Annotated in this window: 52 protein-coding genes, 5 tRNA genes, 1 other RNA gene and 1 pseudogene (2 of these 59 cut by a window edge); 23 read left to right on the top strand and 36 right to left on the bottom strand. The window is 71.7% G+C overall.

All coding sequences use genetic code 11. From position 1 onward, the window contains the following. The 3 genes in view from AFM16_RS19315 to AFM16_RS19305 are tightly spaced (at most 14 nt apart) and all read left to right on the top strand, a layout consistent with a single transcriptional unit that may run on beyond the window. Positions 1-1,405, top strand: partial view of a sensor histidine kinase gene (locus tag AFM16_RS19315; RefSeq protein WP_078634074.1) — the 3' portion only. Its footprint begins 266 nt before the window's first position; only the last 1,405 of its 1,671 coding nucleotides appear in the window; the start codon falls outside the window, past its left edge; it ends in the stop codon at positions 1,403-1,405. A gap of 14 nt (positions 1,406-1,419) precedes the next feature. After that, entirely contained in the window at positions 1,420-2,892 is a 1,473-nt protein-coding gene (locus AFM16_RS19310) for a bifunctional glycosyltransferase family 2/GtrA family protein (RefSeq protein ID WP_107419117.1), read from the top strand. Further along, the gene (locus AFM16_RS19305; protein ID WP_078634073.1) at positions 2,889-5,123 is read left to right on the top strand and encodes an ArnT family glycosyltransferase; all 2,235 of its coding nucleotides are present in this window, start codon (positions 2,889-2,891) and stop codon (positions 5,121-5,123) included. Before AFM16_RS19310 ends, AFM16_RS19305 begins: the two co-directional genes overlap by 4 nt. A 62-nt stretch (positions 5,124-5,185) precedes the next feature. Here AFM16_RS19305 and AFM16_RS19300 read toward each other — a convergent pair whose 3' ends face one another. The 3 genes from AFM16_RS19300 to AFM16_RS19290 form a co-directional block, all read right to left on the bottom strand. Then, positions 5,186-5,653 carry a PPOX class F420-dependent oxidoreductase gene (locus AFM16_RS19300; protein ID WP_078634072.1) on the bottom strand — a complete coding sequence of 156 codons (468 nt, stop codon included), beginning with the start codon at positions 5,651-5,653 and terminating at the stop codon, positions 5,186-5,188. A 104-nt stretch (positions 5,654-5,757) separates the two neighbouring features. Continuing rightward, positions 5,758-8,178: an MFS transporter gene (locus tag AFM16_RS19295; protein WP_489433992.1), complete on the bottom strand. Its 2,421-nt coding sequence runs from the start codon at positions 8,176-8,178 to the stop codon at positions 5,758-5,760. Positions 8,179-8,260: 82 nt separating this feature from the next. Then, positions 8,261-8,788 (bottom strand): MarR family winged helix-turn-helix transcriptional regulator, encoded by a 528-nt coding sequence (locus AFM16_RS19290; RefSeq protein WP_030798362.1) that lies wholly within the window; start codon positions 8,786-8,788, stop codon positions 8,261-8,263. A 180-nt stretch (positions 8,789-8,968) separates the two neighbouring features. Between AFM16_RS19290 and AFM16_RS19285 the strand changes: the two genes are divergently transcribed. Continuing rightward, positions 8,969-9,166 carry a hypothetical protein gene (locus AFM16_RS19285; RefSeq protein ID WP_030798360.1) on the top strand — a complete coding sequence of 66 codons (198 nt, stop codon included), beginning with the start codon at positions 8,969-8,971 and terminating at the stop codon, positions 9,164-9,166. Between the two features lie 30 nt (positions 9,167-9,196). Here the strand turns inward: AFM16_RS19285 and AFM16_RS40490 are convergent, their stop codons facing one another. The 7 genes from AFM16_RS40490 to AFM16_RS19255 all read right to left on the bottom strand — a co-directional run bounded on the left by AFM16_RS40490 (position 9,197) and on the right by AFM16_RS19255 (position 13,809). Then, positions 9,197-9,493, bottom strand: a complete 297-nt coding sequence (locus AFM16_RS40490; protein WP_306293476.1) for a hypothetical protein — start codon at positions 9,491-9,493, stop codon at positions 9,197-9,199. 473 nt (positions 9,494-9,966) lie between these two features. Next, the gene (locus tag AFM16_RS19275) at positions 9,967-10,860 is read right to left on the bottom strand and encodes an RNA polymerase sigma factor SigF (protein WP_030798356.1); all 894 of its coding nucleotides are present in this window, start codon (positions 10,858-10,860) and stop codon (positions 9,967-9,969) included. A gap of 428 nt (positions 10,861-11,288) precedes the next feature. Beyond that, on the bottom strand, positions 11,289-12,206 hold the full coding sequence (locus AFM16_RS19270) for an RNA polymerase sigma factor SigF (protein ID WP_078637019.1): 918 nt from the start codon (positions 12,204-12,206) through the stop codon (positions 11,289-11,291). A 180-nt stretch (positions 12,207-12,386) separates the two neighbouring features. Next, positions 12,387-12,680, bottom strand: coding sequence for a Dabb family protein (locus tag AFM16_RS19265; RefSeq protein WP_078634070.1), 294 nt, complete (start codon positions 12,678-12,680; stop codon positions 12,387-12,389). Between the two features lie 17 nt (positions 12,681-12,697). Continuing rightward, complete coding sequence (locus AFM16_RS39400; RefSeq protein WP_167797113.1) at positions 12,698-12,868, bottom strand: hypothetical protein; 171 nt, start codon at positions 12,866-12,868, stop codon at positions 12,698-12,700. Positions 12,869-13,132: 264 nt separating this feature from the next. Then, positions 13,133-13,570, bottom strand: coding sequence for a type II toxin-antitoxin system VapC family toxin (locus AFM16_RS19260; RefSeq protein WP_078634069.1), 438 nt, complete (start codon positions 13,568-13,570; stop codon positions 13,133-13,135). Beyond that, positions 13,567-13,809 (bottom strand): FitA-like ribbon-helix-helix domain-containing protein, encoded by a 243-nt coding sequence (locus tag AFM16_RS19255; RefSeq protein ID WP_078634068.1) that lies wholly within the window; start codon positions 13,807-13,809, stop codon positions 13,567-13,569. Before AFM16_RS19255 ends, AFM16_RS19260 begins: the two co-directional genes overlap by 4 nt. Before the next feature lie 649 nt (positions 13,810-14,458). Between AFM16_RS19255 and AFM16_RS19250 the strand changes: the two are divergent. Continuing rightward, positions 14,459-15,696 (top strand): annotated as a pseudogene (locus AFM16_RS19250) (tyrosine-type recombinase/integrase). 886 nt (positions 15,697-16,582) lie between these two features. On the opposite strand, the gene AFM16_RS19245 reads toward AFM16_RS19250, so the two are convergent. The 4 genes from AFM16_RS19245 to AFM16_RS19230 all read right to left on the bottom strand — a co-directional run bounded on the left by AFM16_RS19245 (position 16,583) and on the right by AFM16_RS19230 (position 18,324). Continuing rightward, a tRNA-Ser gene (locus AFM16_RS19245) sits at positions 16,583-16,667 on the bottom strand. 45 nt (positions 16,668-16,712) lie between these two features. Beyond that, positions 16,713-17,144, bottom strand: coding sequence for a tRNA adenosine(34) deaminase TadA (gene tadA / locus AFM16_RS19240; RefSeq protein WP_245177987.1), 432 nt, complete (start codon positions 17,142-17,144; stop codon positions 16,713-16,715). Between the two features lie 50 nt (positions 17,145-17,194). Further along, positions 17,195-17,731, bottom strand: coding sequence for a tRNA adenosine deaminase-associated protein (locus AFM16_RS19235; protein WP_030798347.1), 537 nt, complete (start codon positions 17,729-17,731; stop codon positions 17,195-17,197). 404 nt (positions 17,732-18,135) lie between these two features. Further along, entirely contained in the window at positions 18,136-18,324 is a 189-nt protein-coding gene (locus AFM16_RS19230; RefSeq protein ID WP_078634066.1) for a hypothetical protein, read from the bottom strand. 153 nt (positions 18,325-18,477) lie between these two features. Here AFM16_RS19230 and upp point away from each other — a divergent pair, with 153 nt between their 5' ends. After that, entirely contained in the window at positions 18,478-19,113 is a 636-nt protein-coding gene (upp, locus tag AFM16_RS19225) for a uracil phosphoribosyltransferase (protein ID WP_030798413.1), read from the top strand. A gap of 40 nt (positions 19,114-19,153) precedes the next feature. On the opposite strand, the gene AFM16_RS19220 is transcribed toward upp, so the two are convergent. Together AFM16_RS19220 and AFM16_RS19215 are read right to left on the bottom strand one after the other, a co-directional pair. After that, a complete protein-coding gene (locus AFM16_RS19220) occupies positions 19,154-19,801 on the bottom strand; it encodes a LytR C-terminal domain-containing protein (RefSeq protein ID WP_245177738.1) in 648 nt (215 codons plus the stop codon). Positions 19,802-19,981: 180 nt separating this feature from the next. After that, positions 19,982-20,278 (bottom strand): type II toxin-antitoxin system VapB family antitoxin, encoded by a 297-nt coding sequence (locus AFM16_RS19215; protein ID WP_004943146.1) that lies wholly within the window; start codon positions 20,276-20,278, stop codon positions 19,982-19,984. A gap of 109 nt (positions 20,279-20,387) precedes the next feature. Here AFM16_RS19215 and AFM16_RS19210 point away from each other — a divergent pair, with 109 nt between their 5' ends. Next, positions 20,388-21,950 carry a helicase HerA-like domain-containing protein gene (locus tag AFM16_RS19210; RefSeq protein WP_078634064.1) on the top strand — a complete coding sequence of 521 codons (1,563 nt, stop codon included), beginning with the start codon at positions 20,388-20,390 and terminating at the stop codon, positions 21,948-21,950. 32 nt (positions 21,951-21,982) lie between these two features. Here AFM16_RS19210 and AFM16_RS39395 read toward each other — a convergent pair whose 3' ends face one another. The 4 genes from AFM16_RS39395 to AFM16_RS19195 all read right to left on the bottom strand — a co-directional run bounded on the left by AFM16_RS39395 (position 21,983) and on the right by AFM16_RS19195 (position 24,302). Further along, positions 21,983-22,120, bottom strand: a complete 138-nt coding sequence (locus AFM16_RS39395; protein WP_167797216.1) for a hypothetical protein — start codon at positions 22,118-22,120, stop codon at positions 21,983-21,985. A 49-nt stretch (positions 22,121-22,169) separates the two neighbouring features. Beyond that, entirely contained in the window at positions 22,170-22,481 is a 312-nt protein-coding gene (locus AFM16_RS39390) for a hypothetical protein (RefSeq protein ID WP_078634063.1), read from the bottom strand. 477 nt (positions 22,482-22,958) lie between these two features. After that, a complete protein-coding gene (locus AFM16_RS19200; RefSeq protein ID WP_078634062.1) occupies positions 22,959-23,561 on the bottom strand; it encodes an HhH-GPD-type base excision DNA repair protein in 603 nt (200 codons plus the stop codon). 24 nt (positions 23,562-23,585) lie between these two features. Continuing rightward, positions 23,586-24,302 (bottom strand): siderophore-interacting protein, encoded by a 717-nt coding sequence (locus AFM16_RS19195; RefSeq protein WP_078634061.1) that lies wholly within the window; start codon positions 24,300-24,302, stop codon positions 23,586-23,588. Positions 24,303-24,449: 147 nt separating this feature from the next. Here AFM16_RS19195 and AFM16_RS19190 point away from each other — a divergent pair, with 147 nt between their 5' ends. From AFM16_RS19190 to AFM16_RS19170, 5 genes are all read left to right on the top strand, one after another. Next, positions 24,450-26,603, top strand: a complete 2,154-nt coding sequence (locus AFM16_RS19190; protein ID WP_078634060.1) for a penicillin acylase family protein — start codon at positions 24,450-24,452, stop codon at positions 26,601-26,603. After that, complete coding sequence (locus AFM16_RS19185) at positions 26,596-27,201, top strand: GNAT family N-acetyltransferase (RefSeq protein WP_078634059.1); 606 nt, start codon at positions 26,596-26,598, stop codon at positions 27,199-27,201. The genes AFM16_RS19190 and AFM16_RS19185 overlap by 8 nt, the downstream gene beginning before the upstream one ends. Before the next feature lie 8 nt (positions 27,202-27,209). After that, positions 27,210-27,677 carry a cupin domain-containing protein gene (locus AFM16_RS19180; protein ID WP_078637018.1) on the top strand — a complete coding sequence of 156 codons (468 nt, stop codon included), beginning with the start codon at positions 27,210-27,212 and terminating at the stop codon, positions 27,675-27,677. Beyond that, complete coding sequence (locus AFM16_RS19175; protein WP_078634058.1) at positions 27,674-28,426, top strand: SDR family NAD(P)-dependent oxidoreductase; 753 nt, start codon at positions 27,674-27,676, stop codon at positions 28,424-28,426. Before AFM16_RS19180 ends, AFM16_RS19175 begins: the two co-directional genes overlap by 4 nt. Positions 28,427-28,704: 278 nt before the next feature. Then, positions 28,705-30,717 carry a copper resistance CopC/CopD family protein gene (locus AFM16_RS19170; RefSeq protein ID WP_078634057.1) on the top strand — a complete coding sequence of 671 codons (2,013 nt, stop codon included), beginning with the start codon at positions 28,705-28,707 and terminating at the stop codon, positions 30,715-30,717. On the opposite strand, the gene AFM16_RS19165 is transcribed toward AFM16_RS19170, so the two are convergent. The 7 genes from AFM16_RS19165 to AFM16_RS19135 form a co-directional block, all read right to left on the bottom strand. Next, positions 30,714-31,346 (bottom strand): hypothetical protein, encoded by a 633-nt coding sequence (locus AFM16_RS19165; protein WP_078634056.1) that lies wholly within the window; start codon positions 31,344-31,346, stop codon positions 30,714-30,716. The genes AFM16_RS19170 and AFM16_RS19165 overlap by 4 nt on opposite strands. Continuing rightward, positions 31,343-33,043 carry a PHP domain-containing protein gene (locus AFM16_RS19160; protein ID WP_078634055.1) on the bottom strand — a complete coding sequence of 567 codons (1,701 nt, stop codon included), beginning with the start codon at positions 33,041-33,043 and terminating at the stop codon, positions 31,343-31,345. The genes AFM16_RS19165 and AFM16_RS19160 overlap by 4 nt, the downstream gene beginning before the upstream one ends. A gap of 147 nt (positions 33,044-33,190) precedes the next feature. Continuing rightward, a complete protein-coding gene (locus tag AFM16_RS19155; protein WP_078634054.1) occupies positions 33,191-33,895 on the bottom strand; it encodes an AAA family ATPase in 705 nt (234 codons plus the stop codon). Positions 33,896-34,022: 127 nt separating this feature from the next. Further along, complete coding sequence (locus tag AFM16_RS19150) at positions 34,023-35,192, bottom strand: hypothetical protein (protein WP_078634053.1); 1,170 nt, start codon at positions 35,190-35,192, stop codon at positions 34,023-34,025. Positions 35,193-35,306: 114 nt separating this feature from the next. Continuing rightward, on the bottom strand, positions 35,307-35,570 hold the full coding sequence (locus AFM16_RS19145) for a hypothetical protein (RefSeq protein WP_078634052.1): 264 nt from the start codon (positions 35,568-35,570) through the stop codon (positions 35,307-35,309). Positions 35,571-35,580: 10 nt separating this feature from the next. Continuing rightward, positions 35,581-36,396 (bottom strand): TlpA family protein disulfide reductase, encoded by an 816-nt coding sequence (locus AFM16_RS19140; protein ID WP_078634051.1) that lies wholly within the window; start codon positions 36,394-36,396, stop codon positions 35,581-35,583. Between the two features lie 30 nt (positions 36,397-36,426). Beyond that, on the bottom strand, positions 36,427-36,921 hold the full coding sequence (locus AFM16_RS19135; RefSeq protein WP_078634050.1) for a DUF3515 domain-containing protein: 495 nt from the start codon (positions 36,919-36,921) through the stop codon (positions 36,427-36,429). A gap of 177 nt (positions 36,922-37,098) precedes the next feature. Here AFM16_RS19135 and AFM16_RS19130 point away from each other — a divergent pair, with 177 nt between their 5' ends. Both AFM16_RS19130 and AFM16_RS19125 read left to right on the top strand, forming a co-directional pair. Next, positions 37,099-37,617, top strand: a complete 519-nt coding sequence (locus tag AFM16_RS19130) for an RICIN domain-containing protein (protein ID WP_078634049.1) — start codon at positions 37,099-37,101, stop codon at positions 37,615-37,617. Between the two features lie 258 nt (positions 37,618-37,875). Next, complete coding sequence (locus tag AFM16_RS19125; RefSeq protein WP_245177737.1) at positions 37,876-38,097, top strand: helix-turn-helix domain-containing protein; 222 nt, start codon at positions 37,876-37,878, stop codon at positions 38,095-38,097. Positions 38,098-38,492: 395 nt separating this feature from the next. On the opposite strand, the gene AFM16_RS19120 is transcribed toward AFM16_RS19125, so the two are convergent. Further along, positions 38,493-38,580 (bottom strand) — tRNA-Ser (locus tag AFM16_RS19120). A 73-nt stretch (positions 38,581-38,653) separates the two neighbouring features. Here AFM16_RS19120 and ffs point away from each other — a divergent pair. The 6 genes from ffs to AFM16_RS19090 all read left to right on the top strand — a co-directional run bounded on the left by ffs (position 38,654) and on the right by AFM16_RS19090 (position 47,655). Then, an RNA gene (gene ffs, locus AFM16_RS19115) (signal recognition particle sRNA small type) lies at positions 38,654-38,748 on the top strand. Between the two features lie 62 nt (positions 38,749-38,810). Beyond that, a complete protein-coding gene (locus AFM16_RS19110; RefSeq protein WP_078634047.1) occupies positions 38,811-41,144 on the top strand; it encodes a DNA polymerase III subunit gamma and tau in 2,334 nt (777 codons plus the stop codon). Between the two features lie 119 nt (positions 41,145-41,263). After that, positions 41,264-42,517 (top strand): phosphoribosylamine--glycine ligase, encoded by a 1,254-nt coding sequence (purD, locus tag AFM16_RS19105; RefSeq protein WP_078634046.1) that lies wholly within the window; start codon positions 41,264-41,266, stop codon positions 42,515-42,517. Between the two features lie 370 nt (positions 42,518-42,887). Beyond that, on the top strand, positions 42,888-44,801 hold the full coding sequence (locus tag AFM16_RS19100; RefSeq protein WP_370628140.1) for a M48 family metalloprotease: 1,914 nt from the start codon (positions 42,888-42,890) through the stop codon (positions 44,799-44,801). A 298-nt stretch (positions 44,802-45,099) separates the two neighbouring features. After that, positions 45,100-46,650, top strand: a complete 1,551-nt coding sequence (locus AFM16_RS19095) for a N,N-dimethylformamidase beta subunit family domain-containing protein (protein WP_078634044.1) — start codon at positions 45,100-45,102, stop codon at positions 46,648-46,650. 105 nt (positions 46,651-46,755) lie between these two features. Continuing rightward, on the top strand, positions 46,756-47,655 hold the full coding sequence (locus AFM16_RS19090; RefSeq protein ID WP_078634043.1) for a phosphoribosylaminoimidazolesuccinocarboxamide synthase: 900 nt from the start codon (positions 46,756-46,758) through the stop codon (positions 47,653-47,655). A gap of 123 nt (positions 47,656-47,778) precedes the next feature. On the opposite strand, the gene AFM16_RS19085 is transcribed toward AFM16_RS19090, so the two are convergent. The 8 genes from AFM16_RS19085 to AFM16_RS19050 all read right to left on the bottom strand — a co-directional run bounded on the left by AFM16_RS19085 (position 47,779) and on the right by AFM16_RS19050 (position 52,928). Continuing rightward, a tRNA-Gly gene (locus tag AFM16_RS19085) sits at positions 47,779-47,851 on the bottom strand. 22 nt (positions 47,852-47,873) lie between these two features. Further along, complete coding sequence (locus AFM16_RS19080; protein ID WP_078634042.1) at positions 47,874-48,482, bottom strand: response regulator transcription factor; 609 nt, start codon at positions 48,480-48,482, stop codon at positions 47,874-47,876. Beyond that, positions 48,479-50,134, bottom strand: a complete 1,656-nt coding sequence (locus AFM16_RS19075; RefSeq protein ID WP_078634041.1) for a sensor histidine kinase — start codon at positions 50,132-50,134, stop codon at positions 48,479-48,481. The genes AFM16_RS19080 and AFM16_RS19075 overlap by 4 nt, the downstream gene beginning before the upstream one ends. Before the next feature lie 30 nt (positions 50,135-50,164). Continuing rightward, positions 50,165-50,908: an ABC transporter permease gene (locus AFM16_RS19070; protein ID WP_078637017.1), complete on the bottom strand. Its 744-nt coding sequence runs from the start codon at positions 50,906-50,908 to the stop codon at positions 50,165-50,167. A 116-nt stretch (positions 50,909-51,024) separates the two neighbouring features. Then, a complete protein-coding gene (locus AFM16_RS19065; protein WP_078634040.1) occupies positions 51,025-52,026 on the bottom strand; it encodes an ABC transporter ATP-binding protein in 1,002 nt (333 codons plus the stop codon). A 158-nt stretch (positions 52,027-52,184) separates the two neighbouring features. Next, a tRNA-Gly gene (locus AFM16_RS19060) sits at positions 52,185-52,257 on the bottom strand. A gap of 80 nt (positions 52,258-52,337) precedes the next feature. Continuing rightward, positions 52,338-52,409 (bottom strand) — tRNA-Gly (locus AFM16_RS19055). Between the two features lie 201 nt (positions 52,410-52,610). Continuing rightward, entirely contained in the window at positions 52,611-52,928 is a 318-nt protein-coding gene (locus AFM16_RS19050) for a histone-like nucleoid-structuring protein Lsr2 (protein WP_030798018.1), read from the bottom strand. A 363-nt stretch (positions 52,929-53,291) separates the two neighbouring features. On the opposite strand from AFM16_RS19050, the gene purS reads away from it, so the two are divergent. The 3 genes in view from purS to purL are tightly spaced (each overlapping or abutting the next) and all read left to right on the top strand, a layout consistent with a single transcriptional unit that may run on beyond the window. Then, positions 53,292-53,555 (top strand): phosphoribosylformylglycinamidine synthase subunit PurS, encoded by a 264-nt coding sequence (gene purS, locus AFM16_RS19045; RefSeq protein ID WP_015659417.1) that lies wholly within the window; start codon positions 53,292-53,294, stop codon positions 53,553-53,555. After that, a complete protein-coding gene (gene purQ / locus AFM16_RS19040) occupies positions 53,552-54,232 on the top strand; it encodes a phosphoribosylformylglycinamidine synthase subunit PurQ (RefSeq protein WP_030798022.1) in 681 nt (226 codons plus the stop codon). The genes purS and purQ overlap by 4 nt, the downstream gene beginning before the upstream one ends. After that, positions 54,229-55,599, top strand: the 5' portion of a protein-coding gene (gene purL, locus AFM16_RS19035) for a phosphoribosylformylglycinamidine synthase subunit PurL (RefSeq protein ID WP_037877251.1). The gene runs 888 nt beyond the window's last position; 1,371 of the gene's 2,259 nt are visible here — the first part of the coding sequence; the start codon lies at positions 54,229-54,231; the stop codon falls past the right edge of the window. The genes purQ and purL overlap by 4 nt, the downstream gene beginning before the upstream one ends.

Below are 55,599 nucleotides of genomic sequence, written 5' to 3'. Positions count from 1 at the left end.
CGACCAGCCCAAGAACGGCATCACCGGACCGGACCAGCAGCTCACGGCCCAGGAGACCGACCTCGCGGCGTTCGTCACCAAGGGCCCCCAGCCGACCGGCACGATCGCCGCCAAGGTCGTGAACGGCACCGTCACCAGCGCCGAGCGCGGTGTGGCGCCCCAGGCCGCGAAGAACTACGAGATGGACCACAAGCCGCTCACCGAGGACCAGACCGAGGTGCTCAACTCCGTCTCCCAGGACGGCGGCGAGCACACCGTGGACCTGCCCGGACTGGGCGGATACCGCGTCGTCTACTCCAGCAACGACGACTCCGCGTACTACGTGGCCATCCCCACCACCGACGCCGACAACACGATCAACACCCTGATCCTCGTCGAGCTGAGCGTCACCGCCGCCGGACTGGTCGCCGCCGGGATCGCCGGCACGGTGATCGTCGGCGTCGCCACCCGCCCGCTGCGCAAGGTCGCCGCGACGGCCACCCGGGTCTCCGAACTGCCCCTGCACACCGGCGAGGTCAACCTCAGCGAGCGCGTGCCGGAGGCGGAGTGCGATCCGCACACCGAGGTCGGCCAGGTCGGCGCCGCCCTCAACCGCATGCTGAACCACGTCCACGGCGCCCTGCACTCCCGCCAGGAGAGCGAGATGCGGGTACGCCGCTTCGTCGCGGACGCCAGCCACGAACTGCGCACCCCCCTCGCCTCCATCCGCGGATACGCCGAACTGACCCGGCGCGGCCGTGAGGAGGTCGGGCCCGACACCCGGCACGCGCTCGGCCGTATCGAGTCCGAGGCCGGCCGGATGACCCTGCTCGTCGAGGACCTGCTGCTGCTCGCCCGCCTCGACGCGGGCCGCCCGCTCCGGTTCGAGCAGACCGACCTCGTCCCGCTGGTCATCGACACCGTCAGCGACGCCCGCGCCGCCGGACGGGAGCACGTCTGGCGCCTCGACCTCCCCGACGAACCCGCCCTGGTGTCCGCCGACTCGGCGCGGCTCCAGCAGGTGCTCGTCAACACGCTGGCCAACGCCCGCACGCACACCCCGCCCGGTACGACGGTCACCGCGCGCGTGCGGCGGGACGGGCCGTGGCTGTGCGTCGACGTCCAGGACGACGGTCAGGGCATCCCGCCCGACCTGCTCCCGCACGTCTTCGAACGGTTCGCCCGCGGCGACTCCTCGCGCTCCCGCGCCTCCGGCTCGACCGGCCTCGGCCTCGCCATCGTGCAGGCCGTCGCGACCGCGCACGGCGGCGCCGTGACCGTGGACAGCGCGCCCGGACGTACCGTGTTCACCGTGCATCTGCCCGCGCTCGGGCCCGCCGTGCTCCGCCCGGCGCCCGAAACGAACCGGCAACTCGACTCACAGGTCGGGCACAGGGCCACCACATGGGTGCGACAGGGCGCCTGAGGAGAGTCGTCGGCATGCGAACCGACTCTTCTCCCGGCACCCTGCCGGCGCGGGAGCACCTCCCGGCCGCCACAGCCGGTACGCCTGTCCTGGACGTAGTGATCCCCGTCTACAACGAGGAGAAGGACCTCCAGCCGTGCGTGCGCAGACTCCACGACCACCTGGCGCGTACGTTCCCGTACCCCTTCCGCATCACGATCGCGGACAACGCCTCCACGGACGCCACCCCGATGGTGGCGCGGCGGCTGGCGGACCGGATCCCGGAGGTGACGTCCTTCCGGCTGGAGCAGAAGGGCCGCGGCCGGGCGCTGCGGACCGTCTGGTCCGCCTCCGACGCCCCGGTCCTCGCGTACATGGACGTGGACCTGTCCACCGACCTCAACGCGCTGCTGCCGCTGGTGGCCCCGCTCATCTCCGGCCACTCCGACCTGGCGATCGGCTCCCGGCTCGCCCGTAGCTCCCGGGTGGTGCGCGGGCCGAAGCGGGAGTTCATCAGCCGGGCCTACAACCTCATCCTGCGCGGCTCGCTCCAGGCCCGCTTCTCCGACGCCCAGTGCGGCTTCAAGGCGATCCGGCGCGATGTGGCGCGGGTGCTGCTGCCGCTGGTGGAGGACACCGGCTGGTTCTTCGACACCGAGATGCTGGTGCTCGCCGAGCGGGCCGGACTGCGTATCCACGAGGTGCCGGTCGACTGGGTCGACGACCCGGACTCCACGGTGCACATCGTGAAGACGGCGACCGACGACCTGAAGGGCGTGTGGCGCGTAGGGAAGGCGCTGGCCACCGGGTCGCTGCCGCTGGACCGGCTGACCAGGCCGTTCGGCGACGATCCGCGCGACCGGGACCTCACGGACGTACCCGGCGGACTGGCCCGTCAGCTCGTCGGCTTCTGTGTCGTCGGCGGCCTCTCCACCCTGTTCTACCTGCTGCTCTACAGCGGCTTCCGGCTGTTCGGCGGCTCGCAGACCGCGAACGCGCTGGCGCTGCTGGTCTCGGCGGTCGCCAACACCGCCGCCAACCGGAGGCTGACCTTCGGCGTACGCGGCCGCAGCGGTGCCGTCCGGCACCAGGCGCAGGGGCTGGTCGTCTTCGGCATCGGCCTGGCGCTGACCAGCGGCTCGCTCGCCGCCCTCGACGCCGCGAACTCCGACCCCGCGCACTCCACCGAACTCGCCGTCCTGGTCGCGGCCAACCTCGCGGCGACCGTCCTGCGCTTCCTGCTCTTCCGGGCGTGGGTGTTCCCGGACCGACGGGAGACGACGACGTACGACGGCCCGGCCCAGGACGGCCCGGCCCACGACGGCACCACCCACGACGGCACCACCCACGCCCGCACCACCCATGACCACATCACCTTTGCCACGAAGGCGTACGGCACGCACGACACCCACGACGGCCGCGCCCTCGAAGGCACCTGGAGGGACGCCACCCTGCGCCTGCAGCAGCCGGTGCGTCCCCACGACACCGACCCGGGGGACGCCCGATGACCACCCAGCTCGACCCGACGACGACCCCGCCGCCGAAGGAGCCGAAGGACACGACCGCACCGCCGGCCGCCCCCTCCCCCGCGCCGAGTGAACCGAAGCAGCCCCCGCACCGCAGACTGTGGCGCGGCCGGCCCGAGGACCCCCGCTGGGTCCGCCCGGCCTTCCTCGCCCTGCTCGCCGCCACCCTCCTGCTCTACCTGTACAACCTGAGCGCCTCCGGCTACGCCAACTCCTTCTACTCCGCGGCCGTCCAGGCCGGCAGCCAGTCCTGGAAGGCCCTCTTCTTCGGCTCGCTGGACGCGGGCAACGCGATCACCGTCGACAAGCCCCCGGCCTCGCTGTGGCCGATGGCCCTGTCGGTACGGCTGTTCGGCCTGAACTCCTGGGCGATCCTCGTCCCCGAGGTGCTGATGGGCGTCGGCACGGTCGCCGTCGTCTACGCCTCCGTGCGCCGCCGGTTCAGCCCCGCTGCCGGTCTGATCGCGGGCGGCGTGCTCGCGCTCACCCCGGTCGCCGCGCTGATGTTCCGGTTCAACAACCCGGACGCGATGCTGGCCCTGCTGTTGGCCGTGGCCTGCTACTTCGTCGCCCGCGCGGTGGAGGACGGCCGGACCAGGTGGCTGCTGTGGGCCGGGGTCGCGATCGGTTTCGCCTTCCTCGCCAAGACGCTCCAGGCGTTCCTGATCCTGCCGCCGCTCGCGATCGTCTACGCGGTCTGCGCACCGGTCCCGGTCAGGAAGCGCCTCGGCCAGCTCGCGGCCGCCACCGGTGCGCTGATCGTGGCCGGCGGCTGGTGGGTCGCGATCGTCGAGCTGTGGCCCGCGTCCTCCCGCCCCTACATCGGCGGCTCCCAGAACAACTCCTTCCTCGAACTGACCTTCGGCTACAACGGTCTCGGCCGTCTCAACGGCGAGGAGACGGGCAGCGTCGGCGGGGGCGGCGGCGGTGGCAACACCGGGCAGTGGGGCGAGACCGGCTGGGACCGGATGTTCAACTCCGAGATCGGCGGCCAGATCTCCTGGCTGCTGCCGGCCGCGCTGGTCCTGCTGATCGCCGGACTGGTCGCGACCCGGAAGTACGGCCGCACCTCGGCCACCCGCGGGCTGCTGCTGGTGTGGGGCGGCTCGCTGCTGATCACCATGGTCGTCTTCAGCTACATGGCGGGCATCTTCCACCAGTACTACACCGTGGCCCTCGCCCCCTATCTGGCGGCGGTGATCGGCATGGGCGCCGGTCTGCTGTGGGAGCGGCGGTCCGAGCTGTGGGCCTCGATCAGCCTCGCGGCCTCGGTCGTCGCGGCGGCCTCCTGGTCGTACGTCCTGCTCAACCGCACCCCCGACTACCTGCCCTGGCTGAAGTGGCTGGTCCTGGTCGGCGGCCTGGTCGCCGCGCTCGGCCTGATCTTCGCGGGCCGGATCACGCGCACCCTCGCCCTCGCGGCGGCCTCCCTCGGCCTGGTGGCCGCGCTGGCCGGTCCGACGGCGTACACCGTCAGCACGCTCCAGGAGGGCCACACCGGGTCCATCGTGACGGCGGGCCCGGCGGGCGCGTCCATGATGGGCGGCGGACGTCCGGGCGGCGGCGGCCCCGGTGGCGGAGGCGGCGGTGGCATGCCGGGCGGCTTCGGCGGCCAGCAGGGCCAGGGCCAGGGCCAGGGCCAGGGCCAGCCGGGCCAGAACCAGCAGGGCGGCGGCAACGGCTTCCCGGGCGGCGGCATGCCGGGCCAGAACCAGGGCCAGGGTCAGGGGCAGGGCCAAAACCAAGGCCAAGGCCAGGGCCAGCAGACCGGCCCCGGTGGACAACTCGGTGAAGGCGCCGGAGGCATGGGCGGCGGCGGAGGCGGCGGCGCAGGCGGCCTGCTGAACGGCGCCGACGTCTCCACCGAGGCCCGGAAGCTGCTGACCACCGACGCCGACGACTACACCTGGGCGGCCGCCGCGGTCGGCTCGCAGAACGCCGCGAGCTACCAACTCTCCACCGGCGAGCCCGTGATGGCGATCGGTGGCTTCAACGGCACCGACCCGTCACCGACGTTGGCCCAGTTCAAGGAGTACGTGGCCGAGGGCAAGGTCCACTACTTCATCTCCAGCGGCACCGGAGGCGGCATGGGCGGCGGCATGGGCGGGGACGGCACGTCCTCGCAGATCAGCACCTGGGTCCAGGAGAACTTCAAGGAGGTGACGGTGGGTTCGGCCACCTTCTACGACCTGACCCAGGAGACGAGCGGCTGACGCGGGCGAACCCCGGCGCGCCTGGCACTGTTCCCTCGGGACCTTTAGGACCCTCAGGACCCTCAGTCCTGCGCCAGCCGCGCCGGGAAGCCCCCGGTCGCCACCGGACCCCACCGCTCCGGTGTGACACGGATGATCGACTTGCCCTGCTTGACCATGGCGGCCCGGTACTCGTCCCAGTCGGGGTGCTCGCCCGCGATGTTCCGGTAGTACTCCACGAGGGGCTCCACGGAGTCGGGGGAGTCGATCACCTCGGCCGTGCCGTCGATCTGGACCCACGGCCCGTCCCACTCGTCGCTCAGCACGAGGACGCTGACCCGCTCGTCACGCTTGGCGTTGCGGGTCTTGGCGCGCTCCGGGTAGGTGGAGACGACGATCCGGCCCGAGTCGTCGACCCCGCAGGTCAGCGGCGACCCCTGGGGGCCGCCGTTGCCCCGCCGGGTCAGCAGGATCGCGCGGTGCCGGGGACGGACGAAGTCCAGCAACTCGGCGAGCGTGACGGAGGTGTTGGTCGCGATGTTCGGTGCCATGGGGCCAGCGTAGGCGGGTTCCGCCCCGGGGGCTGGCGGAGACGGGCGGGCGGGTGGCGGGGCGCCCACAGCACCCCGCCACCCGCCCGTCGCCCGGCGAACCGCTACTCCTCCTGGTGGGCCAGCTCGATGTCGTGCCCGTCCGTCCCGTCCCCGGCGACGGTCAGCGCGGTGGCCACCGGCGGATAGCCGCTCGCGGTCACCGTGTACGCGCCGGCGTCCAGGTCGGCGAAGGCGTACGCCCCGTCCGGGCCCGTCGTCGCCGTGCCGACCACGTCGCCCGCCGCGTCCACGAGCGTCACCCGCGCGTCGGCCAGCGGACCGTGCGGCGCCCGTACGACACCCTGGAGCCGGGCGCCCGCCTCCAGGGCGACCTCCACCCGGGTCACGCCGGTCCCGCCGATCTCCACGGGGAGCGCGCGCGGCCGGAACCCGGGCGCGTCGACCGCGACCGTCACGGCACCCGGCACCAGCTCCGCGAAGCCGAACTCGCCCCGCTCACCGGTGGTCCCGGTGGCCAGCAGCTCGCCGCGCGCATCGGTGACGACCACCAGGGCGTCCTTGACGGCATCGCCGGACCCGCCGGCCAGGACGGTCCCGTTCAGCCCGCCGGTCCCGCTGAGCAGGACGTCGTGGGCGACCGGTTCGCCGTTCACCACGATCGTGGACGCGTGCGGCCGGAACCCGTCCGCGGAGGCGATCAGGACGTACGACCCCGCCCCGGGCGCGTCCAGCGCGTAGGCGCCGTCGGGCCGGGCGACCGAGCGGCCGAGCTGGCGGCCGGCCGGGGAGATCAGGGTGACGGCGGCCTGCGGGACGGGAGCGTCCTCCGCGCCACGGACATGACCGTGCACCCGGATGCCCGTACCGGCCTCGACGGCGGGCGCGGACACCTCGTCGGGATCCTCGGCAGGAGCGCCGGCACCGACTTCGGCACCGACTTCGGCACGGGCCTCGCCACGGATCTCGGCAGCGGCGTCGGCCGGTACCGCCGTCACCGGCTCCTCCGCCGCCTGCGCCATCGCGCCCGCCGTCCGCAGCGGGACCTCCTTGATGAACAGGGTGATCAGGAAGGCGAGCAGCGCCATCACGGCGGCGATCAGGAAGACGTCCGCGATGCCGTGGCCGTACGCGCTCTCCATGACCGTGCGCAGCGGCGCGGGCAGCTTGTCCATGTCCGGGATCTCGCTGGAGGCGCCGGAGCCGGAGGCGAGGGAGGCGTACTTCGGGCCGAGGCCCGCGATGCCGTCCCGGGCGTAGTCGGTGATCCGGTTCGCCATCACGGCGCCCAGCGCGGAGACGCCGATCGCACCGCCGAGGGAGCGGAAGAAGGTGACCGTGGAGCTGGCCGCGCCGAGGTCGGAGGGGTCGACCTGGTTCTGCGTGGACAGCACCAGGTTCTGCATCATCATGCCGACGCCGAGCCCGAGCAGCGCCATGAAGACGGCGGTCTTCCAGTACGGCGTGTCGTAGCGGATCGTGCCCAGCAGGCCGAGGCCCGCCGTGACCAGCACACCGCCGCCGACCAGCCACGCCTTCCACTTGCCCGTGCGGGTGATGAGCTGCCCGGAGACGGTGGAGGAGACGAACAGTCCGCCGATCATCGGGATGGTCAGCACGCCGGACATGGTCGGCGACTTGTCCCGGGCGAGCTGGAAGTACTGCGCGAAGAACACCGTGCCGGAGAACATCGCGACGCCCACGAACATCGAGGCGACCGAGGAGAGCGTGATGGTGCGGTTGCGGAACAGCCGCAGCGGGATGATCGGCTCGGCGGCCCTCGACTCGACGAGCACGAAGACCAGCGCGAGGACGACGGACCCGGCGACCATCGCGTACGTCTGCCAGGACAGCCAGTCGTACTTGTCACCGGCGAAGGTGACCCAGACCAGCAGCAGCGAGACCGCGGCCGAGATGAAGAACGCGCCGGCCCAGTCGACCTTCACGTCCCGCTTCACGACCGGCAGGTGCAGGGTCTTCTGGAGCACGATCAGCGCGATCACCGCGAAGGGCACGCCGACGTAGAAGCACCAGCGCCAGCCCAGCCAGTCGGTGTCCGTGATGACACCGCCGAGCAGCGGGCCGCCGACGGTGGCCACGGCGAAGGTCGCGCCGAGGTAGCCGGAGTAACGGCCGCGCTCGCGCGGGGAGATCATCGCCGCCATCACGATCTGCGCGAGGGCGGACAGACCGCCGACGCCGATGCCCTGCACGACACGGCAGGCGATCAGCATGCCGGCGTTCTGCGACAGACCGGCCGCCATCGAGCCCAGTACATAGATGACGAGGGCGAGCTGGACGAGCGCCTTCTTGTTGTAGAGGTCGGCGAGCTTGCCCCACAGCGGGGTGGCCGCGGTCATCGCCAGCAGGGTGGAGGTGACGACCCAGGTGTAGGCGGACTGGCCGCCGCCGAGGTCGCCGATGATCTCCGGGAGGGCGTTCGAGACGATCGTGGACGACAGGATCGCCACGAACATCCCGAGCAGCAGCCCGGAGAGCGCCTCCATGATCTGCCGGTGGGTCATGGGGCCGTGCTCGGAGCCGCCCCCGTGCCTGGCATGGGCCCGCACACCGGCTGGTGTGGTCGTTGCCATGGGTTTCCTTCTCTTATGTGGTCGCGGGTGTACGGGTGGTCGGTTCTTCGGAAGCGACGGTCGACGGCGGTGACGGCGTCGTCTGCGCCGACGGATGCCGGTGCGGTGTCCCGCGGCAGTCGTCGAAGTCCGCTCTGAGCCGGGCCATCAGCCGGGTGAGCTGGACGACCTCGTCGTCGGTCCAGTCGGCGAGGCGCTCGGCGAGCATGCGGGTGGTGCGCCGGGAGAGTTCGTCGAGCTGCGCGTGCCCCGAGGGGGTCAGGCGCAGGATGCGGGAACGCTTGTCGGCCGGGTCGGGCGACCGCTCGATCCAGCCGCGTTCGGCGACATGGGCGACATGGCGGCTGGTGACCGACAGATCCACGGCGAGCAGTTCGGAGAGACTGCTGATGCGCATGGCGCCGTGCTGGTGGAGCAGCGTCAGCACGGCCGCGGAGCCGCCGGGGCACTCGGGCGGCATGATCCGCCCCAGCTCCCGCTTCACGGCGCCGAAGGCGCTGAACTGACGGATCAGCTCCTCGTACTGCGTCTGCCCGGCCACCACACCTCCCGTTTATCGTTGCTTAGGGCAACCATAGACCTCGTTTGGTTGCTACAGGCAAATAAAACGGGGGGGAGCGCCGCAAAAAGTTGGCAAAGGCAAGTAGGGCGAGGGCAATGCCCACCCGATGCACACCCCCCGCTTGGGGCGGGGCGGCCGTTTTCGCTAGTGTCTCGGCCCATGGCGAACAACCAGGGCCCCCAGGGCAACTACGACCCCGCAGGCAGCACCCAGATGTTCCGCGCGTTCGTCGACGAGGGCGCGCCCCAGGCCTCCCGTCAGGCCCCCGCGCCGGCCGGTCCCCGTGTCGGTCTCATCGTCGGCGTCGCCGCCGCGGTGCTGATCGTCGTCGCGGTCGCCTGGCTGGCGCTCGCGTAACACCGACGCCGGCGGCCCGGCCGCCGGCGCTCACTCCCACCGGACGGACACCTCCCGCGTCTCGACGTGCATGCCCAGCGGGACGCGCCAGGAGTCGACGCACACCGTCCACGTCCGCCGCTTCCGGGCGCCGGGGGCGATCGGCGTGGGCAGGAGCACGGTCGAGTCGACCGTGGCCCAGTCGATCCCGAGCGCGCCGATCACATGTGTGCCGAACGCGACGGTTCCCGAACGCACCGGGGTGCCGGTGGTCAGCGCGGCCGGTGCCGGTGCCGGTGCAGGCGGCCGGGACGGTACGGGGCTCTGTGCGGGCCCCGGTTCGGTCATGGGCGGTACCGAGGGTGCCGGAGTGCCCGAGGGTGCGGCAGGGGCCGTCGTGGAGCCGGGAACGGTGGCTGCGGCCGAGGTACCGGACGGTGGCGGGGCGCCGGCCGGTCGCGGACTGCCCTTCCCGGCGGGGGAGTTGGGCGAGGAGTCCGGTGACGGCGAGCCGTCCAGCGGTATGAGCCGCACCCCTCCTGTCGGGGCCGTGTCCACGCCGGTCGTGGCACCGCCGCCGGCCGGGCCGACCGCCGCGAAGCCGCCGCCCGGGCCGCCGTCTCCCCCGCAGCCGCCCAGCACGACCCCCGTACACACGACGGCGGCCGCCGACGCGCCCCACAGGGCGCCTCGACGGCCACGGGGCCGTGTCCGGTCCGCTCGTTCCGAAGGCTGGTGCTCCGAAGGCTTCGGCATCGCGTCAGTGTCACTGACGGACCGTCAAGAAGGAAGCCCCGGTGCCCCGCCGGCCGGATCGGCGGTCAGTCGGCGATGAGTCCGTCCCGAAGCTGGGCCAGGGTCCGGGTGAGCAGCCGGGAGACGTGCATCTGGGAGATGCCGACCTCCTCGCCGATCTGCGACTGGGTCATGTTCGCGAAGAAGCGCAGCATGATGATGCGGCGCTCGCGGGGCGGCAGCTTGGCCAGCAGCGGCTTCAGCGACTCGCGGTACTCCACGCCCTCCAGCGCCGTGTCCTCGTAGCCGAGGCGGTCGGCCAGGGAGCCCTCGCCGCCGTCGTCCTCGGGGGCCGGGGAGTCCAGCGAGGAGGCCGTGTACGCGTTGCCGACGGCGAGGCCGTCGACCACGTCCTCCTCGGACACGCCCAGGACCGCGGCCAGTTCGGCCACCGTCGGGGAGCGGTCCAGCTTCTGGGACAGCTCGTCGCTGGCCTTGGTGAGGGCGAGCCGCAGCTCCTGGAGGCGGCGCGGGACGCGGACCGACCAGGAGGTGTCGCGGAAGAACCGCTTGATCTCGCCCACGACCGTCGGCATCGCGAACGTCGGGAACTCCACGCCGCGTTCGCAGTCGAAGCGGTCGATCGCCTTGATCAGGCCGATGGTGCCGACCTGGACGATGTCCTCCATCGGCTCGTTGCGCGAGCGGAAGCGGGCCGCCGCGTAGCGCACGAGGGGGAGGTTCAGCTCGATGAGGGTGTCTCGGACATAGACCCGCTCGGGGCTGTCCTCGTCGAGGGCGGCCAGTCGCAGGAACAGGGAGCGGGACAGGGTGCGGGTGTCGATGGCCCCCGTGGCCGGGAGAGCCGGAGCCGGCGCGGCCTCGAGGGCCGTGACGTCGTCGAGCACGTCGGGCTCGGCGGGCGCGGACTCGCTCTTCGTGAGCGTGAGCACCTTCGAGCTGCCCTGGTCTGCGGACATGCCACCCCCTTTGGGTCGCGGGACGGTCGCGGCGAACGGTCCCGTCGAGGAGAACGTCAGCCTTCACCTGAATACCGGAGCCGAAGCTCTGGCAAACGCGCTTCCGGAAGAATGTCACATGTCGGCAACACGCTGTAGTGACATGTCGACATCAGCGTGACGAATCAGCCCTGGAAAGAGGGGGTGTGACGGTTTTTCAGCGCAGTTGTGTCGGGAAGTGACGGGTTGTGTGATTCGCTCTCGACGGTGATCTCTCGCTCGTGCTTGCGATCCACCATCGGGTGACGTGACCAGAGCCGTGCGCCCTGTGCGTGCGCCCCACCTGTGCGCCGGTGCATCGGCCTGTGCCTCGGGCCGACGCGGCGAAATCGACGGACGGGCGGGTTGCCTCGCCCCGATCCGGTTCCCCTACGCCTCGATCCGGTCGCCTACGCCTCGATGCGGTTGGCCGAGCGCAGGCGCTGGAAGCTGCGGGCGAGGAGGCGGGAGACGTGCATCTGGGAGACGCCGAGTTCCGCGCTGATCTGCGACTGGGTGAGGTTGCTGTAGTAGCGCAGCAGCAGGATGCGCTGCTCGCGCTCGGGGAGTTGGACCAGGAGGTGGCGGACCAGGTCGCGGTGTTCCACGCCGTCCAGGGCCGGGTCCTCGTAGCCGAGGCGGTCCAGCAGGCCCGGCAGCCCGTCGCCCTCCTGGGCGGCCTCCAGGGACGTGGCGTGGTACGAGCGGCCGGCCTCGATGCAGGACAGCACCTCGTCCTCGGTGATCCGCAGCCGTTCGGCGATCTCGGCGGTGGTCGGGGTGCGGCCGAAGGCCGTCGTCAGGTCCTCGGTGGCGCTGTTGACCTGCACCCACAGCTCGTGGAGCCGGCGCGGGACGTGGACCGTGCGGACGTTGTCGCGGAAGTACCGCTTGATCTCGCCGACGACGGTCGGCATCGCGAAGGTGGGGAACTGCACGCCCCGGTCCGGGTCGAAGCGGTCGATCGCGTTGATCAGCCCGATGGTGCCGACCTGGACGACGTCCTCCATGGGCTCGTTGCGGGAGCGGAAGCGGGCGGCGGCGTAGCGCACGAGCGGGAGGTTGGCCTCGATCAGCGCTCCGCGCACGCGGTTGTGCTCCGGTGTGCCCGGCTGGAGTTCCTTGAGTTCGGCGAAGAGCACCTGGGTCAGGGCCCGGGTGTCGGCCCCGCGGCGCCGCTCCGGGGCCGGGGCGGGCGCCTGGCCCGGCGTCTGGGCCGGCGTCTGGGCCGTGGTCGGAACGGCGGTCGGGGCCGCGGTCGGGGCCGGCGCCTGACCGGGAGCCTGGGCGGGTGCCTCTTCCTGAGGCGGCGCAGTACTGGCCGACACGGTCAACGCCACCTCTTCATCGGTCAATCATCCGTCAAAAGCGGTCATAGCATCACAAGACATGTGCACTGTGTGCAAGCACCCCATAACGCCGTGTTGAGGGACAAGTTGGGCGGTCGGGGACGCGAAAACCCCCCGCCGTCACGGCGAGGGGCTCCAGGTGTCCGGCGGCGGCGCGGGCTAGAACTCGTAGTCCGCGACCACCCAGGTGGCGAACTCCCGCCACAGCGCGACACCGGCCTGATGGGCCGGGTGTTCGAGGTACCGCTTGAGGGCGTCGCCGTCCTCGACCGCCGAGTTGATCGCGAAGTCGTAGGCGATGGGGCGGTCGCTGATGTTCCAGCCCAGCTCCCAGAAGCGCAGCTCCCCGATGGTGTCGCCGAGGGCACGGAAGGCCGCTTCGCCCTCCACGACCCGGGGGTCGTCGCGTTCGACGCCCTCGTTCAGCTTGAAGAGGACCAGGTGGCGGATCATGGGAACTCCCGTGCGTCCTACTGCGCCCCGTCGGCGAGCCATGTGAAGAAGTCACCGATGGCCTTGGCGGCGTCCGATATGCCCTGGAAGCCTATCTGGACGTAGTCCGCGGCCTTGGCGGGGTCCGTGATGATCACGTACAGCACGAAGACCACGAGTACGTAGACGGCGATCTTTTTGGCGTTCACCGCCACCTGGCCTCCCCTGAATGTGCCCGCTCGGGCCCCCTGTTGCCGGGCGTGAGTGTAACTGTCGGATCATCGGAAAACGATGAAGAACGCGCGCACACGGTCTGGCCGCCGGGGTGCTGCCCCGACCGTGTGCGGGGCGCCTCGATGGAGCTGGGCGCCGAGCTGTGAGTGTGTGTGGACTCCCCTCAGGGGACGGGATCCTAGGTCACGCCTTCGTTCTGCCGCGATGCTGATCCGGTAGGGCGGTTGCGTGCGGCGATGTCAGCCGCGGGCCGCCGACGCGTCGTCCCAAGGATTCACAAGCGGGACGCCGGTGTCCTCGAAGTCCTTGACGTTCCTTGTCGCCAGCGTCGCCCTGTGCCTGGCGCAGATCGCCGCGATCTGTGCGTCAGCGGCGGCGATCGGCCGGCCGAGGCTCTCCCGGACCAGCACGATGTCGGCGTATCGAGTGGCCGCAGCCGCATCGAACACCTCGATACGCCCGCCGAGATCCTCGAACAACATCGCATCGATGCCGTCGGCAAGCTCCGACTTGCGCTTGCCGTCCGGCAGCCGACGCACCCCGTACCACAGCTCTGCAGCCGTCACCGCAGTCGTCACGACCTCATCGGGTGCGAGGCTGTCGAGCCACTCGACGACCCGCTGCTCCGGAGCCGGCTTCACCAGCTCCGACAGGATATTGGTGTCAAGGATGATCATTCGAAGACCGCCGAGCGCGGCGCATCCTGCCGAGCGGGCAGCTCCAACTCCGCTCCGCCGAGCCCGGCGAATCGCTCGCGGATGCGAGTTCCCAACGGACGGGAGGAACTGTCAGGCGCGAGCTGCTCGCTGAGAATCGCACGAACCTCGGCCTCCATTGACCGACCGTGCCGCGCTGCCTGCACGCGCAGCCGCGCGTGGATCGCGTCGTCGAGTCCTCGGATTGTCAGAGTCGCCACGATGCCTCCCTCACCATGCATTCAATGCTAGCAGTGCTGTCGTTTTTGTGTAATGTGCGGCCCACCGTAGACCGCAGGTGTCCTCCGCGCGCAGGACTTGCGGTCCGCTGGAGACCTCGGTTTGGTGTCTGTGTCCACCTCGACGCTCGGCCGACGATCCTGTGATCGTTCAGGCGTTTCCCTCGTACGCCGGGGGGCGCCGTCACAGGACTCGGTGAACCTACCCGACACGATCCTGATCCGTTCGGTCATCAGCCGGATGCACCGCTTGAGCGCGCAACGAGCACGTCGACTTTTTGAGTGCCCGCGTCCACGAAGCTAAGGGACGCGCACTGCAGGGGCCTGCTATTCCCCTCGGAAAGTCCGTACCCGGCATGAATAGCGTTGTCCTCACCAGCAATAACGAGGTAGTGGCTGTGACCGCCGCGACTGCTACCCCTGCCACTTCTCGCTACCCCAGGAGCAAACGGTCCCCTGCTCTCACTGAGCTGTGGAGCAGCAGACGCATGGCCGGAGAACTGGAGTCCATCACAGTCAGCCACCCCCGTCAGTCCCCGCCGACGCCATTCCTGACCTCGTCGCCTGCCGCCGTAAGAGGCAGCGCTACGCCACCACCCTGACCGTCGTCCCGGCTGCTTGAGGGGTGCGCATGGCAGAAGACAAGAGCGACAAGAAGCGCCCGCCAGTCGAACGATCGTTCGTCCATCAGGGTGTGGACGGCAAGTGGCACGGCCGCGTGACCGTCGGCTCCGCGACGACGGCAAGCCGGACCGCCGCCACGTCGAGCGGAAGACCCGTGCCGAGGTGACCGCCGCCGTTCGCGAGTTGGAGCGGGAGCGCGACGCGAGGACCATCCGAAAGGCGGGGCGCCCCTGGACGGTCAAGACGTGGCTGACCCACTGGATTGAGAACATCGCTCCGCTCGCCGTCAACGAGAACACCATGGTCGGGTACGGTGTGGCCGTGCGGAAGCACCTGATCCCCGCCCTCGGTGCTCACCGGCTGGACAAGCTCAAGCCCGAGTACATCGAGGCCTTCTACGGGCGCATGGTGGCCGACGGCCGGAAGGCGGGGACGATCCACCAGATTCACCGCACCTTCCGCACCGCGCTGAACGAGGCGGTACGGCCGGGCCACCTTGCTCGGAACCCCGTCCAACTCGCCAAGGCCCCGCGCGTCAGCGAGGAGGAGGTAGAGCCCTACACCGTCGAAGAGGTGCAGCGGCTCTTGCGGGCGGCCGACGGCCGCCGGAACTCCGCACGGTGGGCCGTCGCGCTCGCCCTCGGATTCAGGCAGGGTGAGGCGCTCGGACTCAAGTGGGCGGACGTCGACCTTGACCGGGGCGTGCTCATGGTCCGGCGGAGCCGCCGCCGGCCGCGCTACGCCCACGGGTGCGGGGACCTCTGCGGGAGGAAAGCCGGGTACTGCCCGCAGCGTCAGCGGACCAACCCGGAGACGGCTGACACGAAGTCTCGCGCCGGACGGCGGGCCGTGGGCTTGCCCTCCCAGCTCGTAGACCTCCTGCGCACCCATCAGGCCAAGCAACAGACCGAGCGCTCGGTGGCCGGCGCCGACTGGACGGCCGAAGGATGGCTCTTTGCAACCCCGACCGGGCGGGGCACATCCCCTCGGACGGACTACGACGACTGGAAGGAACTGCTTGACGACGCCAAGGTCCGAGACGGCCGGTTGCACGACGCCCGCCACACCGCCGCCACGGTTCTGCTGATCCTCGGTGTGTCCGAGCGGGCCGTCATGGGGCTCATGGGCTGGTCCACAACCGCCATGGCCGCGCGGTACCAACACATGGTGGACTCCGTCCGCAGCGATGTCGCCCGACAAGTCGACGGGCTTATCTGGTCAGAAGGTGGGTGCGCAGAGCGCTGACGTAACTCGGGCTGCGTGCACCGCGCAGCGGATCCGTCTCAGGGAGGTGCGCAAAACGTTTTGCGCACCTCCCTGAGACGCAGGTCAAAGCGATGTCTTGCCCCATAGGTGGGTCGCTTCCGGCCTCACCACAAACAAACTTTGTGCGTTCGTCCCCCCGCGCATGCGGGGATGAACCGCTACTCTGACGATGCAAACTTCGTGTCTCCCGCCAGGACACTGGTTGCAATAGATCTCTGGAGAGCACCAGAGAGGAACCCGAACAGAGGAACACTCCGTATAGCTCGGCATTGGACCCGCCACCAAGCCGGCATCGCACTGCACTTAGACGCTGTTCCCCAAAGACGGAGGCCGCAGCGCTGTTCGGCGTGCGGCCTCCTGTGACGCGTCCTGCTATGACGTGTCAACCTGCCTTATGGCAGGACTGGACTGCTTATGCAGTCCTTCTGGGAAGAGGGCCTGAGCTGAGGTTGTGGTCACTCACCATCGTTCGACCAGTGGCGCCAAGCGCGCCACAGGTTGAGCGCGAATGAGCCCGCGGCCCAGCTCGGGCCCTTCTTTCGTGCCTCCTTCTCGTCCTCGGTCTTCCGAGTCGGCTCGGAGGGGGGCTGTCCGTCCTTCTTGCCTTCCATCGGTCACCTCCACATCGGGGCCCGTCCGTGACGGGCACGGGACGTGATCTGGGGGACTGATGGACATGGCGTACGACCATCCCAGCGGAAGCCTATGGGGCGCGTGGATCGAGTGGGGGTCGGTTTGCCAAACACGGCCGGACAGCGCTCTGGAAACGCGCTGTGGGGCTTCTGGGCGCAGTAACTGAGACGGAAACTGAGACGGGAAGCCGAAGAGGCGCCCGGTTCGATGAACCTGACGCCTCTCCTACCAGCGGTAGCGGAGGGATTTGAACCCTCGGTGACTTGCGCCACACTCGCTTTCGAGGCGAGCTCCTTCGGCCGCTCGGACACGCTACCGAGGGAGACCTTACAGCACGGGGGGCCGTGCCTCGAAATCGGTTGTCAGCGGGTGCGGAAGAACTCGGTGAGCAGGTCGGCGCACTCGGCGGCGAGCACGCCCTCGATGACTTCCGGGCGGTGGTTGAGGCGCCGGTCGCGGACGACGTCCCAGAGGGAGCCGGTCGCGCCCGCCTTCTCGTCCCGGGCGCCGTAGACGACGCGGTCCACCCGGGACTGGACGAGCGCGCCCGCGCACATCGTGCACGGTTCGAGCGTCACGACGAGTGTGCAGCCGGTCAGCCGCCACTCGCCGAGCCGTGCGGCGGCCCGCCGGATCGCGAGCACCTCCGCATGGGCCGTCGGATCGCCGCCGGCCTCGCGTTCGTTGTGGCCGGCCGCGAGGACGGTGGTGCCGTCCGCGGCCAGCACGACGGCGCCGACCGGGACGTCCCCGCCGAGGACGGCCAGCCGGGCCTCGTCCAGGGCGAGCCGCATCGCGGCCCGCCAGGGGTCGCGCACCGGGTCCGGCGGCGCGGGTGCAGCGGTCAGCGGACGGTCTCCAGGACCTCCGAGGCGCCCAGGGCCTCGGCGATCTCACCGAGGGCGTCGCTGGACAGCGCTCTCAGCTCCTTCTCGCCGAAGCCGAGGTCGTCGAGGATGCGGGGGTCGCCGACCGGGCCGTGCGGCACCGCGTCCGCCGAGGCGGCGGCGCCTTCGGTCCCGTCGTCCTCGGCGTCCTCCTCCTCACCGTCCTCGGTGCCGTCGAGGTCGAGGGCGTCCAGGTCGTCGTCACCCGGGTCCCTTCCGAGCAGTTCGTCGGTGAGCAGCAGCTCGCCGTACGAGCTGCGATTGGCGGCAGCGGCGTCGGAGACGTAGACGCGCGGGTCCTCCTCACCGTCCACACGGACGATGCCGAACCACGAGTCCTCCTGTTCGATGAAGACGAGGACCGTGTCGTCGTCTTCGCCGGAGGACTCCCGGGCCAGGTCGGCGAGATCCGACAGGGTTTCCACATCGTCGAGCTCTGTGTCGCTCGCTTCCCACCCGTCTTCGGTGCGCGCGAGCAGTGCGGCGAAGTACACCGTGACTCTCCCACTGGTCATAGGCGTGCCGGTTGGGGGTCCCCCCGGCGGAGGTTGCGGGCGGGGAGAGCTGTGCGCTCCGAGCCCCGTCCACTCGGAATCGTGGCAGAAACAAGGCGATCAGGGGACGTCTTCGGCCCCCTGTGTCTGGTGGTTTTGATCGCACGTCCGTGAGCATGTCCGCAGCAACTCACCAGCGCGCTGTCGCCGCCACCTGCGGATCGTACGCGGCTTTCCCCCGCGCCCACGCATGCCCACCCCCGACCGCCACCCGCGACGGTGTCGATCTTCCCCGAACGCCCTAAGTGCCCTGCGGGAAAAGGCGGATCGTGGGGATCGTCCGACCACCGGTCGTTCCACCACCGATCGTTCGACCACCGACCGTTCGACCACCGGTCGTTCGGCTACCAGCGGAACGTGCGCATGCGCATCGCGTGGCGCAGCCGGGCCGTCTTGGCGCGGCGCGGCTGGACCCGGTCGCGCAAGGCGCGGGCCTCGGCAAGATCGCGCAGGAAGCGGGCGCGCCGTCGGCGGCGCTCGGCGTCGGTCTCGTGCGGCTCGGCCGGCTCCGGCCGATCAGGCAGGTCAGGCATTGGCTCACCACCCCGGGGGTCCGTCCCCACCACATTCCCCCTGATGGGGGGTTTGATGCGGCGAACGGACCAGCCGCGCGGTTTCCGCCCCCGGCCGGCCGCTCAGGGTGTGCGCGGACGCCGGGCCTGTGCGGCCCGGTTACTGTTGGGGACATGCGTCTCCACGTCGTCGACCACCCTCTGGTCGCCCACAAGCTCACCACGCTGCGCGACCGGCGCACGGACTCCGCGACCTTCCGCCGGCTGGCCGACGAGCTGGTCACCCTGCTCGCCTACGAGGCCACCCGTGACGTCCGCACGGAGCAGGTCGACATCAGCACGCCGGTCGCCTCGACCACCGGCGTCAAGCTCTCCCACCCGCGTCCGCTGGTGGTGCCGATCCTCCGTGCCGGCCTCGGCATGCTCGACGGCATGGTCCGGCTGCTGCCGACCGCCGAGGTGGGCTTCCTCGGCATGATCCGCAACGAGGAGACGCTGGAGGCGTCCACGTACGCCACCCGGATGCCGGAGGACCTCTCCGGCCGCCAGGTGTACGTCCTGGACCCGATGCTGGCCACCGGCGGCACGCTGGTCGCGGCGATCCGCGAGCTGATCCGGCGGGGCGCCGACGACGTGACGGCGGTCGTGCTGCTGGCCGCGCCCGAGGGCGTGGAGGTCATGGAGCGCGAGCTGGCGGGCGCCCCGGTCACCGTGGTCACGGCGGCCGTGGACGACCACCTCAACGAGCACGGCTACATCATCCCGGGCCTCGGCGACGCGGGCGACCGGCTGTACGGCGCGGCCGAGTAACACCCTCCCGCGTCACCGTTCCTTCCGCGAGGAAGGGCTGTCAGCAGCCCTTCCTCGCGGTGGCCGTCGGGGCCGGCGCGGTCAGGGCCGTCAGTGCCTGGGTCGCGTCCGCCTGGCTGCTGAGCGCCTTGAAGCCGTCCCCGATGATCAGGTCGATCTCGGCGCCCTTGCGGGCGGCGTCGGTGCGGCGCTCGGCCGTGCCGAGCTGGGTGGCGAGGACCGGCAGCGAGGTGTTCAGCGAGGACGAGGGACCGAGCAGCAGTCCAGTGCCGGGCACCTTCTTGTCGTACTGCTTGGTGGCGTTGCCCACCTCGCCGATCTTGAAGCCGCGTTTCTTCAGCTCGTCGGCGGTGGTCTTGGCGAGGCCGCTGCGGGTGGTGGCGTTGAAGACGTTTACCGTGATCTGGGCGGGCCGCGGCAGCGCGGCTGCCGAGGCGGCGGGGGACGCGGCGGGGCTCGCCTTCGTGGACTTCACCGCGCAGCCGGCGCCGGTCGCGGAGGCCTTGCCGCCACCGGTGAAGACGTCGATGAGCTGCAACGTGCCCCAGCCCGCCACGCCGAGGGCGGCACCGCAGGCGACGACGACGGCGACCAGCCTGCCGCGTCGCCGGCGCGGGCGAAGTCGGGGGTATTTGTCCCCCGTGATCCGGTACTTGCCGCCCATGCCGGGGGGAGTCAGCATGCTCATGGGCGCAGCGTAGTGCGCCCGGGCGGCCATGACTAATAAACGATCATCCGACACCGTGCGGAGGGTGGGAAAGAACCCGAAAGGGTCAATCGCCGGGTGCGCGGGCGGTTGCGCGGGCGGGCGCTGAGCGGGCGGGGCCGCGCTGTGGCGAGGCCGGGACCGCGCTGTGGAGAGGCCGCGTCAGTCCAGTTCGAGCACGCGCGCGTGCAGCACCTGGCGCTGCTGGAGCGCCGCCCGTACCGCGCGGTGCAGCCCGTCCTCCAGATAGAGATCGCCCTGCCACTTCACGACATGCGCGAAGAGGTCGCCGTAGAACGTCGAGTCCTCGGCGAGCAGGGTCTCCAGATCGAGCTGCTGCTTGGTCGTCACCAGCTGATCGAGGCGGACCGGGCGCGGCGCCACGTCCGCCCACTGCCGGGTGCTTTCCCGGCCGTGGTCGGGGTACGGCCGGCCGTTTCCGATGCGCTTGAAGATCACACGGAAAGCCTACCGGCCCAGACCTTCCGGGCGCAGCCATGGCGGGCGAGTGCGACGCTGGAAAAGACGTGACGAACGGGGGCGAAACAGGAGCGAGGGGATCAGGCCGATGAGTGGTGCCAGCGAGATCGCCGCCGGGTACGCCTTCACCGGTCCCGCCCTCGACCTGGGCGCCCTGCTCTGGGAGGGGCGGTGCCTGCCCGACGCACCGGTGCGGGTGCCGTTGCCCGTGCTCAACCGGCACGGCCTGGTCGCGGGCGCCACCGGCACCGGCAAGACCAAGACGCTCCAGCTCATCGCGGAACAGCTCTCGGCGCAGGGCGTCCCGGTCTTCCTGGCCGATGTGAAGGGGGACCTCTCGGGCATCTCAGCCCCCGGAGCGGACGGCGCGGCGGGCGGGAAGGTGCGGGAACGCGCCGAGGAAGTCGGCCAGAAGTGGACGTCGACCGGCTTTCCGACGGAGTTCTACGCGCTCGGCGGGCTGGGGCACGGCATCCCGGTGCGGGCCACCGTCACCAGCTTCGGGCCGGTGCTGCTGTCCAAGGTCCTCGGGCTGAACCCGACCCAGGAGCAGTCCCTCGGCCTGATCTTCCACTACGCCGACCAGAAGGGCCTCGAGCTGTACGACCTCAAGGACCTGCGGGCGGTCGTGGCCTTCCTGACCTCGGACGAGGGCAGGACCGAGCTGAAGGACATCGGCGGGCTGTCCACCGCCACCGCCGGGGTGATCCTGCGGTCCCTGACCGCCTTCGACGCGCAGGGCGCGGCGGCCTTCTTCGGCGAGCCGGAGTTCGACACCGGGGAGCTGCTGCGGACGGCGGCCGACGGGCGGGGGATCGTCTCGGTCCTGGAACTGCCCGCCGTGCAGGACAAGCCGCAGTTGTTCTCCACCTTCCTGATGTGGCTGCTGGCCGATCTCTTCCACGATCTGCCCGAGGTCGGTGACCTGGACCGGCCGAAGCTCGTCTTCTTCTTCGACGAGGCGCATCTGCTCTTCCACGACGCGTCGAAGGCGTTCCTCGACTCCATCACGCAGACCGTCCGGCTGATTCGCTCGAAAGGGGTCGGCGTGTTCTTCGTCACGCAGACCCCGAAGGACGTGCCCGGTGACGTCCTCGCCCAGCTCGGCAACCGGATCCAGCACGCGCTGCGGGCGTTCACCCCGGACGACCAGAAGGCCCTGAAGGCCACGGTGAAGACCTTCCCCGACTCCGCCTACGACCTGGAGGAACTCCTCACCGGCCTGGGCACCGGCGAGGCCGTCGTCACGGTCCTCAGCGAGCGCGGCGCCCCCACGCCGGTCGCGGCGACCCGGCTGCGGGCGCCCGAGTCCCTGATGGGGCCGGTCGACGGGGCGGCCGTCGACGCGGCGGCACGGGCGTCCTCGCTCCACGAGCGCTATGCACAGGCTGTGGACAGGGAATCGGCGTTCGAGAAACTGGCGGCGCGACCGAAGCCGACGGAGAAGGACAAGGAGAAGGACAAGGAGAAGGAGAAGGAGAAGGCGTCCGAGGCCCGGTCGAAGCCGTCCGCCCCCGATCGAACGGAACCCTCGATGCTGGAGCAGGTCGTCGGCAGCGGAATGTTCCGCTCCCTGGCGCGCTCGGTCGGCACCCAGGTGGGCCGGGAGATCACGCGCTCCCTCTTCGGTACGGCGCGGCGGAGGCGGTAGCCCGCCGGGCCCCGCCCCCGCCGTCGTCCCGCTCAGCGGTTCCGGTCGTCCGCCCGCGTCGGCTTCGGCCCGCCGCGCTCGGCGGTCGTCGCCGACGGCTTCGGGGCGGCGCTGCGGGCGGCTTCGGCGCGCAGCAGGGCGCGCAGGATCGCGTAGGGGTCGGTGGGCATGGCTGTGCTCCTCGCATGAGTGCTGACGAATGTGACCCGAGGGGGTCCGTCAGCAGCGCAGGACCACGGTCCGCGAGACGACCAGCGCGTACGGCGTCCCGCCCGGCGCGGGCCGCTCCCGCCCCGTCCCTGGCCATGCCGCCGGTGCGGCGGGAGGCGCGGGGGGTGGGGGTACGGCGGGACGGTGGGCGCCGGGTGCGGGGCGCAGGGCCGGGCCGGCGACGTCGTACTCGACGACCTCGGCCGCGACCGACGCCACCGAGACCTCGGCGGCGGCACCCGGCGCCAGCAGGGCGAGCAGCAGAACGAACGCGCGCAGCCAGGCGCGCCCACGCGAAACCCGTCGTGCGGTGCTGCTCATGGCAGGTGATCTCCCCCGACACGCCCGCGTACCTGCACCGGACCGAAAACTCCACCTGTTCGGCGGACGGACCCCCTCCCCTCGGGCACGGGGCCGAGGCCGCCGACGGTCAGGGCGTCGGCCCAGTGGGTCACTGCGATTCGCGGTGGTGATCCGGGGCGTCGGCATCCCAGTCACGGGTCCGGCCCGTGCCGGGGCCGGACCGAGGCGCTGGCGCGCAGGTCGCCGTCACCCGCGGCGGCGACCCGGATGCGGGCACCGCAGGTCGTCCGCAGCGTCTTCCGCGCCGGAGGCGTCGGTGTCGCCGGTCGTGCGGTCCGGCCCGCGCCGGGGTGTGCCGGAGGGCCCGACGCGCACGCCGCCGTCGCCCGCGGCGGCGACCCGGATGCCGGCACCACAGGTGGTCGTAACCCCGCCCCCACGCCGGAGGCGCTGGCACCCGCAGCCCCGCCGTGCCCCGGCGCGGGCCGGCCCGCTCTAACCCTTGGCTGCCCGCGCAGCCTTTGCTGCCTTTGCCGCTGCCTTCATTTCCTGTTTGTGGGCGCGGACCTTGGTCAGGGAGTCCGGGCCCGTGATGTCCGCGACCGAGCGGAAGGCGTCGGGTTCGCCGTACGCGCCGGCCGCCTCGCGCCACCCGGTGGGGTGGACGCCGAGCTGTTTGCCGAGGAGGGCCAGGAAGATCTGGGCCTTCTGCTTGCCGAAGCCGGGGAGGGCCTCGAGGCGGGCGAGGAGGTCCTTGCCGGTGCCGACGCCCTCCCAGACGGCGCTCGCGTCACCGTCGTAGTGCTCCACCAGGTACTGGCAGAGCTGCTGGATGCGCTGGGCCATGGACCCGGGGTAGCGGTGCACCGCCGGCTTCTCGGAGAGGAGCGCGGCGAACTCCTCCGGGTTCCGCCCGGCGATGTCGTGCGCGTCGAGGTCGTCCGTGCCGAGGCGGTCGGCGATGGTGCGGGGCCCCTTGAACGCCCACTCCATCGGGACCTGCTGGTCGAGCAGCATCCCGACCAGCGCGGCCAGCGGGGAGCGGCCGAGGAGTTCGTCGGCCTCGGGGTCCTGGGCGAGATGCAGGGTGACGTCCATGCGTCGATGATCCCGCCTGGCGGGTCAGCTCGCGCGCCAGTACCCGAGCGCGTGCAGCCGCTCCTTGGGAACGCCCAGCTCCTTGCGGACGTACGCCGACAGCGTCCGGGTGGTCCGCGTGTCGCAGGCGATCCAGACGTACGGGTGTTCGGTCGCCGTCAGTAGCGCGGGCAGCTCCGCCTTGACCCGCTCGACCAGCTCCGCCCGGGACACGTGCCGGGTCTCGTGCCGCTCGGGATCCGTGCGGAAGGGCAGGCCGTCCGCCTCGCCCTCGAACCAGATCGTGGCCGGCGCCGAGCCGAGCGCCCCCTCGCCGAGCAGGGAGTTGATGGCGGGCAGCGAGGCAGGGTCGCCGATCGCGAGGACGTGCGACGGGGCCGGGGCCGGCTCCTCGAAGCCGGTGCCCTGCATGGTCGCGTCGATGGTGTCGCCGGGCTTCGCCGCCCGCGCCCAGTCGCTGGCCGCGCCCTCGTGCAGCGCGAACTCCAGCGAGAAGGTGCCGGCCTCCGGGTCCGGGTCGACCAGGGTGTACGCCCGCTGGTGCGGCTTGCCCGCGTTGGAGAACCACAGCCGCACCCACATCGTCGGATGGACCCCGGTCGCGGCGAGCAGCCCGCCGTCCGTGAGGTGCACCCGGCGGAACGCCCCGGTGACGTCCTCGGCCCCCGTCACGGTCAGCGTGAAGTCCTTCGCCCGCATCAACTTGAGGACCGCGCCCTCCCAGCCCCGCCCCTGCGCCATGACCTCTTCACCTCTCGCGTACGATTCCTGCACCGATTAATTAGGTAAGGCTAACCTAAAGCACGCCCGGCCCCAGAGGAACAGTCGGCCCCAGAGGAACAGCCGGCTCCAGAGGAACAGCGCAACAGAGGGACAGAGGAACCACAGGTGACCACCGAGATCCACAGAGACGCCTGGGGCGTCCCGCATCTGCGCGCCGCCGGCCCCACGGCCCTCGCCCGCGCCCAGGGACTGGTCACCGCCCGCGACCGCTCCTGGCAACTGGAGGTGGAGCGCCACCGCGCGCAGGGCACCTCCGCGTCGTTCCTCGGCCCGGAGGCCGTCGCCTGGGACGTGTTCGCCCGCCGGGTCCGCCTCGACGACACCGCCCGCCGCTGCTTCGACCGGCTCACCGAACGGCACCCGGAGACCGCCGACTGGGTGCGCGCCTACGTCGACGGCGTCAACGAGGGCCTGGCGGAGGAGGATTCGCACACCCCCGAGTTCCGGCAGGCCGGCCTCGCCCCCGGCCGCTGGGAGCCCTGGACCCCGCTCGCCGTCTGGCTCTCCACCCACATCCTGTTCGCCGGGTTCCCCGCCAAGCTCTGGCGCGACCGGGCGGCCCGCCTCCTCGGCCCGGACGCCGTCGGCCTGTTCGCCACCGACGGCCCCGCCACCGCCGGCAGCAACGGCTGGCTGGTCGCCGGCGCCCGCACCACCACCGGGCAGGCCCTGATCGCCGGCGACCCCCACCGCTTCATCGAGGAGCCGGGCGTCTACCAGCAGATACGCCTGGCCTGCGACGAGTTCGACGTCGTCGGGATCGCCGTGCCCGGCATCCCCGGCATCGCCCACTTCGGCCACACCGGCACCGTCGCCTGGGCCATCACCAACGCCATGGCCGACTACCAGGACCTCTACCGCGAACGGCTGCGCCGCACCGGCGCCGGCGTCGAGGCCCTCGGCCCCGACGGCACCTGGCGGCGGGTCGCCCGGCACACCGAACTCGTCCGGGTGGCGGGGGAGGAGAGCGTCGAGGTCGAGATCCTGGAGACCGAACGCGGCCCGATCGTCGCCGGCGGCCCCGAGGGTCTGGACGACGGCACCCCGCTCGCCCTCGCCCTGCGCTACCCGCCCCGCGTCACCGAGGACCTGGGCTTCCAGGCCCTGCTCCCGCTGCTGCGCGCCCGCCGGGTCGCCGACGTCGACGCCGCCCTCGACCACTGGGCCGAGCCGGTCAACGTCGTCCAGGCCGCCGACACCGAGGGCGGCCTGCTGCACCGGGTCGCGGGCCGGGTCCCGGTGCGGTCCGCGGCCAACGGCACCCGGCTGGTGGCCGCCTGGGAGCCCGGCCACGAGTGGACCGGCTGGCACCCGAACCCCCGCGCCGGCCTCACCGACGGCATCGCCGTGATGGCCAACCAGCGCGGCCTGGCCACCCCGCTCGGCGTCGAGTTCGCCGCGCCGTACCGCGCCGACCGCATCCGGGAACTCCTGAACGGCAAGGACGGCAAGGACGGCAAGGACGGAAGGGGCGGAAAGGGCGGCGAGAACAGCAAGGGCGGCAAGGACACCTGGTCCGCGGCCGACATGGCCGCCATCCACACCGACACCCATCTCGCCTCCGCCGCCCCCCTCCTGGACCACCTGGCCGCCCTCGACAACCCCGACGACCTCACCGTCGCCGCCGCCGACCTGCGCGAACGCCTGCTGCGATGGGACCGCCGGATGGACGCCGACAGCCAGGACGCCCACGCGTACGCCACCGTCCGCGGCGCCCTCGTCCGTCGGCTCGCCGCCCACCCCGCCTTCGCCGCGCTCACCGCCCCGCCCGCCTACCCCGAGGTCTTCCTGCCCTGGCTGGCCCTCCTCCCGCGCATCGGCTTCGCCCTCGAACACCTCCTGCGCGCCGAGGAGTTGTACGGCATCGACCGCCCCGCCCTGGTCCGCGAGGCCCTGGAGGAGGCCGCCGCCGCGCTCGCCGCCGCGCCCGCGGCGCGCTGGGGCGACACCCACCGCCTCGCCCCCTGGCGGGCCCTGCCCGACCCCTCGTACGAGGGCCCCGCCCTCTCCGGCGACCACGACTGCGTGCTGTGCACCACGTCCGTGCCCGGCTGGACCGACCTCGCCGCGCGCGGCCCCGCCGCCCGGTACGTCTGGGACCTCGCCCGCCGCGAGGACAGCCTGTGGATCGTCCCGCACGGCGCCTCGGGCCGCCCCGACAGCCCCCACCACCACGACCAACTGCCCCTCTGGCTCAGGGGAGAGCTGGCCCCGGTCGTCACCGACTGGACCCGGCTGACCAAGGAGAACGATGTCTGAGCACCCCAACTCCCCGTATGTGCACGAGCAGTACGTCGACGGCTTCGGCACCGTCCGCGTCCGCCCCCTCGACGCCGAGGGCGACGCCGACGTCGTCCACGGCTGGGTCCGCGAGGAACGCGCCGCGTTCTGGGGCATGAACGGCCTGACCAGGGACCAAGTCGCCGAGATCTACGCCCACATGGCGGGCCTCGACACCCATCACGCCTATCTCGCCGAGCTGGACGGCACCCCGGTCGCCCTGCTCCAGACCTACGAGCCCACCGAGGACCGGGTCGGCGAGACCTACGAGGTCGAACCCGGCGACATCGGCATCCACCTCCTCCTCGCCCCCGCCGACGCCCCCGGCGGCCGCCCCGGCTGGTCGTCGGCGCTGATGGGCGCCCTCGCGGTGTTCGTGCTGCTGGGCCTGGACCGGCCCCGGGTCGTCGTGGACCCGGACGTACGCAACGAGAAGGCGCTCGCCCGGTTCGTACGGCAGGGCTTCGAGCCGGGGCCGCTCGTCACCCTGCCCGAGATCGACCTGCCCGAGGTGTACCTGCCCGAGAAGAAGGCCCAACTCGCCTTCCTGCGACGGGAGGTAGCCTTCCCAGGGTGACGTCCGAGCTGCCCCCGGAAGACCTCGTCGGTCACTACGGCCTGGAGCCGATACCCCGCGAGGGCGGCCTGTTCCGCCGTACCTGGGCGGGACCCGACGGACCGGACGGCCGCCCCGCCGGCTCCGCGATCGTCGCGCTGCTCACCGCCGACGACTACTCGGCCCTGCACCGCCTCCCCGCCGACGAGGTCTGGCACCACTACCTCGGCGACCCCCTCGAACTCCTCCTCCTCGCCCCCGACGGCACCTCCCGTACGGCGGTGCTCGGCCCCGATCTGCGCGCCGGACAGCATCCGCAGCTCACCGTCCCGGCCCGCACCTGGATGGGGGCGCGGCCCCGCGGCTCCTGGACCTTCTTCGGCTGCACGATGGCCCCCGGCTTCACCTACGGGGACTACGAACACGGCACGGCGGAGCGGCTCACCGCCCGATATCCCGACCGGGCGGCCCTGATCGCGCGACTGTACCGTCCATGACCTTGCTGGCGGGCCGGACGGCCCTGATCACGGGCGCGGGCGGCGGCATCGGACGCGGCATCGCGCTGCGCTTCGCCGAGGAGGGCGCCGCGGTCGCCCTGCACTGCCGTACCGCGGTGGCGGCGGCCGAGGCGCTCGCGCGGGAGATCGGCCCCCGGGCCGTCGTGCTGCCGGGCGCCGATCTGACCGTGGAGGAAGACTGCCGGCGGCTGGTGGCCGAGGCCGCCGACTGGGGCGGCGGACGGCTCGACGCGCTGGTGAACAACGCCGGCGTCCAGCCGGTCCGCGCACTGCCCGGGATGCCGGCGGCGGACTGGCGGGCGGTCGTCGACACCAATCTGACCAGCGTGTTCGCCTGCACCCAGGCGGCCGCCGAGGTGATGCGCGGCCACGGCGGGACGATCACCCACATCGCCTCCGTCGAGGCCAGGACCCCGGCCCTCGGGCACGCCCACTACGCCGCCGCCAAGGCCGCGGTGGTGATGCACGCCCGCGCGGCCGCCCAGGAGTACGGTCCGTACGGCATCCGCGTCAACACGGTCTCGCCCGGCCTGATCGAACGGGACGGCCTGGAGGACGTCTGGCCGGAGGGCGTGCGGCGGTGGCGGGAGGCGGTCGCGGTCGGCCGGCTGGGCCGCCCCGAGGACGTCGGCGACGCCTGTGTCTTCCTCGCCTCGCCCCTGGCCTCCTGGGTGACCGGCCATGACCTGGTGGTGGACGGCGGGGCGTCGGCGCGGGCCGCGTGGTGAACCCGACGCGTCCCTGATCTGGACTCCGGGACGGCCGGATGCTGGGGTGAACCGGATGACGGGAGTGAACCGGATGGCGTGTGCATCCGTACGTATCCCGAGCACGCGGGTGTCGAGCAAGGCGGAGCGGTGACGTGAGCGTGGGCATGGGCGCGGGTGTGGGCCTGGGTGTGGGCGTGGGTCTGGGCGTGGGCGAAGGGCGCTATGACGGACGGCGGAGCGGGGGACGGCGGATCGTCGGACGACCGGGCGGCGGACGGCGGGGACTTCAAGGGCTGGTGCTGCTGGGTTCCGTGCTGGTCCTGCTCCTCCTCGGCGGCGGTCCGGCCTCGGCGCACGCCGCCCTCCGCGGCACCGACCCCGCCGACGGAAGCGTCGTCAAGACGTCCCCCCGCGCCATCACCCTCACCTTCACCGAGTCGGTAGGACTGCTCGACGACTCCTTCCGCGTCCTCGACCCCGACAACCAGCGGGTGCGCACGGGCAAGGCGGGTCACGCGGAGGGCCGTGCGGACACCGTGTCCGTCGCCCTGCCCGAGAAGCTGGGCACCGGCACGTTCACGGTGGCTTGGCGGGTGGTGTCCGAGGACAGCCACCCGGTCTCCGGCGCCTTCACCTTCTCCGTCGGCGAACCCTCCGCGACCCGGGCCGTCCTGCCGTCCGGCGCCGACGACAATCCGGTCACCGACGGCCTCTACAACATCGGCCGCGACCTGGCCTACATCGGCGCCGCCCTGCTCATCGGCGCGGCGGCCTTCGTCGCCCTGTGCCGGCCGCCGGACCGCCGCCCGCTGCGCGCGCTGCTCCTCGGCGGCGGCTGGGCGCTGGCCGGCTCGACCGTCTTCCTCTTCTTCCTGCGCGGCCCCTACGAGGCCGGCACCGGACCGGCCGGCATGTTCGACCCGTCCGGCCTGACCAGGACCCTGAGCAGCCGTCCGGGGCTCGCCCTGCTGGCCCGGCTCGTCCTGCTGGCGGCCGCGGCCGTCCTGCTGCTGCGGCAGAGCAGGCGCGAGACGCCGTCCCGCGCGGGCCTCGCCACCGGGGCCGTCCTCGCCGTCGGCCTCGCGCTGACCTGGGCGGGCGCCGAACACGCCTCGGCCGGCATCCAGGTCCCGGCCGCGATGACCTCCTCGGTGCTGCATCTGCTGGCCATGGCCGTCTGGATGGGCGGTCTCCCCGCACTGCTCCTGCTGCTGCACCGTGCCTCTGTGCCGTCCACCGTGGTCATCCGCTTCTCCCGGCTGGCCGGCGCCTCGGTGGCCGTCCTCGTGCTGACCGGCGTCTACCAGTCCTGGCGCGGCCTCGGCTCCTGGTCGGCGCTGACGGACACGACGTACGGCCGGCTCCTGCTCGCCAAGCTGGCCGCGGTGGCGGTCCTCCTCGCGGCGGGCGCGCTGTCCCGCAGGACGGTGCGGAGGGGGACGGCGGTGCCTACGACGACGACGGCGTCTGTGGCGGAGGCGGGCGAGGAGAGCCGGGTGCCGGAACCGGCGGGGGCGGTGGCCGTGGCGGCGGGGGTTTCGGGGGCGGCGGCTTCGTCGGCTTCGTCGGCTTCGGCGGTGTCGGCGAGGGCTTCGGTGTCGGCGGGGGCCTCGGGAGCGTCGGAGACGTCAGCGCCGGGCGCGGACCCGGCATCGGCATCGGCATCGGCATCGGGCGAGGGCGGATCGGCCGCGAGCGAAGGCGGATCGGCCCTGGCCGAGGACGGATCGTCGCCGGGCGAAGGCGGACCGGACCCGGCCGAGGGTGGCGGATCGGCCCCGGCTGCCTCCACCCCCCGCCGCCCGCTCGCCCCGGCCGAGGACACCCGGCGCCGTGCGCTGCGCCGCTCGGTCCTCTTCGAGGTCGCCGTCTCCGTCGTCGTCCTCCTGCTGACGACGATCCTGACGGGCACCCTGCCCGGCCGGGCGGCCGCCGAGGCGGCAGCGGCGGAACAGACCGCGGGGCTGCCGGTCGCCTCGGTCACGATCATCCCGTTCGACGCGGGGCTCGGCATGCGCGGCAAGGTGCAGGTCACCCTCGACCCGGGCCGGGTCGGCGACAACAACGTCCAGGCCGTGGTCTACGGCCCCGACGGCGGGTTCGTCAGCATCCCCGAACTGCGGCTCTCCTTCACCCTCCCGAGCCAGGACATCGGCCCCCTCGACGCCAAGCTCACCGACCGGGGCGGCTACTGGGCCTCCGACGGCCTCAACCTGCCCATCCCCGGCACCTGGGAGATGAAGGCGACGGTCCGTGTGACCGACACCGACCAGGTCAGCGAGACCAAGCCGGTGGAGATCGTCCGCTAGGCCCTGTCGGCGGCGTGGTCGGCGCAGCAGGGCGTCGGGTTCGGGACCTCGAAGGGGGCGAGCGCGCCGCCCGCCGCCGGGACGAGGGCGAGCGTCAGCCGCCCACCCCGCCACTCGGGCCGTACATGGTCACGTGTGAACACCGGCGTCGAGGGGTCCGGCGCACCCCCGCCCGTGGCACCGACCACCACCAGGTGTTCCACGGCGGTCAGGGCGAGCAGCTCCGCGACGGTGACCGTGCCGGTGAGGTGCTCGACCCCCGGGAAGAGCACGGCCCGCCCGCCCTCGCGCCGCGCGTGTTCCCCGGCCGCGGACCCCGCCGCGCGCACCGCGGCGGCGGCCCCGTACGTCCGCCCGTCCAACACGGCACCCGCGCCGCTCAACTCTCCTTCCACTTCCACCCGCGTCCACACCGCTTCGGCCGCGTCGGCGTCGGGCAGGGCGAGGGAGACCGCCGTGCCGCGGCGCTCGGCGGTGCGGATGAGATGGGTGCAGGCGAGCGTGCCGGGCGGGAGGCCGAGCCGGTCCACCAGGTCGTGGACCAGATGATCGGCCTCCCGCAGGCTCACCGTCCCGGCGTCCACCCCGATCACGGAGCGGGCGCCGGGACCGTCGTAGGAGGTGCTCATGCGGGCAGGACCCACATCGGGTTGGAGTAGAACCACAGGTCCTTCCACGGGTCGGCGTCGCCGATGACGTCCATGGCGGGACCGGCCGGGTCGACGGCCGCGCCGTGGACGCCGACGGCCGTACGGTTGCCGTCGGTGCCGCGCAGCCGCACGTAGAACGGCCGGTCGGCGCGGCCGAGCGCGTAGGTCAGCCGTACCGTGCCGGTCGACCGGTTCACCTCGAAGGACTTCACGACCTTGGTGTCCGGCGTGGTGAAGACGTCCCGGTCCGCGACCGGACCGGTGACGGCACCCCGGATGACGTCCACCCGCGCCAGGACCGGTACGAACTGCGACCAGTTGGGGCCGTTGGCCAGGCTGATGTCGACGACCAGCTCGACGGCGGCGCCCCGGCGCACGCGCAGGGTGTCGCCCAGGGTGACGGTGTGCCCGCCGGAGCGCAGCCGGGCGTCGAGCCCGCTGATCAGGCCGCCGTGGTCGACCCAGACGCGTCCGGCGCGGATGCCGTCCATGACGGCCTGGTAGGAGAAGGAGGCCGCGCCGACATGCGTACGGCTGTACTGGCCGGGCCAGAAGTCGGTGTCGCCGAGGTTGAGGCCGCCGCCGTAGACCGGGTCGGCGTAGCGGCCGTCGGTGGCGAAGTCGCCGCCCGGGCCGCGGACGGCCGAGTCGGCGTGCACGTTGTGCGAGTCGGAGTTGGCGGTGATCCACCAGGGCTTGCCCTCGGCGAGCAGACTGTCCCACAGGCCGCCGACGGTGGCGGTCATCCAGTCGAAGCCGCCCCAGGTGCGGTAGCTCTCCAGCGGGTAGGCGGCGAAGGAGTCGGCGCCGGGGTTGCCGTCGTAGATGCCGCGCGCGGCGCCGGGGCCGGTCGGGGCGGGCAGTCCGCCGGCCTGGTGGCCGGGGGCGCCCTCCATGCCGACGGCGATCCGGGGCTGGGCGTCGCGCCAGCCGCGGATCTCGTGCGGGGAGTCGATGCCCTTGCGGGCCGGGTGGTTGGCGAGGAACAGGGCGTCCTTCACCTTGCGGCGCCGCACCTGCTCGGCGAGGAAGTCGATCCCGGCGATGGCGAGCGCCTCGTTGGCCGGGGAGTTGCCGCTCGCCTTGCGCACCGAGCCGTCGAAGGAGGTCTCGAACTCCTTGAGGACGGCGACCTCGTTCTTGCCGGGGTGCACGAAGACCGTGCCGTGCTCGGCGGCCGGGATGTTCCACTCCAGGCCCTGGAAGACGAGGGTGTCGTCCGTCCGCTCCCGCGCGGCGACGATGTCCGGGTTGACCTTCTCCACACCGATCCTGGCGTGCGTCTCGCTGCCGTGGTCGGTGATGACCATCCAGTCCAGACCGTGCGCGTTCGCCTGCCGCACATGGTCGAGGACCCGGTACTTGGCGTCGGAGCTGTACTGCGTGTGGATGTGATGATCACCGGCGAGCCACAGATAGCGGCCGCCTCGGTCCCCGTGCCCCTTCGCCGAGCCGGCCACGGCAGCCGCGGCCTGCTCCGCCCCACCGAGAACACTCCCCGCCGCAAGCCCCGCCCCCAGCAGACCGGCACGCCGCAGCATGGAACGCCGGGACGACTGACTGGGCGTCAACTCACCATCGGAAACGGAGAGATCAAGGGCAGGCGGAAGGGATGAGGCGTCGTGCGGATGGTGATGATGGTGGTGCTGATGGCCGTGACCGTGACCGTGGCTCATGCTCAACTCCCGCGTTTGGCAAGGGTGTTCATGCTCGGGACGGCCAGATTCTGAGAAGTCCACATGAACGACGGGAAGCGGGGCGGAGGTTGGCGTCGGAACGGCTGATGTGAGATGAGGTGAGACGAGGTGGGGGAAGTCGGGAGGTCAAAGAATGTGCCGCAGATACGCCTGAGGATCGTCGAGGTACCGCCGCCAGTGCTCGACGAGGGCGAGGTTCTCCCAGGCGACGCGGCGCATGCCGTGGTCACCGACCTCGACGATGTCCGCGCCGGGCAGCGCGGTCAGCAGCGGGGAGTGCGTGGCGCAGATGACCTGGCCGCCCTGCTTCACCAACGAGTCGATATGACCGAGCAGTTCGAGGCAGGAGGTGAACGAGAGCGCCGCCTCCGGCTCGTCCAGCACATACAGCCCCGGCTGGAGGAACTTCCCCCGGAACGCCGCGAGGAAGCCCTCACCGTGACTGACGGAATCGGGCGCGAACCCCTCCCGGTCCAGCGCGTCCAACGCCGTCTCCGCCCGCAGGAAGAACCCCTTCCGCGCGGCCCAGCTCCGCAACATCGCCCGCCCACCCGGCGCCGCGTCGAACCGGACCCGCTCCCCCAACGCCGACCTGGGCCGATGACTGGAGTGCCGCCAGTCGTGCGACCCACCCCACGAGTCCAGCCCGAACCCTTCGGCAAGCCCCTCGACCAACGTCGACTTCCCGGACCCGTTCTCCCCGACCAGAAAGGTCACGGCACTACGGAACCGCAACCCATCACCCACAAGCTCCCGCACACAGGGCACGGACCAGGGCCATTCCTCCGCGTCGAGCGAGGCGAGGTGCGCGTACGCGCGGTCGACGATCACGCTTCGAGTGTGCCTGGGGGTCGGCTCCGTCGCGAGGGAGAGGTGGTCCCGTCTTCCGACGACAGACCCCCGACCGCACCCGGGCGGACAGCCCGGTGTGCGGCTTCGTGGAGGGCGGCCGACGGTGTCAGAACGAACCGTAGCGGCCCGTCAGATCGGCCTCGGGGCAGGTGACGGAACCGACCAGGCACGCGACGCTGGCGTAGGAGCGCTTGTAGACGTTCGTCACCTTTCCACCGTCGTAGATGTAGATGTAGTTGTTCGGGAACAGTCGGTGCTTGCCGGAGCGGATGGTGTAGTTGCCGCTCTTGGTGAGATTCATGGTCAGGGCGCCGTCTGCCGCGCCCTTGACGCCGCCGAGCCCGCTGCAGAACGGGTTGGTGGCGTGGACGACCATGCGCACGTCCACGTAGTTGCTGCCGGACCCGAGCTTCTTGGCGTACGTGTCCTTCGCGCTGGCCGTCTTCTGCTTGACGAGCTTGCCGTCGGACTTCCGGTAGACCTTGGTCGGGTGGATGCTCTTGTTCGGGGTGACCTTCTTCGAACTCCAGTTGACCGTCGCGTGCAGGGCGAAGCGGTACTTGTCGGACTTCCAGTTGAAGTCGGTGTGCCCGTCGCCGCCGAACTGGAAGTTCCTCCCGTAGTCACAGCCGGCGAGCGGGGCGTCGATCTTCTTCTGCGGGATGAAGCCGACCCAGCTCACGGTGGAGGTGGAGGCGGTGCCGGCCGCTTGCGCCCGGTCGACGGCCGTCTGCCGGAGGGCGGCGGCGGAACCGGAGGCCGGGACGGACACCTTCATGCCGTACGTCCGGGCGCCCTCGCCGCCCGTCTTGGGCAACAGCGGTACGACCTGGTATGCGTAGTCGGTGCCCGGGCGGACGTTCGTGTCGCGGTACGACGTCACACCGGCGGCGAGTGAGGCCACCTCGGCGCCGTCCCGGGTGATCACGTAGCGCGCGTCCTTGGTGTAGCCGCGCCAGGACAGTTCGACGAAGCCGTCGCCCGATGCCGAGGTGATGCCTTCCCGGGCCATGGAGGTGTCGACGACCGCCTTCTCGCCCGACTCGGCCCTCACGACTCCGAAACCCTGCGCCGTGAGCGTCCTGCCGGTGGCGCTGTCCGCACCCACGCCGGACACGTCGGCCAACGTGTGCGCGGCGAGCGCCGACACCGAGAACGCCGGGGTGACGGGCGCTGGTTGCTGGTCGGCGGAAGCGGTCGTGTGAAAGGCGGTCGTCACCAGCGCGAGCGGTGCCACCGCCAGGCCGGCCACCTTGATCGAACGCGAGAGCAGCAAGAGAGTTCCCCCTTCGGTCTTTGCCGTTCCGTGGGAAAGACACTAGAAGAGGGTGAATTGAGGCGTAAGTGACTCTAGGGGCAGTGCACTTGGGGGCATTGCCCGAAAGGGAGGTCAGGTGAGCAGCGCGACCAGGAACACCGGGTAGAGGACGCCCAGCGACCCCGTCGCCACGCCGAATGCGCTGAGTCCCCGGTTCAGCCGGCGGCCGAGGCCGAGCAGACCGAAGGTGACGGCGAGGGCGCCGGCCAGCAGCGGGATCGCGATGCCGATGAAGCCGGACAGCGCGGCGGTGACGGTGGCGACCACACCGAGCACGAGAGAGACCGGGCCGTAGAGGGTCGCGGGGCTGTCAGTGGGTGCGGTTCCGTCGGTCATGTCGATTTCCTCACTGCGAGTCGATGTGAACGACCGGGCATGGAAAGTAAACCGCATTCTTCGGATAACTCCCTCGGCAGGGTTTCCCGCTTCGCGAAGAGCGTGATTCCGGTCGTGAAGAGCGTGATTCCGGATTGTCCCCCAGAAGTCTGTCGCTCCTTTTCTGCACACCGTCCGCGCCTGCGGTGCGGCCGGTGACGTCGTTGAACCGCTTGGCAGCGGACCATGGCTGGGAAGGGCCGGTGCCGGTCCTGGCGGCGGCGACCAGCGCGGTCAGGCGCTTCTCGTCGACGGGGCCGGAGACCGCCGCGGCGACCCGTCCGCGCGGGTCGATGACGAACGTGGCGGGCAGGCCCTGCGTGGTCGTCAAGCCCTCGGCCACGGCACGGAACCGCTTTCCGCCGGGGTCCAGGACGCTGGGATAGGGCAAGTGGAACTCGCGGGCGAAATCGCGGGCCGCGCCGGCGGAGTCGTCCTCGTTCAGGCCCAGGACCACGACGCCCTGGCCCCTCGTTCTTTCGTGAAAGCGCGACAGCGCGGGGGCTTCCTCGCGGCAGGGCCCGCACCAGGAGGCCCATACGTTGACCACGACCGTCTTGCCCTTGTGATCGGCGAGGCTCACAGGGCGTCCGTCGGTGTCGGTGCCGGCGAGATCCGGTGCGGTGGGACGGTGCGCGGCGTCGATCGTGAGCGCTCCGTCCGCGCCACGGTGACGGCCCGGGGAGCCGTGAGGGCCGTCCCCGGAGACAGCCACGCCGACGAGCGCACCGGCGCCGACGAGGGCGGCCAGGACGGGGACGTAGACGCGGGCAGGCGGGCGTTTCATGCTGGTTCCTCCGCGGGGTCCGGCGTGGGGTCAGCCGCCGGTGGAGTCGACGCAGTGGTTGCGCTGGCGGATCGGCCGGACGATGCGGCTCAGCTCGACCAACGCCCTGTCGACAGCGGTGTCCTGGGCGTCGAAGGCGACTTCGACGGCGGGGTCGCGCCCGTAGGTGATGATCACTTTGCGGCCGTCACCTGACTCGTCCTGCCGGTAGACCCAGTCCACACTGTCGACGGTCACACACAGGTCGGTGGTCGGAGCGGGCGGCTCCAGCCCACAGCGCAGAACCACGGACTGGTCTCCCCATACGGCGACGCCCGGCACGCCCGTGTCCGCGAGCTCGTGCCCGTCCAGCGCCGCCGGGTAGCCCTCGGCGATGTCCGCACAGGCCGGAGCGTCGGCATGGGGTGCCTGCTCGACGCCACGGGTCGGAGAGCCCAGTTCGTGGGCCACAATGACGCCCGTGAGCACGACGGCGGCGACCGTGAAACCAAGGCCGAGCCTGAGCCTGCGGGATGGACGGGCCATGCCGGACGTACCCCCGATTGTGCGCTTGGACAACACTGCCTGCTGGTCGTACTGAACAATACGCCGCTGCTCAACTGGCCTTGTGGACACCTCCCTTATGGACGCTGTGCGCACGGAAACGCCCTGCCTACCCTGTCGTGGCCAACTCGCTCTCTGGCCCATAAGGGGAATTTCGCCATGCTCAAAACCGCCAAGGTGCTTGTGCTGGCCGGTGCTGCTGCGACGATGATCGCGGCCTCGGCCCTGCCGGCGGGCGCTGCGCCCGCGGCTGATGTGACGGCGAGCGCGTACAACAACGTACGGCTGGAAAAGGTGTGGGGTCCGACGGGGATCTGCCTCTCCATGAACGGCAAGACCGCGAACAACGCCCCGGTCGTGCAGAAGAAGTGCACCTCGGGGTCGGACCAGAAGTGGACGCTCAAGGGGACGTCCGCCGGGATCTACACGATCAAGAACAAGAAGTCGGCGAAGTGCCTGGGCATCTCCGCCACGAGCAGCGGCACCGTCGTCACACAGCGGCCGTGCAACGCCTCGTCCAAGACCCAGCAGTGGTACCTGGCCAACAGCAAGATCCACAGCAAGTGGGCCAAGAAGTGTCTGACCGAGGCCGGCTCGACGCTCGGCCAGAAGGCCACGATCACCGCCTGCGGCGAGAGCACCGCGAAGCGTAAGGCCCAGGAGTGGGGCACTTCTTGACACCCTGTTCAGGACGCTCTGAACGGAAACTGGGGCAGGGGCGCGGCGCGTGCGGAGCCCCTGCCCCAGTTTGGGTAACGAGCCGGTAATCAAATCGAGTTCACCGTCAGAGGCGATGACTAGGGTGATCCATGACCACCGCCGTACTCGGGGCACGGGGCTCTGCTGGGAACGCGGGGGCGGGAAGGATCTTTCATGACGATGTCGACGTGTGCCTACCGACGCCTGGGTGCTGAACCGGTACACGGATCCGTCAGAGTGGACCATCTGACGGACCGTGAGAAGGAAGTCTTCCTTCTGCTCGGTACGGGCCTGGGCAATCGTCGGCTCGCGAACGAACTGCGCATCTCCGAGCGGACGGTGAAAGCGCACATAGCGCGGATCATCGAGAAGCTGGGGCACCAGACCCGCTTGCAGACGGCGGTGCTGGCCGTCCTCGTCCATGACGCGCTGTGCGCAGACGCGGACTGTACCTGCTAGCTCCCTCCGAATGCCGAAGGGGCCACTGGTGGGCCCCTTCGGCCGTCCGATGGGGAGCGGTCGGACACGAGCAGCCGGTCACAGCCTGCCGGGCGGGACGTCCTGGGGCAGACGACGAACCGGCGGTACGCCGGATCTTCGTCCCCGCCCGCTGAGGAACACCGGCCGCCGCATGTCCATGAAGGTTTCGGCAACCCAGTCGTACACGTCCGTGCAGAACAGGGAAGAGCGTGATCGTCCCCGCCCGCCCGGGAGACGAGTGTGACGATCACCTCTTGCCTTGGTGTCCGACTGACTCACGAGGCTCAGACCGGCCAGGAAGAATCCACCATGGACACGTCGAAGGGCCCCACCGCGAACGGTGGGGCCCTTCGACATCGTGCCCGGTGAGGCACTGGCGGAGGATACGAGATTCGAACTCGTGAGGGGTTGCCCCCAACACGCTTTCCAAGCGTGCGCCCTAGGCCTCTAGGCGAATCCTCCGCGGCAAACAATACAAGACGTTGAGGAGTGCTCGCGAACTCGTTCGCCGCCCCCCGCATCAGGTACTGTTTGCGCAGCCCCTCACGCGGCGCTATCTGACTGAACTCCCCCAGGGCCGGAAGGCAGCAAGGGTAGGTCGGCTCTGGCGGGTGCGTGGGGGGCGCCTGCGTTCACGGGGGCTGCGTCCACGCGGGCTGGGTTTGTCAGTGGGCGCCTATAACCTCGTAGGCGTGTCGTCTCTCGCGCTGTACCGCCGTTATCGCCCGGAGTCGTTCGCCGAGGTCATCGGGCAGGAGCATGTCACCGACCCGTTGCAGCAGGCGCTGCGGAACAACCGGGTCAATCACGCGTACCTGTTCAGCGGGCCACGAGGATGCGGCAAGACGACCAGCGCGCGCATCCTCGCACGCTGCCTGAACTGCGAGAACGGCCCCACCCCGACCCCCTGCGGCGAGTGCCAGTCCTGCCAGGACCTCGCGCGCAACGGCCCGGGCTCCATCGATGTCATCGAGATCGACGCCGCATCTCATGGTGGTGTCGATGACGCCCGTGACCTGCGCGAGAAGGCGTTCTTCGGGCCCGCCCGCAGCCGCTACAAGATCTACATCATCGACGAGGCCCACATGGTCACGTCGGCCGGCTTCAACGCGCTGCTCAAGGTCGTCGAGGAGCCGCCGGAGCATCTCAAGTTCATCTTCGCCACCACCGAGCCCGAGAAGGTCATCGGGACCATCCGCTCCCGGACCCACCACTACCCGTTCCGGCTCGTGCCGCCGGGGACGCTGCGCGACTACCTCGGTGAGGTGTGCCAGAAGGAGGACATCCCCGTCGAGGACGGCGTGCTTCCGCTGGTCGTGCGGTCGGGGGCCGGGTCCGTGCGTGACTCCATGTCCGTCATGGACCAGCTGCTCGCCGGCGCGACCGAGGCCGGTGTGACCTACGCCATGGCCACCTCCCTCCTCGGATATACGGAGGCGTCGCTGCTCGACTCCGTCGTCGAGGCGTTCGCCACGGGGGACGGCTCCGCCGCCTTCGAGATCGTGGACCGCATCATCGAGGGCGGCAACGACCCCCGCCGCTTCGTCGCCGACCTGCTGGAGCGGCTGCGCGACCTCGTCATCCTCGCCGCCGTGCCGGACGCCGCCGAGAAGGGCCTCATCGACGCCCCCGCCGACGTCATCGAGCGCATGCAGGCCCAGGCCGGCGTCTTCGGCGCCGCCGAGCTGAGCCGCGCCGCCGACATCGTCAACGAGGGGCTCACCGAGATGCGCGGCGCCACCTCGCCCCGCCTCCAGCTCGAACTGATCTGTGCCCGCGTCCTGCTCCCCGCCGCCTACGGCGACGAGCGCTCCGTCATGGCCCGCCTCGACCGCATCGAGCGCGGCGTGAACTTCTCCGCGAGCGCCGGTGCGGGTATGCCGGCTGGTGCGGGTATGCCGGCCATGGGGTACGTGCCGGGGCCCGACGCGCATGCCGGGAGCGCGGGTGCGGGTGCGGGTGCGGGTGCGGTTTCAGGTTCGCAGGCGCAGGCCATTCCGCCCGGGGGAGGGGCCGCCGCCGCGCGGGCCGCCGTGCGGGGGCCCGCGGCCGGTCCTTCGTCTCCCTCGTCTCCCTCGGCCCCTTCATCCCCAGCGCCGGCGCCTGCCCCGGTCGCGGCTCCCGCCCCGCAACCCGTCGAGCCGGTCGCCCCCGCCCCCGCGCCCACGCCCGAACCCGCCCCCGGCTCCTGGCCCACCCCCACCGCCGCAGGCTCGGGCGGCGGCAGCGGCGCTCGCAGGCCCGGCGGCTGGCCCACGGCCACGCCCGCGGGCAGCGGCCCCCGGCCCCCGGCCCCACCCGCGACCCCGGCACCGGCGCCCGCCGCCGCACCCGGCGCCCCGGCCCCCGCCCCCTCCGGCTACGCACCCCCCACCGGCGGCCCCGACCCGCGCGCGCTCTGGCCCAACATCCTGGAAGCCGTCAAGAACCGCCGCCGCTTCACCTGGATCCTCCTCAGCCAGAACGCCCACGTGGCCGGCTTCGACGGCACCACCCTCCAGATCGGCTTCGTCAACGCGGGCGCCCGCGACAACTTCGCCAGCAGCGGCAGTGAGGAAGTGCTGCGCCAGGCGCTGGCCGAGCAGTTCAGCGTGCAGTGGAAGATCGAGGCGGTCGTCGACCCGTCCGGCGGCTCGGCCCCCGCGCCGTCCGGCGGTTCCGGCGGCTTCGGCGGCGGTGGCGGCACCCCGGGCGGCCCCGGCGGCTACGGCGCCCCCGGTGGCTACGGCACCCCCGGCACCGCCCAGGGCGGTGCCGGGGGTGCCCCGGCGGCACCCCACCCCTCGGGCCCCAGCGCCTCCCACACCCCGGCCCCGAGTAGACCCGCACCGCAGCCCTCTGCCGCGGCGTCCGGCCCCGCGCCCGCCGCCGCACCCTCGCGCCCCGCCGCCCCGGAACCGGTCGCCCCCGAGGACGACATCCCCGAGGACGACGACCCGGACCTCAACGAGTCGGCCCTCTCCGGCCGCGAGCTGATCGTCCGCGAACTGGGCGCGACGGTCGTGGAGGAGTTCACCAACGAGTGACGGGCGACGGGCGACGGGTAGCCCGCCGAGCCCTTTCGTAGCTTTCTACGGCAACACAGGCCCCGTCCCCTCGGCATCCCGCACAAACCCGCCCCGCCGCCTGCCGATAGGCTGGCCCCGTGAACGTCCTCGTCATCGGCAGCGGCGCCCGCGAACACGCCCTGTGCCGCTCACTGTCCCTCGACCCCGCCGTCACCGCGCTGCACTGCGCCCCCGGCAACGCCGGCATCGCCGAGGTCGCCGAGCTGCACCCGGTCGACGCCCTGGACAGCGCCGCGGTCACCGCGCTGGCCGTCGAACTCGGCGCCGAGCTGGTCGTCGTAGGCCCGGAGGCGCCGCTCGTCGCCGGGGTCGCCGACGCCGTGCGCGAGGCGGGGATCCCGGTCTTCGGGCCGTCCGGGGAGGCCGCGCAGCTCGAGGGCTCCAAGGCGTTCGCGAAGGACGTGATGGCGGGGGCCGGTGTCCCCACCGCCCGCTCCTACGTCTGCACGACCCCCGAGGAGGCCGCCGCGGCCCTCGACGCCTTCGGCGCGCCGTACGTCGTCAAGGACGACGGTCTCGCCGCCGGCAAGGGCGTCGTCGTGACCGACGACCTCGACGCCGCGAAGGCGCACGCCGCCGCCTGCGAGCGCGTCGTCATCGAGGAGTTCCTCGACGGCCCGGAGGTCTCCCTCTTCGCGATCACCGACGGCGTCACGGTCGTCCCGCTCCAGCCCGCCCAGGACTTCAAGCGCGCGCTCGACGGCGACGAGGGCCCGAACACCGGTGGCATGGGCGCGTACTCCCCGCTGCCGTGGGCCGACCCCAAGCTGGTCGACGAGGTCCTGGAGACCGTTCTCCAGCCGACCGTCGACGAGCTGCGCCGCCGCGGCACCCCCTTCTCCGGACTGCTCTACGCCGGGCTCGCGATCACCAGCAGGGGCGTGCGGGTCATCGAGTTCAACGCCCGCTTCGGCGACCCCGAGACGCAGGTCGTCCTGGCCCGCCTGAAGACCCCGCTCGCCGGGGTCCTGAAGGCCGCCGCCACCGGCAGCCTGGACACCCTCGAACCGCTGCGCTGGAGCGACGACGCGGCCGTCACCGTCGTCATCGCCTCCCACAACTACCCCGGCACCCCGCGCACCGGCGACCCGATCACCGGCCTGGACGCGGTGGCCGCCGAGGACGCGCCGCACGCGTACGTCCTGCACGCCGGGACCAGGCGCGACGGCGACGCGGTGGTCAGCGCGGGCGGCCGGGTGCTGTCCGTCACGGCCACCGGCGCCCAGCTCACCGAGGCCCGGGAGCGGGCGTACCGGGCGGTCGCGCGCCTCGGCCTCGACGGTTCCCAGCACCGCACGGACATCGCCGCGAAGGCGGCGGCCGGCGGGTGACCCCGGCCGCGGTCGGCGTGTGACCCACGCGGGATCGCCGTCCAGCCCGCCTCCTCTGCATCACCCGCCTCACCAGGCACTTTCCAGGCCCCGGAGCACCGGGGGATTCCGCAGCGGATCCCCGGGAAATCCGGGGCCTGATGCTTGCCCTGCGTCTCCCACCTTTCCCCAAAGCCATTCCATCGAGTGAGCGCTGCCCCATCCGGCTGACGGGGGCCGGAGTGCCAACTAGGGTGCGGCGCAAGCGTTCCGGCACTTGGCCCACCGGCATTGCGATGTCAGTGGCGGGTGCCACAGTGGGGGAGTGAGCACGACCGGGAAGAGCCGGGCGACCGAGACGGGGAGGGGGTGAGGTCACGACGTGAGCGGTATGGGAGTCGAGGCGGGCGCGCAGATCGCGCGAGCCCGTGCGCTGGCGGTGCTGCGTATCCGCAGCAGGGCGCTCGCGATCGCCCTGCTGCCCGCCGCGGCCGCCGTGATCCTGCTCGCCGGCGGCTCCACCGGGCACTTCGTGGGCCCGGGGTGGCGCGTCGCCCGGGTGGTGGTCTCCGTGCTGGCGCTCGTCGTGCTGCTCGCCGCCGGTGTCGTCGCCCTGGTCGTGGCCCGCGCCCGTCCGGCCGTCAGTCCCACGGTCGCGATCGCCGAGGAGGCGGCCCCCGACCTGTACCGGCTGGTGCGTGATCTGGCCGACCGTCTCGACGTGCCCGCGCCCTCCGCGATAGCCCTGACCCCGGACTGCGACAGTTGGCTGGAGGACCGCACCCACCCGGCCCACGGCCCGCCCGCGCCCCGCTCCGCGGACGAGATAGCCGGGGCCGGATCCGGCCGCCACCTCCACCGTCGTACGGCGACCGCGCCGGTGCTCGTCATCGGCTCGCCGTTCCTGTGGTGGATGCGCGTCGGCGAACTGCGCGCCGTCCTCGCCCCGGTCGTCGCCGGTACGGGCCCCTCCGCGCAGCCGGACATAGCCGCGGCCCGGCGCTTCGTGCGCGGTCTGGACGCCGCGGTGGCCGCCTCCGCCGACCGCGGGCGCTGTCCCGGCCTCCGGCTGGCCTGCGCCGGGATCGGCTGGGTCGCGCGGCTGATGCTGCGCGGCTGCCAGGTGCACGCCTCGGAGATGGAGCGCGGTGTGGCCGCGGCCGCCGCCGAGCGTGCACAGGCTGTGGACTACGGGCTGCGGATCGTCGCCCAGGAGCAGGTGGGCCTGGCCTACGCGGGCTGGGACCGGCTCCTCACCCGCGTGGCGCTGCCCGCCTGGCGGATGGGCCGCTGGCCCTCCCGGCTGGACGCGGGCGTGGTCGCCGCCCTCACCGAACTGTCCCGGCGCGACCGCCTCGCCGAGGGGTTCGCCTCCCGGCTGGGCGAGCGTCCCGCCTGTGACCTGCTGGAAGAGCCCGGCACCGTCGACGAGGCCACCTCCCTGCTCGCCGCCCGGCTCTTCCACGGCGGCCCGGCGGAGTCCGGCCCGGACTGGTCCCCGGTGGACTGGCAGGAGTATCCGGACGAGGTCGTGGACCGCAAGTGGCGCACTGACGCGGCCCGGCTGCACCGCGTCCTCGACACCCTCGGCGTCCGCCGCGCCCCCGACCCGTCCGCGCCCCACTCCGGCGGCCCCGCCCCGGACCCCACGATCCACGCCTCGGTCGGCCCCACGCTGGCCCGCGTCCTGGATCATCTGACACCGGCGGACGGCGCCGAGACCGCGGCCGGGCACCCGGACGCGTACGGCGACCCGACCCTCACCCGGGCCGCCGAGGACAGGGGCCGGGAGCACGACGAGAACGTCGGCCACGAGGGCCCCTCCGGCTACCCCGGCCACGAGGGCCCCGCCGGTCACCCCGGCGACGAGGACCCCGCCAGTCACCCCGGCGACGAGGACACCCCCGCCCCCAACCCCCGCAGCGCCACCCTGGCCACCCACCTCGGCGTCGAGGTGGCCCGCGAGGAGGCGGCCTCCACGCCCCCCGCCGTCGGCCAGAAAGCCGACACACCGCCGTGGGACGACGGCGCGCTCCCCCTCTTCCCGCTCCAGCCGCCCCGCACCGACCGTGAGCTGCTCACCGATCACGTCACGGCGATGGTCTGCTGCGCGGCGATGGACACCGTCGGCGCGACCCCCGGCCTCGACTGGCTCGACGGGCCGACCCTGCTCGTCGACGGCGTCCGGGTGGCCGACCTCGCGCCCCGTGTGCTCAGCCTCGTCGAGGACGGCGACGCGGCGCCGCTCCGCGCCTGGCTCGTCGAGCTGGGGATACGTCCGGAGAAGCCGGTCCGGCTCGGCTGACACCCGACCCCGCCGACACCGTCGTAGCGGAGAACCCGGTTCCACTTTCGGCCAATTCGCAACGAATAGTGACTGTCTGCGCGCGTTATGTGATGTGCTGGGACCGATAGCGCCGTTGGCAAGAGCGTGCGACATAAGACAGGCGCGAACCCCGGCCGGGACGAGGAAACGCGACCAGTACCAGTCGGCATCGATCAGTACCCATCAGTACCCATCAGTACCGGTCGGCACGCCCGATCAGCACGACACAAGACAAGACAGGCCGGGTATCGGCGGGGGCCCGAGGGAGGGGAGCACCATGGCACCGGGACCGGAGAACGTCCGCCGATGGGAATCGGGAGCACTGGCCCACGCCGTGACGGACCCCTTCGGCCAGGGGCCCGTCCCCTGGCTGCGCGGTAGCGAGACGTACTTCGACGCCACCGGCCAGGTCGTCCCCTGGTACGTCGACCAGACCGCCCCGGCGCCCGCCGGCCCCGGCCTTCAGGGCCCGGCCCGCGCACGGCACGGCTCCGACGGCACGGCCCGCGTCCCTGGCCCCCGCACCGCCTCCTCGCCCGGCGGCCCCCGCTCCGCCGACGACGTCCGGAGGCAGATCAAGGGCTTCATCTCCACCGGCGCGGTCGCGCCCGGCGAGGCCGCCGACTTCCACATCACGGTCGACCCGCCGCAGGAGTTCAGCGTCGACATCTACCGGATCGGCCACTACGACGGTGACGGTGCCGCCAAGATCACCACCAGCCCCCGGCTCTCCGGCATCGTCCAGCCCCCGCCGCTGACCGCCGACCGCACCGTCTCCTGCCACCACTGGTGGCTCTCCTGGCGCCTCCAGGTCCCCTCCTACTGGAACGTCGGCGCCTATGTCGCCGTCCTCACCACCGCCGACGGCTACCGCTCCCACATCCCCTTCACCGTCCGCGACGACCACCCCGCCGACCTGCTGGTGGTGCTGCCCGACGTCACCTGGCAGGCGTACAACCTCTACCCCGAGGACGGCCGTACCGGCGCCAGCCTCTACCACGCCTGGGACGAACGCGGCCGGCTGCTCGGCGAGGCCGACGCCGCGACCACGGTCTCCTTCGACCGTCCGTATGCGGGCGCCGGCCTCCCGCTGCACGTCGGCCACGCCTACGACTTCATCCGCTGGGCCGAGCGCTACGGCTACGACCTCGCCTACACCGACGCCCGCGAACTGCACGCCGGACGCGTCGACCCCACCCGCTACCGGGGCCTGGTCTTCCCCGGCCACGACGAGTACTGGTCGCAGAGCATGCGCCGCACCGCCGAGGTCGCCCGCGACAGCGGCACCTCGCTGGTCTTCCTCTCCGCCAACACCCTCTACTGGCAGGTGGAGTTGGGGCCGTCCCCGTCCGGTGTCCCGGGCCGGCTGCTCACCTGCCGAAAACGCAAGGGCCCCGGCAAAGCCGTCCTGTGGCGGGAGATCGACCGCGCCGAACAGCAACTGCTCGGCATCCAGTACGCGGGCCGCGTGCCCGAACCGCACCCCCTGATCGTCCGCAACGCCGACCACTGGCTGTGGGAGGCCACCGGCACCCACGAGGGTGACGGCCTCGAGGGCATGGTCGCCGGCGAGGCCGACCGCTACTTCCCGCGCACCGCCCTCCCGCCCCACGAGGAACGCATCCTCCTCGCCCACTCCCCCTACACCGACCCCGACGGCGTCCTCCGCCACCAGGAGACGTCCCTGTACCGGGCACCCTCCGGCGCCCTGGTCTTCGCCTCCGGCACCTTCGCCTGGTCACCGGCCCTGGACCGCCCCGGCCATGTGGATCCCCGTATCCAGCGCGCCACGGCCAACCTCCTGGACCGCATCTGCAAACGCGACTGACCGCGACCGGGCCGACCCCACCCCACCCCTGTCCCACCCCTGTCCTGGATCGATCCCGATGTACGGGACAATCAAGCCAATAGGACAGAACCACGGGGAGGAACCGTGTCCGGATTCGTAGAAAAGCCCGAGCCTCTTCAGGTGCCGGGCCTGGTGCATCTGCACACCGGCAAGGTGCGCGACCTGTACCAGAACGAGGCGGGCGACCTCGTGATGGTCGCCAGCGACCGAACGTCCGCGTACGACTGGGTGCTGCCGACCGAGATCCCCGACAAGGGCCGCATCCTCACCCAGCTCTCCCTGTGGTGGTTCGACCAGCTCGCCGACCTGGTCCCGCACCACGTCCTGAGCACCCGGCCGCCCGAGGGCGCCCCCGCCGACTGGCAGGGCCGCACCCTGGTCTGCAAGTCGCTGGAGATGGTCCCGGTCGAGTGCGTGGCCCGCGGCTATCTCACCGGCTCCGGTCTCGCCGAGTACCAGGAGTCCCGCACGGTCTGCGGCCTCGCCCTCCCCGAGGGCCTGGTCGACGGCAGCGAACTGCCCGCCCCGATCTTCACCCCGGCCACCAAGGCCGCCGTCGGCGAGCACGACGAGAACGTCTCCTACGAGGAGGTCGCCCGCCAGGTCGGCGCCGAGACCGCCGCGCAGCTCCGCCAGGCCACCCTCGCCGTCTACGGCCGCGCCCGCGACATCGCCCGCGACCGGGGCATCATCCTCGCCGACACCAAGTTCGAGTTCGGCTTCGAGGGCGAGACGCTGGTGATCGCGGACGAGGTCCTGACCCCGGACTCCTCCCGCTTCTGGCCGGCCGACCAGTGGGAGCCGGGCCGCGCCCAGGCGTCCTTCGACAAGCAGTTCGTCCGCGACTGGCTGACCTCCGCCGAGTCCGGCTGGGACCGCCGCAGCGAGCAGCCCCCGCCGCCGTTGCCGCAGCGGATCGTGGACGCGACCCGCGCCAAGTACGTCGAGGCGTACGAGCGTCTGACGGGCACCACCTGGGCGTGACGCCCGCACCCACGAGGCCCCAGGCCGCCCCCGGTCACTGGTGATCGAGGGCGTCCGCGGCCGTCCTCGGGCGGACGGAGACACGAGAAAGCCCCGGTCCGATGGACCGGGGCTTTCTTCCCGAGCGGACGACGAGGCTCGAACTCGCGACCTCAACCTTGGCAAGGTTGCGCTCTACCAACTGAGCTACGTCCGCATGCGCCGTGGCGCGACGCCAACTATACCCAACCCCGCTCGCGCGCGAGACGCACCGCCGCGTGCCGGTTCTCCGCCCCGAGTTTGGTCGCGGCGGAGGAGAGATAGTTCCGCACGGTCCCCGGTGACAGCGCGGCCCGCTCGGCGATCTCCGTGACCGGCGCCCCGTCGGCGGCGAGTTCGAGCACCTCGGCCTCGCGCGAGGTCAGCGGCGAGTCCCCGGCGGCGATCGCGTCCGCCGCCAACTCCGGGTCGACGTAGCGGTTCCCCGCGTGCACGGTACGGATGATCTCCGCGAGCCGCTGCGCGCTCACCGTCTTCTGGACGAAGCCGCGCACCCCCGCCGCCAGCGCCCGCTTGAGGTGCCCCGGCCGGCCGTGGCTCGTGACGATCAGGATCTGACAGCCAGGCAGTTCGGCGCGCAGGGATGTGGCGACCTTCACACCGTCCCCGTCGGGCATCTGGAGGTCGAGCACGGCCACGTCGGGGCGATGGGCCAGCGCCATCGCCAGCGCCTCCGTCCCGGTGGCCGCCTCGGCGACGATCACCAGGTCGTCCTCCAGGGACAGCAGCGCCGTCAGCGCACCCCGGATCAGGTGCTCGTCGTCGGCGAGCAGCACCCGCACCGTCATGAAATGACCTCTCTCACAGCGTCCTTCCCCACCACGCCCGTCCCCGTCTCCGTCCGATCCGCGCCGTCCGGCCTCAGCGCGGCAGTCCCCATCGGCCCCGGCCGCGAGCCCACCGCCGTCCCGGTCCCGGTCCCGGCGCCGGTCCCGGCCCCTGTCTCAGCCGCGGCCTCCATCGCCCGCGCCCCGGCCCCCGACCCTGGCCCCGATTCCGCACTCCGCGCCCCGGCCCCCGTCCCCGATTCCGCACCCCGCGCCCCGTCCAACGGCACCTCCGCCACCACCCGGAACACGCCCGCCCCCGCGAACCCGGCCTCCAGCGTCCCGTCCACCCGCCGCAGCCGCTCCCGCAGCCCGGCCAGCCCGGACCCTCCGGTGCCCTCTGCCGACCCTGTGCCCCTCGCTGCCGCCGTGCCTCCTGCCGTCCCTGCGCCTCCTGCCAACCTCCCGGCCTCCAACCCCACGGCCCCCGCGCCCCCGGCATCCTTCGTGCCCGACACGGCCCCGGCACCCTTCGCGCCCGAAACGGCCCCGGCACCCTTCGTCCCCAAAACGCCGTCGGCAGCCCGCTCCGCCCCGTCGTTCTCCACGGTCAGCACCACCCGCCCCTCGGTCACCCGCAGCCCCACGGAGCACCGCCCCGCGTCCCCGTGCCGCAGCACGTTGGTAATCGCCTCGCGGACCACCCAGCCGAGCGCCGACTGCACTCCGGCGGGCAGCCCGCCGGCCTCTCCGCGCACCTCGCAGGCGATCCCGGCCGCCGTCAGCACGCCCTGCGCACCGGCGAGTTCGACGCCCAGGTCGGCCTCCCGGTAGCCCCGGACGACCTCGCGCACCTCCCGCTGGGACTCCTGCGCTATCCGCTGCACCTCGATCATCTGCTCCACGGCCTCGGGCCGCCCGCGCCGGGCCAACTGCACGGCCAGTTCGCTCTTCAGCGCTATCACCGCGAGGTTGCGGCCCATCACGTCGTGCAGGTCCCGGCCGAAGCGCAGCCGCTCCTCGGCGACCGCGAGCCGGGCCTCGACCTCACCGGCCCGCTCCGCCTCCCACAGAACCGACAGGTTCCAGGCGCTGCACCGGCAGGCGAACAGGGAGAAGCAGGCCCCGAAAGCGGTGATCACGCCGATCATGACGATCCCGCCGACGTGCGGATCGGTCCAGCCGAACAGGGCCATCACCACCACCGCCAGCTCGGCGGACCGGCGCAGGAACAGCCGCACCGGCACCAGCAGCCCGTAGAGCATCCCGAAGCACAGCAGTACGGTCCCCGCGGACAGCCGGACCGTCACCGGGTCGGTGCCGTCCAGCGCGGCGAGCACCAGGGCCAGCGCCAGGCCGGCGAGGGTGAGCGCGGCACTGGGGATCAGGGCCCGCATCGGGAATTCGGAGCGCTTCAGATAGTGGTCGAGGACGGGCCGGGTGAGCCGGTTCGCCGCGACGCACTGGAGGGCGGCCACCAGCAGGAGCAGCCCGCCGACGATCATCGGCGCGGGCCGGCGCTCCAGCCCGCCGAGCAACGGCAGCGCGAGCCAGGCGAAGGGGAAGAACCAGGTCGTCACATACCAGGTGATCACGGTCTGCAACTCGACCCGCTCCGCCTTGCTGCGGTCCTTCCAGTGGCGGCGCTGCCACCCCCGAATACGGCCCAACATGCGTGCCCTCCCCTGCGGTCGACGGCGTGGTCAGCGCCGAGGCTCCCACCGGAACCACCTTCGTACACCAAACACCGCCAGTGCGGCCCAGGCCAGCGCGGTCGCGACGGCGGCCAGGATCTCGCCCGCCGAGAGGTCGCCGGTCCAGCCGCCGCGGATCAGGGTGATCACCGGGGACAGCGGCAGCAGTTCGCAGACGGAGGCGAGCCGGTCGGGCAGCAGCTCCAGCGGGACGGTGACGCCGGAGCCGATCATCGAGAGCAGCACGAGCGGCATCGTCGTGACCTGGGCGCTCTCCACCGTGCGTGTCATGGCCGCGGTGACCGCGGCCAGCGCGGCGCATATCGCCAGGCCCGACAGCAGTCCGAGGACGGCGAGATGGGGTGCCTCGGGCACGGGCACGTCGAGCACGGCCGTACAGCCCGCCACCAGCACCAGGGACTGCACCAGCCCGGTGGCGAGGACGGGCAGCGCCGATCCGGTGAGGATCTCGGCGTCCCGCAGCTCACCGGTGCGCAGCCGCTTCAGCACCAGTTCCTCGCGCCGGGTGGTGTAGATGGCGGTGAGCGCCGAGTACACCCCGAACAGCAGGGCGAAGCCGATACCGGCGGGCAGCAGCACGAGACCGCTGGTGAGGCCGACGTCCTCGACGCCCATGTCCTTGACCACCGACGCCAGGCTGACCGGCAGCAGCAGCGGCACCAGCACGGCCGTCACGAGCGTGCTCTTGCTGCGGCCGAGCAGGGTCAGCTCGGCACGGGCCAGCGCGGCCATCCGGCTCGCCGGGGTCGTCACCGTGCGCCCCGCGCCCGCACCACCGCTCACCCGCCGCACCCGCTCCTCCACCCCGCCGCTAGCCCCGCCGCTCGTCCCACCGCTCGCCCCGCCGCTCACGCCGCCACCTCCGCGTCCGTGTCCCTGCCCGTGCCCGTGCCCGAGTTCGCGTCCGATTCCGCCGACTTCCGTGACGCCTCCCTGGCTATCCCCAGGAACGCCTCCTCCAGTGAGGCCGACCGCACGTCCAGCCCGTGCAGCGCGACCCCGGCCCGCTCGGCCCACACCAACAACGCCGTGGCCGTCCGCTGGAGTTCGGGGGTGCGCAGCCGGACCAGCCGGCCTTCCGTCTCGTGGTCGGACACACCCAGTTCCGCCAACGGCGGCAGGTCGCCTATGAAGTAGCCCTCGGGAAGCCGGAAGGTGATCCGGGAGGGCTGGGCGGCGGTCACCTCGGCGGGTGTCCCGGCGGCCGCGATGCGCCCCTCGTGGAGGATGGCGAGCCGGTCGGCGAGGTTCTCCGCCTCCTCCAGGTAGTGCGTGGTCAGCAGCACCGTCGTACCGGAGTCGCGCAGGGTGCGGACCAGGTCCCAGGTGTCGCGGCGGCCCTCGGCGTCCAGGCCGGTCGTCGGTTCGTCGAGGAAGAGCACCTCGGGGTCGCCGAGCAGGGCGAGCGCCAGGTCGAGGCGCCGCCGCTCACCGCCGGACAACTGCTTGACCCGGACGCCGGCCCGCCGGGTGAGCCCCACCAGGGAGAGCGCCTCGCCGATCGGGCGGGCGCCGCTGACGCAGCCGGCCCACATCCGCGCGGTCTCGGTGACGGTCAGCTCGGAGGGGAAGCCGCCTTCCTGGAGCATCACGCCGGTGCGCGGCCGGACGGCGGCTCTGTCGCTGTGCGGGTCGTGTCCGAGGACGGTGACGCGACCGCCGTCGGGCCGCGCGAGGCCCTCGAGCAGTTCGACGGTCGACGTCTTGCCGGCCCCGTTGGTGCCGAGCAGCGCGAAGATCTCACCGCGGTCGACGTGGAAGGAGATTCCGCGGACCGCTTCGAACCCGCCCCCGTACACACGGCGGAGGTCGGTGACCTCAATCACGTGTTCTTCCGTGTTCGTGTCCATGCGTCAAGACTCCCCGCCTCCGGAGCCCGACGGCAGTGCGCGGTGTCACCACTCCGCATGACAAATGTCAGAAGGCCCAGGCGGACCGACGAAGAGCAGCGGGCCGATGAAGAGCGCACGAAAAGACCCCGGTCCGATGGACCGGGGTCTTTTTCCCGAGCGGACGACGAGGCTCGAACTCGCGACCTCAACCTTGGCAAGGTTGCGCTCTACCAACTGAGCTACGTCCGCATTGCCTCCGACCGGCTTTCACCGATCGGCGCGAGCACCAGCCTACCTGATCCACAGTTGTGGTCGGGACGGTGATGCAGAGCGGGTGACAGGGATCGCACACTGCGCCTTCCCCCTGGAAGGGGGATGTTCTACTACTGAACTACACCCGCGTGGCCTCCGTGAGCTGGGCTTTTCGGCCCCGCCCGGCGGCGTGCTCCAGACATTAGCCGACCATGTGGGGGGTAGCGCAAGTCGGTTGTCCGCGGGGCCCCCTGACGGACCCCGCGGAACTCGTGCACCCCACCCGCCTCACCCGGCCGGGCCCCTCACCGCACCCCGCGCCACGGCCTCACCGCACCCGCGCCACAGCTCTACTGCGCCTCGGTGAACGCCTCGTAGACCTTCTTGGGGATGCGCCCGCGCGCGGGGACCTCCAGCTTGTTGGCCTGGGCCCAGGCGCGGACGGCCGCCGGGTCGGGCGCGACCTCCGTCTGCTTGTACGCCTTGCCGGACCGGGACCGCTTGCGGCCGGCCTCCACGTAGGGTGCGAGCGCCTTACGCAGTTTCTTGGCATTGGCTTCATTGAGGTCGATCTCGTACGACTTGCCGTCGAGTCCGAAGGCGATCGTTTCCGCCGCTTCCGAGCCGTCGATGTCGTCAAAGAGAGTGACCACGACCTTCTGCGCCACGAATATCGGTCCCTTCGTGCGACAGCTCCGCGGTGACGTGCCAAGACGTCCCTGAGATGTCGACTGTCCGCCAGTTGTGGGGCAAAGTATCGGCTATTGCCAATTCATTTGTACAGTGCCCGGCAATCGAATGTGAAGCCCGACTAAATCTCCCCGCGTGTCCCAGCGCAATAGGGAACGCGCAGGTACCCCGGATCTTTCCCTGAACTTTTCGTGAAGGCACTGCTCCGATACCCGATCGTGATGGCGCTCACGTAGTTTCCTACAACTCTACCCGCGTAGAAATTTTGTGCGGGTAGTCTGAAGACACCTGCTGGAGACACCATCAGGAACCTGCTCAGCACCACACCACCGGGAGTGCCAGTGGCACGCGTCGTAGTCGACGTCATGCTCAAGCCGGAGATCCTCGACCCCCAGGGCCAGGCGGTGCAGCGCGCACTGCCGCGTCTGGGTTTCGAAGGCATCTCCGACGTACGTCAGGGAAAGCGATTCGAACTGGAAGTTGACGGGCCGGTCGACGAGGCCGCCCTCGCCCGCATCCACGATCTTGCGGAATCCTTCCTCGCCAACACCGTGATCGAGGACTTCACCGTCAAGGTGGAGGAAGTCGCGGAGGCCGCGAAGTGACCGCTCGTATTGGCGTCGTCACTTTCCCCGGCAGCCTCGACGACCGGGACACCCAGCGCGCCATCCGTCTCGCGGGTGCCGAACCGGTCGCGCTCTGGCACAAGGACAAGGATCTCCATCAGGTCGACGCCGTCGTCCTTCCGGGTGGTTTCTCCTACGGCGACTATCTGCGGGCCGGCGCCATCTCGCGCTTCTCGCCCGTGATGGAGACCGTCATCGAGCAGGCGAAGGCCGGACTCCCGGTCCTCGGCATCTGCAACGGCTTCCAGATCCTGACCGAGGCGCACCTGCTGCCCGGCGGGATGCTCGGCAACGACCACCTCCACTTCATCTGCCGCGACCAGAAGCTGCGGGTGGAGAACGCGGACACCGCCTGGACCGCCGACTACTCGGCCGGCCAGGAGATCCACATCCCGCTGAAGAACATGGACGGCCGGTACGTCGCCGACGAGTACACGCTCGACAAGCTGGAGGCGGAGGGCCGGGTCGTCTTCCGCTACCTGGACTTCAACCCCAACGGCTCGCTCCGTGACATCGCCGGCATCACCAACGAGGCCGGGAACGTCGTCGGCCTGATGCCGCACCCGGAGCACGCCACCGAGCCGCTGATCGGCACGGGCCGCACCGACGGCCTCCCGTTCTTCACCTCGATCCTCAAGAAGCTGGTCACCTCATGAGCCGGACGCCTCTGGACACGGTCGAGCACGCGGCCGCGACCCCCGACGTCGAGCTGCCCTGGGCCGAACTCGGTCTGAAGAAGGACGAGTACGAGAGGGTCGTCGAGATCCTCGGCCGCCGCCCCACCGGCGCGGAGCTGGCCATGTACTCCGTCATGTGGTCCGAGCACTGCTCGTACAAGTCCTCCAAGGTCCATCTGCGCCAGTTCGGCGAGAAGGCGCCCCAGTCGGACGCCATGCTCGTCGGCATCGGCGAGAACGCCGGTGTGGTCGACGTCGGCCAGGGCTACGCGGTCACCTTCAAGGTCGAGTCGCACAACCACCCGTCGTACGTCGAGCCCTACCAGGGCGCGGCCACCGGCGTCGGCGGCATCGTGCGCGACATCATCGCGATGGGCGCCCGCCCGGTCGCCGTCGTGGACCCGCTCCGCTTCGGCGCGGCCGACCACCCGGACACCAAGCGCGTGCTGCCCGGTGTCGTCGCCGGCATCGGCGGCTACGGCAACTGCCTGGGCCTGCCCAACATCGGCGGCGAGGTCGTCTTCGACGCCTGCTACCAGGGCAACCCGCTGGTCAACGCCGGTGCCATCGGCGTCATGCGGCACGAGGACATCCACCTCGCGAAGGCGTCCGGCGCGGGCAACAAGGTCATCCTGTACGGGGCCCGCACCGGCGGTGACGGCATCGGCGGCGCGTCGATCCTGGCCTCCGAGACCTTCGACGACGCCAAGCCGTCCAAGCGCCCCGCCGTCCAGGTCGGCGACCCCTTCCAGGAGAAGCTCCTCATCGAGTGCACCCTGGAGGCGTTCGCCGAGAAGCTGGTCGTCGGCATCCAGGACCTCGGCGCGGCGGGCCTGTCCTGCGCGACGTCCGAGCTGGCGTCCAACGGCTCCGGCGGCATGCGCGTGACGCTGGACGACGTACCCCTGCGCGACTCGACGCTCTCCCCCGAGGAGATCCTCATGAGCGAGTCGCAGGAACGCATGTGCGCGGTGGTGGAGCCCGAGAAGGTCGACCGCTTCCTCGCGATCTGCGACAAGTGGGACGTCATCGCCACCGTCATCGGCGAGGTGACCGACGGCGACCGGCTGGAGATCTTCTGGCACGGCGGCAAGATCGTCGACGTCGACCCGCGCACGGTCGCCCACGACGGCCCGGTCTACGAGCGCCCCTACGCCCGCCCGGACTGGCAGGACGCCCTCCAGGCCGACGACGCGAACAAGCTGCCCCGGCCGGGGACCGCCGACGAGCTGAAGGCCCAGGTCCTGAAGCTGGTCGGCTCGCCGAACCAGGCGTCCAAGAAGTGGATCACCTCGCAGTACGACCACTTCGTGCAGGGCAACACCGTCCTCGCCCAGCCCGAGGAC

Origin of the sequence: Streptomyces antibioticus, assembly GCF_002019855.1 — a bacterium.
In the GTDB taxonomy this organism is placed as follows: Bacteria; Actinomycetota; Actinomycetes; order Streptomycetales; family Streptomycetaceae; genus Streptomyces; species Streptomyces antibioticus_B.
Note: the sequence above shows the minus strand (reverse complement) of the source record. Positions and strands in the feature narration are given on the sequence as shown.

What these genes read in the sequence shown, in the direction of transcription:
- AFM16_RS19140 (WP_078634051.1), bottom strand. Translation starts at nt 36,396, where the DNA reads ATGAAACGCCCGCCTGCCCGCGTCTACGTCCCCGTCCTGGCCGCCCTC.
- AFM16_RS19305 (WP_078634073.1), top strand. Translation starts at nt 2,889, where the DNA reads ATGACCACCCAGCTCGACCCGACGACGACCCCGCCGCCGAAGGAGCCG.
- AFM16_RS19185 (WP_078634059.1), top strand. Translation starts at nt 26,596, where the DNA reads ATGTCTGAGCACCCCAACTCCCCGTATGTGCACGAGCAGTACGTCGAC.
- AFM16_RS19075 (WP_078634041.1), bottom strand. Translation starts at nt 50,134, where the DNA reads ATGTTGGGCCGTATTCGGGGGTGGCAGCGCCGCCACTGGAAGGACCGC.
- AFM16_RS19175 (WP_078634058.1), top strand. Translation starts at nt 27,674, where the DNA reads ATGACCTTGCTGGCGGGCCGGACGGCCCTGATCACGGGCGCGGGCGGC.
- AFM16_RS19195 (WP_078634061.1), bottom strand. Translation starts at nt 24,302, where the DNA reads ATGGCGCAGGGGCGGGGCTGGGAGGGCGCGGTCCTCAAGTTGATGCGG.
- AFM16_RS19135 (WP_078634050.1), bottom strand. Translation starts at nt 36,921, where the DNA reads ATGGCCCGTCCATCCCGCAGGCTCAGGCTCGGCCTTGGTTTCACGGTC.
- AFM16_RS19165 (WP_078634056.1), bottom strand. Translation starts at nt 31,346, where the DNA reads ATGAGCACCTCCTACGACGGTCCCGGCGCCCGCTCCGTGATCGGGGTG.
- AFM16_RS19095 (WP_078634044.1), top strand. Translation starts at nt 45,100, where the DNA reads ATGGCACCGGGACCGGAGAACGTCCGCCGATGGGAATCGGGAGCACTG.
- AFM16_RS19080 (WP_078634042.1), bottom strand. Translation starts at nt 48,482, where the DNA reads ATGACGGTGCGGGTGCTGCTCGCCGACGACGAGCACCTGATCCGGGGT.
- AFM16_RS19200 (WP_078634062.1), bottom strand. Translation starts at nt 23,561, where the DNA reads ATGGACGTCACCCTGCATCTCGCCCAGGACCCCGAGGCCGACGAACTC.
- AFM16_RS19275 (WP_030798356.1), bottom strand. Translation starts at nt 10,860, where the DNA reads ATGTCCGCAGACCAGGGCAGCTCGAAGGTGCTCACGCTCACGAAGAGC.
- AFM16_RS19100 (WP_370628140.1), top strand. Translation starts at nt 42,888, where the DNA reads ATGGGAGTCGAGGCGGGCGCGCAGATCGCGCGAGCCCGTGCGCTGGCG.
- AFM16_RS40490 (WP_306293476.1), bottom strand. Translation starts at nt 9,493, where the DNA reads ATGACCGAACCGGGGCCCGCACAGAGCCCCGTACCGTCCCGGCCGCCT.
- AFM16_RS19220 (WP_245177738.1), bottom strand. Translation starts at nt 19,801, where the DNA reads ATGAGCATGCTGACTCCCCCCGGCATGGGCGGCAAGTACCGGATCACG.
- AFM16_RS19300 (WP_078634072.1), bottom strand. Translation starts at nt 5,653, where the DNA reads ATGGCACCGAACATCGCGACCAACACCTCCGTCACGCTCGCCGAGTTG.
- AFM16_RS19230 (WP_078634066.1), bottom strand. Translation starts at nt 18,324, where the DNA reads ATGCCTGACCTGCCTGATCGGCCGGAGCCGGCCGAGCCGCACGAGACC.
- AFM16_RS19285 (WP_030798360.1), top strand. Translation starts at nt 8,969, where the DNA reads ATGGCGAACAACCAGGGCCCCCAGGGCAACTACGACCCCGCAGGCAGC.
- AFM16_RS19070 (WP_078637017.1), bottom strand. Translation starts at nt 50,908, where the DNA reads ATGGCCGCGCTGGCCCGTGCCGAGCTGACCCTGCTCGGCCGCAGCAAG.
- AFM16_RS19210 (WP_078634064.1), top strand. Translation starts at nt 20,388, where the DNA reads ATGAGTGGTGCCAGCGAGATCGCCGCCGGGTACGCCTTCACCGGTCCC.
- AFM16_RS19310 (WP_107419117.1), top strand. Translation starts at nt 1,420, where the DNA reads ATGCGAACCGACTCTTCTCCCGGCACCCTGCCGGCGCGGGAGCACCTC.
- AFM16_RS39390 (WP_078634063.1), bottom strand. Translation starts at nt 22,481, where the DNA reads ATGAGCAGCACCGCACGACGGGTTTCGCGTGGGCGCGCCTGGCTGCGC.
- upp (WP_030798413.1), top strand. Translation starts at nt 18,478, where the DNA reads ATGCGTCTCCACGTCGTCGACCACCCTCTGGTCGCCCACAAGCTCACC.
- AFM16_RS19065 (WP_078634040.1), bottom strand. Translation starts at nt 52,026, where the DNA reads ATGGACACGAACACGGAAGAACACGTGATTGAGGTCACCGACCTCCGC.
- tadA (WP_245177987.1), bottom strand. Translation starts at nt 17,144, where the DNA reads ATGCGGCTCGCCCTGGACGAGGCCCGGCTGGCCGTCCTCGGCGGGGAC.
- AFM16_RS19145 (WP_078634052.1), bottom strand. Translation starts at nt 35,570, where the DNA reads ATGACCGACGGAACCGCACCCACTGACAGCCCCGCGACCCTCTACGGC.
- AFM16_RS19260 (WP_078634069.1), bottom strand. Translation starts at nt 13,570, where the DNA reads ATGATCATCCTTGACACCAATATCCTGTCGGAGCTGGTGAAGCCGGCT.
- AFM16_RS39395 (WP_167797216.1), bottom strand. Translation starts at nt 22,120, where the DNA reads ATGCCCACCGACCCCTACGCGATCCTGCGCGCCCTGCTGCGCGCCGAA.
- AFM16_RS19265 (WP_078634070.1), bottom strand. Translation starts at nt 12,680, where the DNA reads ATGATCCGCCACCTGGTCCTCTTCAAGCTGAACGAGGGCGTCGAACGC.
- AFM16_RS19160 (WP_078634055.1), bottom strand. Translation starts at nt 33,043, where the DNA reads ATGAGCCACGGTCACGGTCACGGCCATCAGCACCACCATCATCACCAT.
- AFM16_RS19130 (WP_078634049.1), top strand. Translation starts at nt 37,099, where the DNA reads ATGCTCAAAACCGCCAAGGTGCTTGTGCTGGCCGGTGCTGCTGCGACG.
- AFM16_RS19295 (WP_489433992.1), bottom strand. Translation starts at nt 8,178, where the DNA reads ATGACCCACCGGCAGATCATGGAGGCGCTCTCCGGGCTGCTGCTCGGG.